The organism is Streptomyces sp. NPDC127092, from assembly GCF_042722475.1.
GTDB lineage: Bacteria > Actinomycetota > Actinomycetes > Streptomycetales > Streptomycetaceae > Streptomyces.
Genome location: NZ_JBHXFE010000032.1, coordinates 1 through 55,827 on the forward strand (window position 1 = coordinate 1; position 55,827 = coordinate 55,827).

Below are 55,827 nucleotides of genomic sequence, written 5' to 3' on the forward strand. Positions count from 1 at the left end.
GGGCCGTCACTCCCGAAGGGGTGACGGCCCTTCGTCGTGGTGCGGTGGCGGCGCGGGCCGGCGCGCCGTGCCGACCGGCCGCGCGCTAACGCCGGAACGCCTCGATGATCCGCGCGTAGCTGTCCCCGCCGTGGCCGGCCGCCACCGCCTGCCTCATCAGCTCCAGGTGCAGCTCCGGGAGCCGGTTGTCGACGCCGCGGGCCTCGCCCGCGTGCAGCAGGTGTCGGATGCCCGCGACCTGGACGTCGATGGTGGCGTCGTCGCCCGGGTACTCCCCCGCGTCGATCTGGTCGGCGTACGTGGTGAGGAACCAGGACACCGTCCGCAGCCAGCGCACCGCCACCGGCGTGAACTCCTTGGCCGGCACCCCGTCGGCTCCGGTCAGCGCGGTCGCGTGCAGCCAGCCGCCGAACACCGACCACATCAGGCCGAGCAGACCGGCGTCGTAGAGCGAGGCGAGGCCCGCGTCCGGACCCAGGTCGACCGGGTCGCCGAGCACGGCGAGCGTCGGACGGTGCGCGGCCAGGAGCTCGGGACCGCCCGCGTAGAGGATCATGCTGTCGCTGTCGCCGACGCCGGGCGGCGTGGTCATGATCCCGCCGTCGAGGTAGCCGATGCCGTGCCCGGCGGCCCACTCCGCCTCCGCACGGGCCTGCTCGGGCGAACCGGAGGTGAGGTTGACGAGGACCTTGCCGCGCAGCGCGCCGGCGAGCGGGCCGAGGAGGCCGCGGACGGCGTCGTCATCGAGCACGCAGACCACGACGAGCTCGCTCGCCGCGACCGCCTCGGCGACGGTGGCGGCGTGGCGGGCGCCGCGCGCGACGAGCGGCCCGGCCTTCTCGGGGCTGCGGTTGAAGACGGTGGTGGAGTGGCCGGCGTCGAGGAACGCGCCCGCGAGGGCGGCGCCCATCTGCCCGAGGCCGATGACGGTGACGTTCTCCTTGTGCATCTCGTTCATGGCTCCACGCTCGCAGCGCGGCGAGCGCGCCGACAGCGGCGTAACTGACGTCCGCCGCACGGTTCCTGCCACGGTGTCAGTGGTCTGCCGTACCGTCGTGGGCATGAGCGCTGGAGTCGTCGCCGTCGTCCTCGTGCCCGAGGAACAGGGTGCCCTCTCGCCGTGGGACCTGTACGAACTGTCCACGGTGTCCATGGTGTTCGGGATCCCACACGCCGACCTGTCCGACCCCTGGTACGAGCTGCGGGTCCACGGCCCCGCTCCGTACGGGACCCACGGCGTCGACGCGGTCGCCGGCGCGGACACCGTGATCGTGCCGTCGGTGCCGCTCGCGATGGCCGAGGGCCGTCAGGAGCTGCCCGCCGAGCTCGTCGCGGCACTGCGGGAGGCGGACGCGGCGGGAGCGCGCATGGTCTCGATGTGCACCGGCGCCTTCGCGCTCGCGGCGGCGGGTGTCCTGGACGGCCACCGCGCCGTCGTCCACCGGAACTACGCTTCCGCGCTGGCCGCCCGCCACCCGCGGGTCACCGTCGACGCCTCGGCGCTGTACACGGACGAGGGGCGGGTGTTCACCAGCGCGGGCGCCGCCGCCGGCCTGGACCTGTGCCTGCACCTCGTGCGGAAGGACCTCGGCGCGGGCGTCGCGGCCGCCCTCGCCCAGCGCCTGGTCGTGCCCGCCGTCCGGCCGGGCGACCGCCCGCAGTACGTCGAGGCACCGGTGCCCCCGGCCGAGGAGGACGGCCTCGGGACGGCCCTCCAGTGGGCCGTGGAACACCTCCACGAGCCGCTGACGGTGGAGGAGCTGGCCCGCCGCGCCCACATGAGCCCGCGCACCTTCCACCGGCGGATCCGCGAGACGCACGGCACGACGCCGCTGCAGTGGCTCCTCGGCGAGCGCGTGGCCCGGGCCCGCACGCTCCTCGAATCCACCGACCTGCCGGTGGAACGCATCGGCGAGCAGAGCGGCCTGGGCTCCGCGGCCAACCTGCGACGCCACTTCACCCGCACGGTCGGGGTGCCCCCCGGCGCCTACCGGCGGTCGTTCGCGCTCAGGCCTTCGGGGCCACCTTCGAAAGGCCGTTGATGATGCGGTCCATGGCGTCGCCGCCGGTCGGGTCGGTGAGGTTGGCCAGCATCTTCAGCGTGAACTTCATCAGCAGCGGGTGGGTCAGTCCGCGCTGGGTGGCGATCTTCATGATCTTCGGGTTGCCGATGAGCTTCACGAAGGCGCGGCCCAGCGTGTAGTAGCCGCCGTAGGTGTCCTTGAGGATCTGCGGGTAGTTCCGCAGGGCCAGCTCGCGCTGGGCGGGGGTCTGGCGGGCGTGGGCCTGGACGATGACGTCGGCGGCGATCTGGCCCGACTCCATCGCGTAGGCGATGCCCTCGCCGTTGAACGGGTTGACCAGCCCGCCGGCGTCGCCGACGAGCAGCAGGCCCTTGGTGTAGTGCGGCTGCCGGTTGAAGGCCATCGGCAGCGCCGCGCCGCGGATCGGGGTGGTCATGTTGTCCGGGGTGAAGCCCCAGTCCTCCGGCATGGAGGCGCACCAGGCCTTGAGGACCTCGCGCCAGTCCAGCTCGCGGAAGGCGGAGGAGGAGTCGAGGATGCCGAGGCCCACGTTGGAGGTGCCGTCGCCCATGCCGAAGATCCAGCCGTAGCCGGGAAGCAGCCGGTCCTGCGGGCCGCGCCGGTCCCACAGCTCCAGCCAGGACTCCAGGTAGTCGTCCTGGTGCCGCGGGGTCGTGAAGTACGTCCGCACGGCGACGCCCATCGGCCGGTCCTCGCGCCGGTGCAGGCCCATCGCGAGGGACAGGCGGGTGGAGTTGCCGTCGGCGGCGACGACGAGCGGCGCGTGGAAGGTGACCTCGCGCTTCTCCTCGCCGAGCTTGGCGTGGACGCCGGTGATCCGGCCCGTACGGTCGTCGATGACGGGGGCGCCGACGTTGCAGCGCTCGTACAGGCGCGCGCCCGCCTTCTGCGCCTGCCGGGCCAGCATCTCGTCGAAGTCGTCACGCTTGCGGACGAGTCCGTAGTCCGGGTACGAGGCGAGGTCCGGCCAGTCGAGCTCGAGCCGCACACCGCCGCCGATGATCCGCAGCCCCTTGTTCCGCAGCCAGCCGGCCTCTTCGGAGATGTCGATCCCCATCGCGACGAGCTGCTTGGTGGCGCGCGGCGTGAGCCCGTCACCGCAGACCTTCTCGCGCGGGAACGCGGTCTTCTCCAGGAGCAGGACGTCCAGCCCCGCCTTGGCCAGGTAGTACGCGGTGGTCGAGCCGGCCGGGCCCGCCCCGACGACGATCACGTCTGCGCTGTGCTCGGAGAGGGGCTGCTGCTCGCTCACGGCGTGGTCTCCCGGGGGCTCGGTGGTACGTGGGACGGTGCGGTCCCGAGTCTATGGGGGCCCGTGACGGACTGTCCGGAGGGCCACCCTTCGGGCATGATCGTCCGTCGTGACCCTCAATCGCACACACATACGAAGAGGGTGGCTGTACGCCGCCGTCCTCGCCCTGTTCGGCTCCGCGTTCCTCGTCCTGCCCGCGAGCGCCGAGGCCGTCCCCTTCGCGGACTGCCCCACCGGCCAGTTCTGCCTCTACGACGGCAGCGGCGGCACCGGCACCCGCACCGACGTCGCCCAGGGCGGCAAGGCCGAACGGGACGCCGGCACCATCCTGTCCGTCAAGAACAACACCGGCATGTGGGCCTGCGCGTACTCCAGGCCGGAGTACGGCGGCGGCCACCAGACCGTCAAGCCCGGCAACTCCGACGAGTACGTCAAGGACGGCGTCCGCTGGGTCGTCGGCTCCTACAAGCTGGTGCCCACCCGGGCGCTGTGCTTCACCGGCTACGAGCGCTGCCAGGGCACCCAGCTCTGCACCTTCGCCGAGCGCAACGGGCGCGGCGCGATGACCGTCTTCGACAAGCCCGCCACCGACACCACCACCGGGAACCACGGCAACAGTTACGGCCCCGAGGTCCCCTCCGCGTCCGTGGTCAACCGGACCGGCCGGCACCTCTGCTTCTATCCCACCGCCGACTACCAGGGCAGCTGGACGGACGACAACGACACGGTCTACGGCGCGTACGTCGTGCTGCGCGGCCAGAGCGTGACCGTGCCCAGCCCGTTCGCGGGCACCTTCCGCTCCCACGAGCTCGTCAACGGAACCTCGGAGTGCCAGTGACCACGCCCCTGCGCCCGGCCCTCGCCCTGGCCGCCGCCCTCACCTCGGCCGTCGCCCTGACCACGTCGGCCGCGCCCGCCTCCACGGCGGCGGACGGTGTGCAGAGCCCGCTCGCCGCCCACTGGACGGAGAGCCCGGTCAAGGGCGCGGACAAGCTCCCCGCCGGCATCACGGTCACCAACTGGACCGAGAAGACCCTGGAGAACCGCACCAGATCCCGCCTCCTCCAGGTCGTCGAGATCGACCCCACGGCCGCCCCGCTCGACCTCCAGAGCACCGTCGGCCCGGGCGGCGACGGCCTGGCCGAGAAGGTCGCCGACCAGCTCGCCGGCGTCAGCCCGGTGACCTCCCGCCACCCGCTGGCCGGCGTCAATGGCGGCCTGTTCAAGTCGGAGCCGGCCCACCCCGACCTGAAGAAGGACACACGGCCCCTCACCCTCCAGCACATGGGCGTCTCGGTCACCGACGGCGTCCTGCACAGCGCCGGTTGCTTCGGCCGCTACGGCCAGGGCACCAACGGCGCCGTGATCCAGTACGGCGTCCCGTACATCACCAGGCTGAGCACGGAGCTGAGCCTGACCGCCGCCGACCGCGCGTTCCTGCGCCTCGACGACATCAACCGCGACCCCGGCCGGGCCCGCGGCTGCGCGCGTGACGGCGACGACGAGCACCAGCCCGAGGACCAGGTCAACGACCAGCGGGGCGTCTACACCGACCCGGACGAGGTCGTCCTGTTCACCTCCGACTACAAGTACCCGGTGCCCAAGCCCGGCCTCGACCCGTACGTCACCACCGACGACGACCCCGGCTTCGAGGTCGTCCTCGACTCCGCCGGCAAGGTGACGGCCGCCCGCCCGGGCCGCGGCGGGGGCCAGGGCAACAAGACCGAGGTGTACGTGCCCTCCGGCGGACGCATCCTGCAGGGCGTCGGCACCGGCGCCACCTGGCTGCGCGACCACGCGCAACTCGGCACCGTCCTCACGGTCTCGCAGAAGCTGAAGGACATGACCTTCGGCCGGGAGATCCCGCTGGACCCGTCGGTCGACGTCGTCGGCTCCTTCCACCAGCTGCTGCGCGACGGCGACGTCCCGGCCGCCCTGCCCGACACCTGCAACCAGAAGGGCGCCGGCGCCGACGGCACGGAGATCTGCACCGACTCGCGGGTGGCCCTCGGCACCAACGTGCGCGGCCACACCGTCCTCGTCACCCTCACGGGACAGCCCCAGGACTCCACCACCACGACCCACGAGGACGGGGCCTGGCTGCACGAGTTCGCCGAGCTCCTGGACTCGGAGGAGCTCGGTCTGATCGACGCGCTCAACCTCGACGGCGGCGGCTCGGCCACCCTGATCACCGCCACCACCGACGCCGGCACCGTCGTGCGCACCCCGCCGACGGACCGCGAGGACGGCGTGTACGTGCACCGGCCGGTCGCCGACGCCGTCTACGCCGGGATCAGCGGCTACGGCATGTACAAGAAGCCGTAGACCCCCGCTACTCCGCCTTGAACCCGCGGTGCAGGGCCACGATCCCGCCCGTGAGGTTGCGCCAGGCGACCTTCGACCAGCCGGCCTTCTGCAGCATCCCCGCGAGGGTCGGCTGGTCGGGCCAGGACTGGATGGACTCGGCGAGGTAGACGTACGCGTCGGGGTTGGAGGAGACGGCCCGCGCCACCGGCGGCAGGGCGCGCATCAGGTACTCCTCGTACACCGTGCGGAACGGCGCCCAGGTGGCGTGCGAGAACTCGCAGATGACGACCCGGCCGCCGGGCTTCGTCACCCGGTACAGCTCGCGCAGCGCCTGGTCGGTGTCCTGGATGTTGCGCAGCCCGAAGGAGATGGTGACGGCGTCGAAGACCTCGTCCTTGAAGGGCAGCTTCGTGCCGTCGCCCGCGGTGAACGGCATCCACGGGTGGTTCTTCTTGCCGACCCTGAGCATGCCGAGCGAGAAGTCGCAGGGCACGACGTACGCCCCGGCCTTCACGAACGGCTGCGAGGAGGTCGCGGTGCCGGCGGCGAGGTCCAGGACCTTCTGGGCCGGTCGCGCGTCGACCGCCTTCGCGACCTCCTTGCGCCAGCGCCGGTCCTGGCCGAGCGAGAGCACGTCGTTGGTGAGGTCGTAGTTCGCCGCCACGTCGTCGAACATCGAGGCGACTTCGTGCGGCTGCTTGTCCAGGGTTGCGCGGGTCACTCGCGTTCGCCTCACCTTGTGTCGTACGGGCGGATGACGTTACGCCCGCATTGTCGCAGGGCGGCCCCGCCGCACCCGTCAGCGGGCCCGGTAGACCAGGCGGCCGCCGACCACGGTGGCCACGCAGGTGGAGGCGCCGAGCCGGACGAGGGACGCGCGGTCCGGCACGTCAAAGACCGCGAACCGGGCCGGGCCGCCCGCCACCAGGCGGGGCAGCAGCACGAGCGGCACCGGCGAGAGGGACGGCGGCCCCGGCAGGTTCGGCGGGCGCTGCCCCACCGCGAGCCCGGCGCGGCGCACCGCGTCCAGGGCGGCCCGCCCGCGCAGCTCGCCGGCGACGGCGACCGTCCCGTGCGCGAGGAGCCGCTGCACCCCGCGCCGCGCGCTGGCGCCGAGCCGCACGGGCTCGGCGTGGAAGATCTCCCGCGCCCGCTCGCCGGTGATCGGCTCGGTGCCGTAGGTGTCGGCCTCGCGCGGGTCCGGGTGGTAGGTCTGTTCGAGGAGTTCGGGGCCGTACGGGTTGAGCAGCCCGGGCGTGAGGATGCCGGGCCACCGGCGCAGCCGGGCGTCCTGGTTCGCCGCGGCCAGCTCCTCGTACGGGCCGACGGCCGCGACGAGCGCGCCGTCGACCAGGACCGCGTCCTCGGGCGACGCGTCGGCGACGTGCAGCGTCAGCACAGTCGTGCCCCTTCTCCGGTCCTACTTGGCGTCGAGCAGCTTCAGCTCGGGGTGCGCGGTGCCGCCCTCGATCGCGATCGACGAGATGTGGGAGACCACCCGCTCGTCGACCGGGTCGTTCGCCGGGTCGTCGTGCACGACCAGGTGCTCGTACGTCGTCGCGCGCTGGGCCGGGACACGCCCGGCCTTGCGGATCAGGTCGATGATCTCCATGCGGTTGGAGCGGTGCTTCGCACCGGCCGAGGAGACCACGTTCTCCTCCAGCATGATCGAGCCCAGGTCGTCCGCGCCGTAGTGCAGCGACAGCTGGCCGGCCTCCTTGCCGACGGTCAGCCACGAGCCCTGGATGTGGGCGACGTTGTCCAGGAAGAGCCGCGCGACGGCGATCATCCGCAGGTACTCGAAGATCGTGGCCTGCGTACGGCCCTTCAGGTGGTTGTTCTCCGGCTGGTACGTGTACGGGATGAAGGCCCGGAAGCCGCCCGTCCGGTCCTGCACGTCGCGGATCATCCGCAGGTGCTCGATGCGCTCGGCGTTGGTCTCGCCGGTGCCCATGAGCATCGTCGAGGTCGACTCGACGCCCAGCTTGTGGGCGATCTCCATGATCTCCAGCCAGCGCTCGCCGGACTCCTTGAGCGGCGCGATGGCCTTGCGGGGCCGCTCGGGCAGCAGCTCGGCGCCGGCGCCCGCGAAGGAGTCGAGGCCGGCCTCGTGGATGCGGGTGATGGCCTCCTCGACGGAGACGCCGGAGATGCGGGCCATGTGCTCGACCTCGGACGCGCCGAGGGAGTGGATGACCAGCTGCGGGAACTCCCGCTTGATGGCCGAGAAGTGCTTCTCGTAGTACTCGACCCCGTAGTCCGGGTGGTGGCCGCCCTGGAACATGATCTGGGTGCCGCCGAGCTCCACGGTCTCCGCGCAGCGGCGCAGGATGTCGTCGAGGTCGCGGGTCCAGCCCTTCTTGGTGTCCTTCGGGGCGGCGTAGAACGCGCAGAACTTGCACGCCGTCACACAGACGTTCGTGTAGTTGATGTTGCGCTCGATGATGTACGTCGCGATGTGCTCGGTCCCCGCGTACCGGCGGCGGCGCACCGCGTCGGCGGCGGCGCCCAGCGCGTGCAGCGGCGCCGAGCGGTAGAGGCCGAGCGCCTCCTCGGCGGAGATCCGGCCACCCGCGGCGGCGCGGTCGAGAACAGCTGTGACATCAAAAGACGTGAGTTCGGCGTTCTCGGTCACCGGGTGTGTCCCTTTCGGAGGCGTGCGTACGCGAACCGGTGCGTACTGAACGGACCGAACCAGCCTACGCCAGGGCCTTCGCGCGGATTGGTGCCGGTCCCGAGCCAACCGATCGGCCCCCGGGACCCTCTCCTTCTCCGGAATCCTCCATAACCTCCGTATCGCCCGAATCGCACCCGGAGCACGTCATGAAACGTCGCCGCCGCCCGGCCCGGATCCTCGCGGCCGCCCTCGCCCTCGGCACCACGCTCGGTCTGGTCACGGGCTGCTCCGACGAGGGCGATCCCGTCTCCTTCGACACGCCGCGGAGCGAGCGGTCGGCCCAGCAGCAGGCCGTGCGGCAGCACAAGCCGGGGGCCGGGGTGCCGAGGACCGTCTTCCCCACCGGCCCCAAGGCCTCCTTCACGGTGCACCGCACCCTCGACGACGGCACCAAGATCGGCATGACCGAGCTGCACGGGGAGAAGTCGGGATTCACCGGCCGGGTCTGGGTATGGGCGCCGAAACAGTATTTCGACCCGGCGTACGCCGACAGCGGCTTCCCCGTCCTCATCACCCTGCCCGGCGGAAAGGGGTTCCCCACGAATTACTGGACGGGCAAGGGCATCGACCTCCAGGGGAACATCAGCCGCTGGGTGGACGAAGGGAAGAGCCAACCGTTCATCGTCGTGATGCCCGTTCTCAACCCGAGCGCCGAGTTCTACCACGACGGCAGTGATATACCCGGGCAGCCGAAAATGGGCACCTGGCTGACCGAGGACGTCCCCGATTTCGTACGGGCCAATTTCCGCACCTTCGACTCCCGGGACGGCTGGGCCTTCATGGGCTCGTCCTCGGGCGGCTTCGCCGGACTGAAGTCCGTCCTGCAGAAGCCGGACAAGTTCAAGGCCGTCATCGCCTCCGGCCCGGACACCGTTCCGGACTCCCCGCTCTGGAAGGGGCACGAGGCCGAACGGCAGGCGAACAACCCGGAGAAGCTGGCCGCCGCCCTCGGCCGGAAACCCGACAAGCCGGAGTACCGGACCTACGTGGCCTTCCAGATCGGCACCAAGGAGTCGGGCATGGCCAGGCTCAGGGCCTTCATGCACACGTACACGAAGGGCCCCCTGAAGACCCGGCTCCAGGTCATCCAGGACGGCGAGCACAACGCCCGCTCCTACATGCGGGGCATGAACGACGGGACGATGGCCTGGATCAGCCGGCACATCCAGGGCCCGGTCCCGTCCGAACCGGAACAGCCCACGGCCGGCTAGCGGGCAGGCCGGGGGAGCCGGCGGGGCGCGGGCAGGGCCCCGGGCCGGCGGGCCCGGGGCCGGCCCCTGCGGGCTAGCGGGCTAGCGGGCTCCGAGCAGCTCCACCCGTACGTCCGCGGGAAAACCGGTCGTCGGGCCGGTACGGCGGGCGAACTCCCGCACCCCCGCCAGCTGCTCCGGCCCGAAACGGAAGTCGAGCGTACGGAAGTACCGCTCCAGCAGCTCCGCGTCGAAGGACTCCCAGCGCGCCGCCTGCTCCGCCACCTTGGTGACCTCCTCGAGCGACAGGTCACGCGAGGCCAGGAAGGCCCGGTGGACGTCACGGACGGTCTCCGGCTCGCGCGCCAGGAAGTCCTTGCGGACCGCCCACACGGCGAAGACGAACGGAAGGCCCGTCCACTCCTTCCACATCAGCCCCAGGTCGTGGACCTGGAGCCCCAGCCGCGGCGCGTCGTGCAGCGAGGCCCGCAGCGCGGCGTCGCCGATCAGCACCGCCGCCTCCGCCTCCTGCATCATCAGACCGAGGTCGGGCGGACACGTGTAGTAGTCGGGCGACACGCCGTACGACTCGGCGAGCAGCAGCTGCGCCAGACGCACCGAGGTCCGCGAGGTCGAGCCGAGCGCGACCCGAGCGCCGTCCAGCTCGGCCAGCGGCCGCTGGGAGACGATCACGCACGACATGACGGGCCCGTCACAGCCCACGGCGATGTCCGGCAGCGCGACGAGCTCGTCGGCGTGCCGGAGGTATTCGACGAGCGTGATGGGACCGATATCCAGGTCCCCACGCACCAGCCGTTCGCTGAGCTTCTCCGGGGTGTCCTTCGTCAGCTCCAGGTCGAGCAGCGTTCCGGTCCGGGCGAGGCCCCAATAAAGGGGCAGGCAGTTCAGGAACTGGATGTGTCCCACGCGGGGCCGGCTGCGCCGCTGCTCATCGGCCGCGGCATCGGTTGCATTGTCCACATCGCGAGGCTAGACCCGTCTCGCCTGGCGGACATCGCCGGGGGCGTACGAGCGACACCGCGCCCCGATCCCGTCAGCGCGTGAGAGACGCGCCAAACATTCGGGTGACGTGATCTTTCCCTCTACCGCTCCGAGCACGCTGCGTGCTACGCTCAACGCAAGTTGCAGTTTGGTTTCCCTTGCAGTACAGAGCCTGCGGAGCATGTGACCCGCAGGCTTTTGTAGTTTTCAGACTTGGTTGCAGGTTCTGGAGCAGGGCGACCCTTTGGCCCATAGGAGGGCTCATGGCTACCGGAACCGTGAAGTGGTTCAACGCTGAAAAGGGCTTCGGCTTCATTGCCCAGGAAGGCGGCGGCCCGGATGTCTTCGTCCACTACTCCGCGATCAACGCCTCTGGCTTCCGCTCCCTCGAGGAGAACCAGCAGGTGAACTTCGACGTCACGCAGGGCCCGAAGGGCCCGCAGGCGGAGAACGTCACCCCGGTCTAAGTGACCCCGGGGTCGACGATCGCGATCCTCTAGAGCTGTACCCAAGGAGCCCCGCTCCGTGCGCGAAGCGCACGAGCGGGGCTCCTGCCGTTTCCGGCCTCGTACGAAAGGCGCGGCCGTACGCTGGAGCCATGACCGAACGCAAACCGCCCGGCGTCAGCTTCGAGTCATTCGTGGACAAGCAGATCCGCGAGGCGACCGAGCGCGGCGAGTTCTCCCGGCTCGAGGGCTTCGGCAAGCCGCTCGACGACGACGCCGCGCCGTACGACGAGCTGTGGTGGGTCAGGCGGAAGATGCACCGCGAGGGCCTGTCGGCACTCCCGCCGTCGCTGGCCCTGCGCAAGGAGGCCGAGGACGCGGCGCGGGCCGCACGGGAGGCGGTGTCGGAGTCCCAGCTGCGCCGCGTCCTCGGTGACGTCAACACCAAGATCGCCGAAGCCCTCGCCCGCCCGCCGGCCGGCCCGCCGCTGAACCTGACACTGTTCGACGTGGAGGCGGAAGCGGCGCGGTGGCGCCGGGCACGCCTCCGCGGGTGAGCGCCGGAGGCCGGTCCGCGCGCCGGGGGTGGCTGGCTCTCGCGCCGGGGGGCTGATCCGCGCGCCGAGGGGCTCGCTCTCGCGCCGAGGGGGCTGGTTCTCGTACCGGAGGTGGCTGGTTCTCGCGCCCGGGGCTGGTTCGCGTAGGGGCGTGGAGATACGTTTCCGGGATAGATGGATAGTGGAGGAACCCAAGGCCTCGTCCAGCGCGTCCAGTTGACGCGTACTCATCTACGCTGTGCGCGTTCGACCGACCATCGGGCAGGGACGACCAGGGGGGCCAGACCGGCATGAGCGGCGTGAAGGGCAAGGGAGAGGGCGCGGGCATCAGCGGCATGGAGCCGCTCGCCGCCGGCGACCCGCGCGCGATCGGGCCGTACCGGCTCCTCGGCCGGCTCGGCTCCGGCGGCATGGGACGGGTCTACCTGGCCCGCTCCGAGGGCGGGCGGACGGTCGCGGTCAAGATCGTGCACGAGGAGCACGCGCAGGACCCCCAGTTCCGGGCCCGCTTCCGCCGGGAGATCGACGCCGTACGGAAGGTCGGCGAGCACTACACCGCGCCCGTCCTGGACGCCGACCCCGAGGCCGACCGGCCATGGGTGGCCACCGGCTTCGTACCCGGTCCCTCCCTCGAACAGGTCGTACGGGAGCACGGCCCACTGCCCGCCGACTCGATCCTGGCCCTCGCGCTCGGCCTGCTGCGGGCCCTCCAGGGCATCCACGGCGCAGGCATCCTGCACCGGGACCTCAAGCCGTCCAACGTGATGCTCACCGTCGAGGGCCCCCGGGTGATCGACTTCGGCATCGCGCGGGCCCTGGAGCCCTCCGTCGAGTCGCTGCTCACCAGCACCGGCATGGTCGTCGGCTCCCCCGGCTTCATGGCCCCCGAGCAGGTCCGCGGCGAGTCGCTCGGCCCGGCCGCCGACGTCTTCGCGCTCGGCTGCGTCCTCATGTACGCGGCGACCGGGCGGCTGCCGTTCGGGCACGGCGCCAGCAACCAGCACGCGATCATGTTCCAGATCGTGGAGGCCGAGCCCGAGCTCGACCGGGTCGAGTCCGAGGAGCTGCGCGGCTTCATCGCCCGCTGCCTCACCAAGGACCCGGAGCAGCGGCCCGCCATCGCCGCCCTGCTCGCCGACCCGGCTCTCCCGGGCGAGGAGTCCGGCCGCGGCCCCGCCGCGGGCGGCGCGTGGCTGCCGCCCGAGCTCGTGGCACGGCTCGCCCGGCAGGCGGCCCGGCTGCTCGACGTGGAAGCGCTGTCGGAGGAGCTGGAGCGGGAGGCGGCGGCGACGGAGGCCGGCAAGGCGGGTGGGGCCGCGAAGGCCGGCGGGACGGGTGCGGCCGGGGAGGCCGGTGGGGCCGATGGGGCCGGGAAGGCCGATGCGGCCGGGGAGGCGTCCGACACCGGCACGGTGGGACTGCGCCCGAAGGCGCCCGGCACGGCCGGCGCCGCGGACGCGGTCGCCGCCACACCCGCCGCCGTGCGCCGCGAGCCGCGCCGCGCCTCCCGCGTCTGGACGGTCGTCGCGGCCGTCTTCGTCGTCCTCGGCATCAGCGGCACCGTGGTGAAGCTGATCGACGACGGCGCCCGCGAGCGCGATCTCGGAGCCTCACCCGGCGCGTCGAGCAGCGCCCCGCCGCCCGCGACGACCACCACCGGCCCCTCCTCCGCTCCCCCGCCCGGCACGGCCACCACGCCGCCGGGCCAGAACCCGACGGCGGCCCCGCCGCCCGGTGACGCGGCGGCGGGCGGCGGCGGCGCGGTCGGCGGTCTGCCCGCGAGCGGCGGAGGTACGGCCTCGGGCGGCGCTTCCGGCGGTGCCTCCGGAGGGGCTTCCGGAGGGGCTTCCGGAGGCACCGCCTCTGGAGGCGGTTCCTCGACGAGCTCCGGTGGTTCATCGTCCGGCGGCGGTACGACGACCAGGCCGCCGGCGACCACCCAGGCCCCGGCCACCGGCGGCAACACGGTCCCCTCGGGCTTCGTCGGCACCTGGAAGTACACGGCCCAGTACAACATCGGGCAGCCGGAAACGGTCTACATCTACCGGGTGGCCCCCGGCCAGATCGCCGCCAGGATGATCAGCGACACCAACGGAGCGCACTGCGAATACGTGGCCAAGCTGGTCTCGATCACCGACGGCGGCAAGCGCATCAACCTGGGCACCACCACCGTCGACCAGGCCAAGTCCGGCGGGTACCCCTACTGCACGAACGGCGACACGTCGGCGTTCAAGCTCGCGGTACCGAGCGGCATCCTCCACGACGTGGGCCCGTCCCACGGCGAGGGCTACCACTACCACCGTGTCTGAGCGCGTACCGTGACGCCATGAAGAGCGCGGAGCTTCTCCTTGACGCCTTCGGCCGGATCCAGGAGGCCGTGCACGAGGCCGTCGAGGGCCTGTCGGACGACGAGCTGACCGTACGGATCGATCCCGACGCCAACTCCATCGCCTGGCTGGTCTGGCACCTCACCCGGATCCAGGACGACCACATCGCCGACGCCTTCGGGACCGAGCAGGTGTGGACGGCCGAGGGCTGGTCCGGCCGCTTCGGCCTGCCGTTCCCGGAGGACGCCACCGGCTTCGGCCACAGCAGCAAGCAGGTGGCGGCCGTCCGTGCGTCGGCCGACCTCCTGCTCGACTACTACGACGCCGTCCACGCCCGCACCCTCGACCACGTCGGCGCACTCACCGACGCCGACCTTGACCGGGTCGTCGACACCCGCTGGACCCCGCACGTCACCCTCGGCGTCCGCCTCATCAGCGTGGTCGCCGAGGACAACCAGCACGCGGGGCAGGCGGCGTACGTCCGGGGCCTGGTGGAGCGGCGCTAGGGCCAGGCGCCAGACGGCATGTGGCGGTGGCAGGTGACTGGGGGCGCGCGGTGGACGGACGCGCGCCTCTCCCTCTCCCGCGCCACACTCCGTGACCGCCGCGGGAGAGGATTCGTTCCCCGGGCATGAACCTCACCACCACCACCCGCTCCCTCGTCGCCGCCGTCGCCCTGGCCGGCGGCGTCCTCGGCTTCGCCGCCGCCACCGCTCAGGCCGCTCCGGCCACCGCCACCGCCGTGGCCCACGAGGAGGACGGGCCGGAGCCCGTCGAGCTGAACGAGCTCGGCCTGCCGGACCTGGTGGAGGACTGACCACGGGCGACAGCGCGAGACGGCCGGACACCACGAGGGCGGTGTCCGGCCGTTCGGCGTTCGCTCAGGCCTCTTAGTCGTCGTCGGGTGCGTGGACCGCGCCGACCAGGGTCTGGAGCGCGTCGACCGCGCTGCCGTCGTGGTCGCTGCCGGCCGTGCCGCTGCTGCCGTACTGGAGGTTGGCCGCCCGGTCGACCTCCAGGACCGAGTCGGCGTGCGAGTTGTCGATCACGGTGACCAGGCTCCCGCCGGCCGCCGCGGGTGCCGCCCCGGCGGCGGCCAGCAGGACCGCCCCGAGCACCGGCAGCGCGGCCCGGCCCACCCGACCGGCCTGACCCCCCTGCCCGACCCGAACCCTCCGGCCGACCTGGCCGGCCGCGCCGGTCTGGCCCGTCTGGCCGGTCTGGGTGGTCTGGCCGATCTGGCCGGTCTCGGCCCTCCGCGGGCGCGGAATCGACGCCCTCATGCGCCCACCCGCACAGCCTGCTCGGCCTTCCCGCCCCGCGCTGCCCGCGCGACGTGCTCGCGTGCCCCGTGGTGCCGGGCGATGTTCCGCTCCAGGAGCCGGGTCGAAGCGGCGACGCCGACCCCGCTCTCCGGGTCGAAGGACGGCAGCCGCCCGTCGGCGGCCTTCAGCTCGGCCAGTGCCGAGTCCATCGCCGCGTGCGCCGCGAAGAGGCACGGCGTGCTGTAGATCGCCACGTCCACGCCCAGCTCCGACAGCTCGGAGAGCGACAGCCGCGGCGACTTGCCGCCCGCGATCTGGTTGAACAGCAGCGGCTTGCCGTCGACGACCTCGCGGATCCGCCGGATCCACTCCACGCTCCGTACGCCGTCCACCAGGACCACGTCCGCCTCGGTCGCCGCCAGGCGCTGGGCCCGGTGCAGGATGTCGTCCTCGTCCGTCGCGTCCGTACGGGCCACGACCACCATGTCCCGCCGGGTCTGGAGCACCATCTCCAGCTTGGCGAGGTACTCGTCCAGCGGCAGCACCTGCTTCCCGTCCGCGTGCCCGCAGCGCCGCGGCCGCTTCTGGTCCTCCAGGATCACGCCGGAGGCGCCGATCCGCTCCAGGCCCTCCACGACGTGACAGGCCACCTCGGGGTCGACGTAGCCGTCGTCGATGTCGACCAGCAGGTGGTGCCGCGGGAACGCGCCGCGCAGCCGCTGCACGAACGCCACCATGTCCGGCCACGCGATGAACCCGATGTCCGGCAGTCCGTAGTGCGAGGCGGCGAAGCCGAAGCCGGAGACGAACATCCCGTCGTAGTGCTCGGCGGCGACGGACGCCGAGTACATGTCGTAGACGCCGATCAGGGGTGTGGTGCCGGGCGCGGCGATCCGCGCCCTCAGGTCGTTACCGTAGCTGAAGTGGTTCACAGGCTGACTCCTCATCAACACGCTGGCACTTTGCCAAAACAAGATGATTTCGGGAGACAAGCTCGAACCTTCGCTTACGGGCGCTTTACTCACTCTCCAGGAGGACCGTTTTCACCACAGAAACGTCACTGGGCGAGAAACGCGCCGACGACTCCGGGGAGGAGCGGCGAGAACATCAGGTCGTAGTGCGTGGCGCCGGGAACGACCGCGAGGCGGGCGGCGGGCCGGTCGCCGCCGTCCCATCCCGGGTCCTTCAGGCCGCCGCCGAGGAGGCCGAAGAACTCCACCATGTGCGCCGGGCGGATCCCGTCGCCGTCGGCGAAGACCAGCAGCACGGGCGCGGTGACGCCGGCGATCTCCTCGCTCCAGTCGTAGTCCCGCCGGTTCATCGACGCGACCTTCTCCACCAGCACCGGCCAGTCCTCGACGCGCGGCGCGATCCGCGCGTACAGCTCGTACATCGGCGACTGCTTCAGCGCCTCCGCCGCGCCCACGTGCATCTGGTCCATCTGCGCCGTGACCTCGGGGAACCATCCCTCGCGCCGGGCCGGCATCGACACGACCACGAGCCGCCGGACCAGGTCGGGGTGCTGGATCGCCAGCCGCATGGCGGTGCCCGCGCCGAGGGAGTAGCCGAGGACGTCGACGGCCTCGCCGCCGAGGTGCTTGAGCAGTCCGGCGACGTCGTCCGCCATCGCCTCCATCGACATCGGCCGCCCGTCGACGTCCGGCGTCCGCCCGTGCGCCTGGAGGTCGACGGTGATGAAGCGCCGCCCTTCCCCGACCTCCGAGGCGAGGAACGGCTGGAACATCTCCCCGGCTCCGAACCCGCCGTGGAGCAGGACGAGCGGCGGCACGCCCGAGGTGGCGGCGGTGCCGTGCTCCTCGAACCAGAGGGTCATTCCGTTGACGTCGGCGTAGGGCATTTCTCTCGGTCTCCTCTCGGGGGGTACGAGGGGTGGACGGCGGCAGCGCCGAAAACTCATCGGCCCGAGGCCTGCCGTTCGGGACCGGACCTCGGAGGCTGGTGTGTGTGGACGTAACCTCTGGCGCGTGACCAGTGAGAACTTCGTACTCTTCGACGTCGACGGCACCCTCATGGACGCCGTCGAGAACCAGCGGCGCGTGTGGCACGCCTGGGCCGCACGCCACGGGCTCGACGGCGACGAGGTGTACGCCGTCGCGCTCCGGACCCGGCCGGTGGAGACGTTCGCGGCCGTCGCGCCGGGGGCGGACCCGGCCGCGTGCCTGGCGCTGCTGCACGAGCTGGAGGACGAGGACGTACGGACAGGGGCGTACGCGGCCTTCGACGGCGCCGCGGAACTGCTGAAGGCCCTGCCCGCCGACCGCTGGGCGCTGGTCACGTCGAACTACGAGCACCGGGTGCGCGGCCGGTTCGAGCGGACCGGGCTGCCGATGCCGGGGCTGATCGTGGACGCGGCGTCGGTGAGCGAGGGCAAGCCCTCGCCGGTGCCGTACCTCCTCGCCGCCGAGAAGCTGGGCGCGGATCCCGCGGACTGCCTGGTGATCGAGGACGCGCCGTCGGGCGTACGGTCGGGCCGCGCGGCGGGGATGACGGTGTGGACGGTGAACGCGGCGACGGGGGCGGAGGGTTCGCACCGCCACTTCACAACGCTGGCGGAGGCGGCGCCGGAGATTTTGGCGTGGGTGTGAGCCGGGGGGGGTGAACTGGCTGGCGATGTAGCGGGGGGGGGAGGTGCGGGTTTCTGAGGTCGTACGGGTGGGTGTTTCGGGTGGGCTTCTGGTGCGGCCGCCCTTGTTCCGAGTGTGGCCCCCTCCACCACCGCGTCAAGGGCGCTCCCTGCGGTCGCGTCGCTTCGCGATGGCCTGCGGCCACCCTTGACCCGGTGGCTCCGGGGGCCTGTTCACACTCGGAGGGCGGCCGGGGGGCCCGGCCACGCGGACCGGCCCGGGTAGCCATTCCCGCCGTAGGCGGATGGCGGGCCGGTGGTGGGTGGGGCCGGGTATCGCTCCGGACGGCTTGGGCAGTGCACGCCGGTGGGGTGGGGCTCGGTTAGTGGCGAGGGTCGGGGAGTCCGTCTCCCTCGGCTCGGGGTGCGCGGCAGTGGAATGGGGCGCCCAATTCCCGGCTTAGCGGCCATCGGCCGTCGTCCGGCCAGGGTTCATGCCCCGCTGGTCACTCCCGGTGGGTGGATGGTGGGTCGCCGAGGCCGGTCGCGTGCAAACGTGGATATCCCGGGGCCTGGCAGCCACCGGCCTTGCCTCTCATGTCACACGAGCACCATCTGTCACACCGAGGCCCGCGAGATCCCACTTTGCACGCCCGGGCCGACCCCACCCGGTGGGAAAGGTGTCTGCCGCGCCTCTGAAGTCACACAAGCCACTCTCCGCCACAGTGGTGACCAACGAAGGCGCGGGGCATGGTGGTTGAGGACTCCGGAGCGAGCAAAGGTGGATCGCGAGGGGACAGGGTCGCCTCTCTCGTCACATCCGTTGTCTTCCGCCACACGACGGCCCGCGATATCCACGTTTGCACGCCACCGGCCCCGGCCACCCACCCGTCCCACCCACCGGGAGTGACCAGCGGGGCATGAACCCCGGCCAGACGACGGCCGACAGCCGCTAAGCCCCGAATGGGCACCCCATTCCACTGCCGCGCACCCCGAACCCAGGGAAACAGCCCCACTCGCCCCCGCCGCAAACCGAGCCCCACCCCACCGGCCCGCGCGCCGCCTACGGCGCGGAGGGCTACCCGGGCGCGTCCGCGTGGCCGGGCCCCCCGGCCGCCCTCCGAGTGTGAACAGGCTCCCGGAGCCACCGGGTCAAGGGTGGCCGCAAGGCCATCGCGAAGCGACGCGACCGAAGGGAGCGCCCTTGACGCGGTGGTGGAGGGGGCCACACTCGGAACAAGGGCGGCCGCACCAGAAGCCCACCCGAAACACCCACCCCGCACCACCTCAGAGACCCGCCACCCACACCAGACCTCAGTCCGTCGCCACCTCAGAGGCCTCCCCCACCCCCGACCTCGCCGTCTCGATGAACTCGTCCAGGACCTCCCTCGAGCGGATCAGGTCCTCGATCAGACGGTCGATGCGCTCGCGTTCCGCCTGGAGTTCCGTGACCAGTTGGGGCGTCGTGCGTTCCGTCGGGCCCGCGTCCACGTCCCGCATGCACGGCAGGAGCCTCGCGATCTTCTTGCTGTTCAGGCCCGCCGCGTACAGCGACTGGATGCGGATCACGCGGTCGACCGCCCACTCCCCGTACTCCCGGTGCCCGCCCGGGGTGCGCTCCGACAGCAGCAGGCCCTGCTTCTCGTAATAGCGCAGCGAACGCTCGCTCACGCCGCTCCGGCTCGCCAGCTCACCGATCCGCATCATCCACCCGCCTCCCCTCGCCGCTTGAACCTGACACTCGTGTCAGGTTCTACGGTACCGGCATGACGAAACCAACCGCCGAACTCCCCTCCTCCTCCCGTCTCTTCGAGTCCACCACCCTCGGCTCCCTCGCCCTTCCCAACCGTCTCGTCATGGCTCCCCTGACCCGTAACCGCGCCACCGCCGACGGCGTCCCCACCCCGATCATGGCGACGCACTACGCGGACCGCGCCACCGCCGGCCTGATCATCGCGGAGGCGACGACGCCCAACGCCGTCGGCCAGACCTACCCCGACATCCCCGGGCTCCACACCCCGGCCCAGGTCGACGGCTGGCGTACGGTCACCGACGCCGTGCGCGCCGCCGGCGGGCGGATGTTCGTGCAGCTCCAGCACGGCGGGCGCGTCGGGCATCCCGACACCAGCGGGTTCACGCCCGTCGCGCCCTCCGCCGTCGCGCTGCCCGAGGAGATCCACACCGCCGCCGGCCGCGTGCCCTCCGTCGTGCCCCGCGAGATGACCCCCGACGACATCCGCTCCACCGCCGCCGACTTCGCCGCCGCCGCGCGGCGGGCGGTCGAGGCGGGCTTCGAGGGCGTCGAGGTGCACTCCGCCAACGGGCATCTGCTGCACCAGTTCCTCGCGAAGAACACCAACCTGCGGACGGACGAGTACGGCGGCTCCGTCGAGAACCGGATCCGTTTCACCGTGGAGGTGGTCCGGGCCGTCGCCGAGGCGATCGGGCCCGAGCGGGTCGGCGTCCGCGTCTCGCCCGGAGTCACCGTCAACGGCATCGAGGAGGGCGACACCGACGCCCTCTATCCCGCGCTCGTCGCCGCTCTCGCCGATCTGACCGGCCCGTCCGATGCCTCCCCCGGCACGCACCTCGCCTATCTCCACGTCATCTTCGCCGACCCCGACCAGCCGCTCTTCCACCAAATCCGCAAGGCCTGGCCCGGCACGCTGATCGCCAACCCCGACCTGGGCTGGGGCCTGCCGCTGCCCGCCGACGGCGGCCGGGCGGCCGGTGAGCGGCTGCTCGCCGCCGGGGCCGACCTGATCTCCTTCGGCCGCGGCTTCCTCGCCAACCCGGACCTGGTCGAGCGGCTGCGGACGGGCGCGCCGCTGAATCCCGTACGGGACCGGTACCTGATGTACACGGGCGGGGAGACGGGATACAACGACTACCCCGTTCTGGGTGCCCGGGCTCCCCGGGACGTCGTACCCGCCGCCTGAGCACCGCGCGCGCCCGGCCCGTTCGTCTCGTCCAGCGCCTCGTCCAGCGTCGTGGCCGCCATGATCAGCGACAGGTGGGTGAAGGCCTGGGGGAAGTTGCCCAGTTGCTCGCCGCTCGGGCCGATCTCCTCCGCGAACAGGCCGACGTGGTTGGCGTACGTGAGCATCTTCTCGAACGTGAACCGGGCCTGCCGCACCCGCCCCGCCCGGGCCAGTGCGTCCACGTAGAGGAACGTGCACAGGCTGAACGTTCCCTCGGCGCCGCGCAGCCCGTCCGGCGAGGCGCCGGGGTCGTAGCGGTGGACCAGGCTGTCCTGGACGAGGGTGCGCTCGATGGCGTCGAGGGTGGAGAGCCAGGCCGGGTCGGTGGGGCTGAGCAGGCCGGACCGGGGGACGAGGAGCAGCGCGGCGTCGAGGACTTCTCCGCCGTAGTACTGGACGAGGGCCCGGCGCCGCTCGCTCCAGCCGCGGTGCATCACCTGGGCGTAGATCTCGTCGCGGGCGGCCCGCCAGGTGTCGAGGGCGGCGGGCCGGCCGAACTCGTCGGCGAGGCGCAGTCCGCGGTCGAAGGCCACCCAGGACATCACCCGGCTGAAGGTGAAGTCCCGCTGTCCGCCGCGGGTTTCCCAGATGCCCTCGTCGGGGCCGTCCCAGGACTTCGCCAGCCAGTCGAGCAGCGCCGAGACGGCCTGCCAGCCCTGGTGGGTGGGCTGGGTGTCGAGGCCGCGGCCCTGGGCGAGGGCGTAGAGGGCCTCGCCGTAGATGTCGAGCTGGAGCTGGTCGGCGGCGGCGTTGCCGACGCGGACGGGCGCGGAGCCGCGGTAGCCCTCGAAGTCGGTGAGGATCTCCTCGGGCAGCCACGGGTCGCCGTCGACGCGGTACATGATCTGGAGCGGCCGGGTGCCCTCGGTCCCGGTGACGGAGGCCCGCGCGGAGGCGCGTTCGGTGACGCGGTCGGTGAGCCAGCCGGTGAACGCGGCGGCCTCGTCGACGAATCCGAGGTCGAGGAGGGCGCGGACGGCGAGGGAGCCGTCGCGGATCCAGGTGTAGCGGTAGTCCCAGTTGCGTTCGCCGCCGACGAGTTCGGGCAGTCCGAGGGTGGCGGCGGCGATCGGGGCGCCGGTGGGCAGGTAGGTGAGGAGCTTCAGGGTGATGGCGGAGCGGTGCACCATGTCGGGCCAGCGGCCCCGGTAGCGGGCGGTGCGCACCCAGCTCTGCCAGAAGTCGACGGCGTCCCACAGGGCGGCTTCGACCTCGCCCGTGGCCGGCAGTGGCGGGGGCTCCGCCTCCGGTCCCGCGACGGTGAACGAGGCGCCGGCGATGCCCCCTTCGCGGAGGGTGAGGCGGCCGTGGACGTCGTAGGGCCCGTCCTGCTCCAGCGGGATGTTCGACTGGAGGAAGGCGGTGACGCCGGGGGCCCGGAAGGCGGCGGTGCGGCCGTCGACGCGCGTCTCGTGCGGGTTGCTGCCGAAGCCGAAGCGCGGCCGGCATTCCAGGGTGAAGGTGACGGTGCCGCGGGTGCAGCGCAGGACGCGCAGGATGGCGTGCCGGCCGGTGGCGCGGCCGGTGCGGTCGGGGGGCATCCAGTCGATGAGTTCGCCCACGCCGTCGGGTGACATGAAGCGGGTGACGAGGAGGGCGGTGTCGGGGTAGTAGAGCTGTTTCGTCGTCACGCCGGCGCTCGTCCCGTCGGCGTCGCCCTCCGCGCGCGGTGCCTCCAGCGAGAGGCGGAAGTAGCCGCCCCGGTCGTGGTCGAGGAGCGCCGAGAAGATGCCGGGCGAGTCGAAGCGGGGAGCCGCGAACCAGTCGACGACGCCCTCGTCCGAGATGAGCGCGCAGGTCTGCAGGTCGCCCACCAGGCCGTGATCGGCGATGAGCGGATAGCGCTTCACGGTTCCACTATCCGGGAGGACGGTCGATCCGGCCCGCCGACGCGTCACGCGTCGCGGGTCGCGGTTCGAGATGACGGGTCCGCCCGGAACGCCAAGAATTGACTTACGTAGGGACGCTCGGGGATCGCCTATCCGCACGCGGCGGTGCCATGAACGCACGGAGCCCGGTGCAGACCCCGGTCGGCAAGGGTCTGCTCTACCGCCTCGGGCACTGGTGTGCCCGGCATTTCGTCGTCGTCATCGTGCTGTGGCTGGCCGCCGTCGCCGGGCTGCAGCTCACGGACCGGGCGGTGGGCGGCCAGTTCTCGGACGACTTCGCGCTGCCCGGCGTGCAGTCGGCGGAGGGCCTGGACGTCCTGAAGGCGCATGATCCGGCGGCCGGCGGTTACAGCGCGCAGATCGTCCTGAACCGGCCTTCCGGGCCGCTCACCCAGGAGTCCTCGACGGTGAACTCGACCGTGGCGGCGCTGGAGAAGCTGCCCGACGTGCTGAGCGTGCAGAATCCGCTGCCGCCGCCCGGCACTCCCCCGCCGCCCGCGTCGTCCACGGCGCCGAACACCGGGCCGCTGTCCACGGACGGCAAGACCGCGTACATCACGATGCGGTTCGGTGTGCCGCCGTCCACGCTCGGCGTGGACTACCTGAACGGTGTCGACGCCGCCGTACAGCCGCTGCGGGACGCGGACGTGACCGTCGAGTACGGCGGGTCGCTCGGCGAGCTGGCCCGGCCGGCGCCGGACGACCGCACGAGCGAGGCGATCGGCTTCGCCGTGGCGATCGTGGTGCTCCTGGTGGGCTTCGGCAGCCTGATCGCAGCGGTGCTGCCGCTGGTCACGGCGCTGATCGGGGCGATCTGCGGGCTCGCGCTGCTGGGTCTGACGGCGGCGGCGTTCACCTTCGGCACGGTGTCGCCGACGCTGGCGACGATGATCGGTCTGGGCGTCGGCATCGACTACGCGCTGTTCCTGATCACGCGGCACCGCCAGAACCTCATGAACGGCCACGATCCCGCCGACTCGGCGGCCCTCGCCACGACGACGAGCGGCCGGGCGGTCCTCGTGTCGGGCTGCACGGTGATCATCGCGCTGTCCGGGCTGTGGGTCTCGGGCGTCACCTTCATCGGCAAGCTGGGGCTCGCGGCGGCGTTCACGGTCGTGACGGCCGTGCTGGCGGCGCTGACGCTGGTCCCGGCGATGCTGGGGCTGGTGGGGCGCCGTATCGACCGCTATCACGTACGCAAGCCGGTCGCGGAGACGAACGTGGACGCGGGAGCGGCGGCCGGGCCGGCGGCTGCGGCGGGGGCAGGGACCGGGCCGGCGGCTGCGGCGGGGCCAGGGGCCGGCCGGGCCCGGGGGAGCGACGCCGGCGCCGGGTCCGGCGCCTGGCACCGTTACGCGCAGCGCGTGGAGCGGCGGCCGTGGTGGTTCCTGGTGTGCGGGGTCGTGGCGCTGCTGGTCCTGGCGTTCCCGCTGCTCTTCATCCAGCTCGGGCACATCGGCGACGGGGCGGATCCGAAGTCGTTCACGGACCGGCGGGCGTACGACCTGATCTCGACGGCGTTCGGGCCGGGTGCGAACGGGCCGCTGACGCTGGTGGTGGACCAGTCGGCCGTTCCGTCGGGAGACCGTGCGGCGCTCGCGAGCAGGCTCCAGCAGTCGCTGACGAACGTGCCGGACGCGGCCTCGATCACGCCGCTGCAGGCGACGCCGGACGGTGACGTGCTGATCGGCACCGCGTACTCGGTCGCGTCGCCGCAGGACGAGCGGACCACCGAGCTCACGAACCACCTGGTGGACGACGTGCTGCCGCAGGCGGTGGCCGGGACGGACGCGCAGACGTACGTGACGGGGACGACGGCCGCGCAGGTCGACTTCCTCGACATCGTCGCGAGCCGCCTGCCGCTGATCATCGCGGTGGTCGTCGCGCTGGCCTTCCTCGTCATCCTGACCGTCTTCCGCGGCCTGCTGGTGGCGGTGAAGGCGGCGGTCCTGAACGTGCTGTCGATCGCGGCGTCGTACGGGGTCGTCGTGGCCGTCTTCCAGTGGGGCTGGGGCGGTCCCGCGCTCGGGGTCTCCGGGAAGGTGCCCATCGAGAGCTACGTGCCGATGATGATGTTCGCGATCGTCTTCGGCCTGAGCATGGACTACGAGATCTTCCTGCTGTCGCGGGTGCGCGAGGCGTGGCTGCGCACCGGGGATCCGAAGGCGAGCGTGGCGCACGCGCTGGAGATCACGGCGCGGGTGATCACGTGTGCGGCTCTGATCATGGTGAGCGTGTTCGCGGCGTTCATCGTGTCGGACAACATCGTGGTGAAGATGCTGGGCCTCGGTCTGGCGGCGAGCGTCCTCATCGACGCGACGATCGTCCGGCTCCTCCTGGTGCCCGCGGTGATGACCCTCTTGGGCCGTCACGCCTGGTGGACCCCGCGCTGGCTCGACCGGATCCTGCCCCACCTCGACACGGAGGGCGAGGGCGCTCTGGAGGAGGAGAAGCAGGCGGCGGTGGCGGCAGGGCGTCGGGAGCCGTAGGCCGCGCCGGGGTCGAGGGTCTGCAGCCCCTCGACGACGGCGCTCACGCGCTCTGCCGGGTCAGCTCAGCCGGGTGTCCGCGTAGACGGCCATCGCGGCGCGCTGGTAGTCCGCGAGGCCGACGGCGATCCGGTCGAAGTTCTCGCGGAAGCGCGGGTCCTCCGCGTAGGTCGCCGCCAGGCCCTTGTACGCCTCCGCCGTCGGGGTCCAGAAGCGGCAGACGGTGCGGTAGTGGGCGGCCACCTCCTCCTGGACGGCCGGGTCGTCGACGGGCGTGCCGGCGGCCATGTGCTCCGCGAAGCGGATCATCTGGGCGGTGGCCTCGCGCTGCCACTGCTCGGTGGTCTCGGGCGTCATCCCCTCGACCGCCTGCCGGGACTCCTCGTACGCCTCCGGCCACTTCTCGCGGACCTCGGCCTCCATCTCCGGGTCGTGCCGGAAGCCCTCGAAGAGGTTCTCCGGCCGGTTGATGCTCACCATGTCCTCGTCCTCGCTCTCGTGTCGTGCCTCGAGGTCGGCGATGGTGCGGGCGACCGTCCTCGCCAGGGTTGCGAGCCTGTCCCGTTCCCCGACCAGCCGTGCGTGGTGTTCGCGCAGGACGCCCACGGGGTCGGCCTGGCTGTCCAGGACGGCCTGGATCTCGCGCAGGCCCACGTCCAGCTCCCGCATGAGCAGGATCTGCTGGAGGCGCAGCAGCTGGGGCTCCTCGTAGTAGCGGTGCCCGCTGCTCGCGGTCCACGCGGGCGGCAGCAGGCCGATCTCGTCGTAGTGCCGCAGGGTCCGGGAGGTCACCCCGGACATCCGGGCCACGTCCGCGATCGACCAGGCCATGACGGTTCCTTCCATCGCCGGGGCCGGCCGTTCCGGCCCCACACGAAGACCGTAGGAGTTGACGCTGCGGAAACCGCAAGTCGGCCGGTGCGTCCGCCCCGGGACGGCGCCGCGCGACCCGACCGTTCCGGGCACGGATCGTCGGGTCCTGGGAGGGTGGTGGTTCCTACGGTGAGGACACAGAGGAAAACACCAGGCAGGAAGGGCGGACGGGCGTGCTGGAAGGGCTGAACCGGGCGCTGGACCATGTGGAGCGCCATCTCGACCGCGAGGTGGACGTCGCCGAGGCCGCGCGGATCGCGACGACCTCGGAGTACCACTTCCGGCGGCTGTTCTCGGCGCTCGCCGGCATGCCGCTCTCCGTGTACGTGCGGCGCCGCCGCATGACGCTCGCCGGGGCCGAGGTCCTGGCCGGGGAGCGGACGCTGCTCGACGTCGCGGTGCGCTACGGCTACGGCTCGGGCGAGGCCTTCGCTCGGGCGTTCCGGTCCGTGCACGGCATCGGCCCGGGTGAGGCCCGGCGTGCCGGTGCGGCGCTCGTCTCGCAGCCCCGGATGTCCTTCCGTGTCGTCATCGAGGGGAGTACGACCATGCGGTACCGGATCGTCGAGAAGGGCGCCTTCCGGGTCGTCGGCAGCAAGGCGCGGGTCCCGCTCGTGCACGAGGGGGTCAACGCGGCCGCCGCGGCGCACGTGGAGAGCCTGGACGAGCGGGCGATCGTTCGGATGAAGGAGCTGGCCGAGGGGGAGCCGGAAGGCATCCTGTCGGCGGCGGTGCACCTGACCGACAGCCGGGAGGAGGGCGCCGAGCTGGACTACTGGGTCGGCGTGGTGACCGGTCCCGGTACGACGGCCGACGAGCTGGGCGGCCTCGACGCGCTCGACGTGCCGGCCGGCACCTGGGCGGTCTTCGACGACCACGGGCCCTACCCGGCGGCGCTCCAGGAGCTGTGGCGCGACGTGTTCACCCAGTGGTTCCCGTCCAACCCGTACGTGAGCCGGCCGGGTCCGGAGCTGCTGCGGACCCGGCCCGTGGAGATCGGCGAGGAGACGGACTCCCAGCTGTGGATCCCGGTCGAGCGGGTCAGCGGGGGTTCGGGGAGTGCCGGGGGTCCGGGGAGCGCCGGGGCGTGAACACCGGGACCTGGAACTCGCCCTGTTCGCCCTCCGGGCGGAAGGCGAGGTCCAGGTCCATCCCGATGCGGAGTTCGGTCTCGGGGCAGTCCACGATCTCCGTCATCATCCGCGGGCCCTCCGCGAGGTCGACGACCGCCGCCACGTACGGCACGCGGTCGCCGAAGGGCGGGAGGTCGTTGCGGTGGACGACGGACCACGTGTAGAGCACCGCCCGGCCCTCCGCCTGCCGCCATTCGACGTCCTCGCTCCAGCAGTACGGGCAGAACTCGCGCGGGTAGTGGTGGGGCCGGTCGCAGGCGGTGCAGTGGCGCAGCAGGAGGCGGCCGTCGGCGGCGGCGTCCCAGTAGGGGCGGGTGAAGGCGTCGGCTTCCGGGAGGCTCGCGGGGGTGGCCTTCGGGGAGCCGGCGGTCGCGGGGCCGGCCGTCCGGGTCGTCTGCATGTGCGGGGTTCGCCTCCCGTACGTGAAATCTGACGGAGCATCAGTTCATCGGATGCTCCCGCTTCTCCGCAAGACCCGTGCACCCGTGACCGATTCGCAACCCAACCCCCTCTTGACCGAGACCCACGGCGTGTACGCGTCATTACGCTCAGCATTCATGACCGTCACCCCCCAGCCCCACCCCGTCTACGTCATCGGCGGCGGCCCCGGCGGACTCGCCGTCGCCGCCGCGCTGCGCGCGCGGGGCGTACGGGCCGTCGTCGTGGAGAAGGCCGACGCCGTCGGTGACTCCTGGCGCCACCACTACGACCGGCTGCGGCTGCACACCACCCGCCGGCTCTCCGCGCTGCCCGGCCTGAAGATGCCGCGCTCCTTCGGGCGCTGGGTCGCCCGCGCGGACGTGGTGCGGTACCTGGAGACGTACGCCGAGTTCCACGACCTGGAGGTCGTGACGGGCGTCGAGGTCCTCCGCGTCGAACGCGACGGCGCGCACTGGACGCTGCACGCGACGGGCGGGCGCCGGCTGCTCGGCAGCGCCGTCGTGGTCGCGACCGGCTACAACCACACCCCGCGACTGCCCGCGTGGCCCGGCCTCGGCACGTACGAGCGCACGCCCGGCCGCGAGCTCGTCCACGCGAGCGCCTACCGCAACCCGAAGCCGTACGAGGGCAGGGACGTGCTCGTCGTCGGCGTCGGCAACACCGGCGCGGAGATCGCCGCCGACCTGGCGGAGGGCGGCGCCAAGCGGGTCCGGATCGCAGTGCGCACGCCTCCGTACATCATCCGCCGCGCCACGCTCGGCTGGCCGAGCCAGCGCAACGGCATCCTGGTGCGGCGGCTTCCGGTGGGCCTCGTGGACCGGCTGACCGGGCTGCTCGGGCGGTTCATGACGGCGGACCTGTCGGCGTACGGGATGCCGAGGCCGCAGGGCGGCCTGTACTCGCGGGTGCGGGCCGGGTCGATTCCCGTGCAGGACGTGGGCCTGGTCGCGGCCGTACGGGCCGGGAAGGTCGAGCCGGTGGCGGCGGTGGAGTCCTTCGACGACGGCGAGGTCGTCCTCGCGGACGGCTCCCGCATCGCCCCGGACGCGGTGATCGCGGCGACCGGCTACGACCGTGCCCTGGAGCCGCTGCTCGGCCACCTCGGAGTCCTGGACGAGCGCGGCCGCCCGTCGGTGACGGGCGCGCGCTGCCCGCGCGAGGCACCCGGGCTCTACTTCACCGGGTTCACCAATCCGATCAGCGGCATGTTCCGGGAGATGGCGCTGGACGCGGAGCGGATCGCCCGCCGGATCGCGAAACTCCGGCGGTAGCGGCGCCGGTTGTGCCTGGTCCGGGGCCGGCCGCCGTAGGTTGCGGTGCAACTGCCCGTACGGGAAGCGACGTCACGACCGATGACGCACGTCTCACCCGTATCAAGGAAGGCACCGATCATGCGCCCCACCCGTCGGACGATGCTCGCCGCCGGCGCCGGGGCGGCCCTCGCGGCCGCCCTGCCCCTGACCTCCGCCCACGCCGCACCCGCCCGGCTCCCGTCGGGGCGGGCCCGGCAGCGGTTACGCGCGCTGGAGCGGGAGCACGGCGCCCGGCTCGGCGCGTACGCGTACGACACCGGGAGCGGCCGCCTGGTGGCGTACCGCGCCGACGAGCGCTTCCCGATGTGCTCGCTGTTCAAGACGCTCGGCGCGGCGGCGGTCCTGCGGGACCTGGACCGCGACGGCGAGTTCCTCGCGCGGCGCGTGCACTACACGCAGGAGTACGTGACCCGCTCGGGCTGGTCGCCGATCACGCGCGACCACGTCGCCGACGGCATGACGATCGCCGAGCTGTGCGAGTACTCGATCACCCACAGCGACAACACCGCCGCCAACCTGCTGCTCCAGGAGCTGGGCGGGCCGACGGCGATCACCCGCTTCGCCCGCTCCCTCGGCGACGGGGTGACCCGGCTGGACCGCTGGGAGCCGGAGCTCAACTCGGCCGAGCCGTGGCGCGAGACGGACACGACGACTCCGCGCGCCATCGCCCGTTCGTACGGCCGGCTCGTCCTGGGCGGCGCCCTCGCGCCGGAGGACCGGCGCCGGCTGACCGGCTGGATGCTGGCCAACACGACCAGCGGCGAGCGCTTCCGCAAGGGCCTGCCGGCCGACTGGACCCTGGCCGACAAGACCGGCGGCGGCCGGTACGGCGGCAACAACGACGCCGGTGTGGCCTGGCCCCCCGGCCGCCCGCCGGTGGTCCTGGCCGTCATGACGACCAAGCCGGAGGAGGACGCGACGGCCGACAACGCGCTGGTGGCGGGGGCGGCGGAAGTGCTCGCGGACGCGATGGGCGGCCGCTAGCCGACGGCGCCGCGGAGGCCGACGACGCCCCGGGTGCCTTGCGGCGCCCGGGGCGCCGGCACCACCGGCCGTTGCCGCACGCCCTATTCCTGACTGACCGTCAGTTGAGTAATCTGACTAAGCGTCAGATCAGGCCATGCCAGGGACGGCACGGGACGGCTCCGGTCTTCGGGATCGGGATGGGCGGTGCGGAACGATGCTGGGATCGACTCACGGGACCTTCACCACCGACCTCCGCGCCCGCGTGGACGCCTGCGGGGAGCACCACGCCGGCCGGGTGGTCGTGCACGACGTCGCCGCCGTCGAGGGCGACACCGACGTCAGCGGGCGCCCGCTGCACGCGCCCGTGCCCGAGCTCGACCGGTTCTTCCGGCCCGAGGTCGTCGCGGTCGTCGGGGCGTCCGACGCCGAAGGGCGGCCGAACACCGGGATCACCCGCCAGCTGATCGACTGGGCCGGCCGGGTCGGCGCGCGGCTGGTGCCCGTGCACCCCACCCGTACCGCCGTCTTCGGGATCGACTGCGTGCCCTCGGTCAGCGAACTCGACGAGTCCGTCGACCTCGCCGTCCTCCTCGTCGCCGACCCGCTGCCCGTCATCGAGCAGCTCGCCGCGTGCAAGGTGAGGTTCGCCGTCGCCTTCGCGTCCGGCTTCGCCGAGACCGGCGAGGAGGGCGCCCGCGCCCAGGAGCGGCTCGCGGCCGCCGTCGGGCGTTCCGGGCTGCGGCTGCTCGGGCCCAACACCAACCTCAACGCCTTCGAGCGCTTCCGGGAGGACCTGGACGGGCCGGCCATCGCGCTCATCACCCAGTCCGGGCACCAGGGGCGGCCCGTCTTCACCCTCCAGGAGCTGGGCGTACGGCTCTCGCACTGGGCGCCCACCGGCAACGAGGCCGACCTGGAGACCGCCGACTTCATCTCGTACTTCGCGCACCGGCCCGAGGTCGGGGCCATCGCCTGTTACGTGGAGGGGCTGAAGGACGGCCGTTCCTTCCTGCTCGCCGCCGACCAGGCAGCCCGCCGCCAGGTGCCCGTCGTCGCCGTGAAGGTCGGCCGCACCGAGGCCGGGGCCCGGATGGCCGCCTCGCACACCGGCAAGCTCACCGGCGCGGACCAGGTCGTCGACGCGGCCATGCGGCAGTTCGGGGTGATCCGGGTCGACGGGCTCGACCAGCTCCAGGACACCGCGGCGCTGCTCGCCCGCGCCCGCAAACCGGTCGCCGACGGCGTGGTCGTCTACTCCATCTCCGGCGGCACCGGCGCCCACTTCTCCGACCTGGCGACCGCGGCGGGACTCACCCTGCCCACCCTCTCCCGGGCCCGGCAGGACGAGCTGCACCAGTGGATACCGGAGTACCTGAGCGTGGCCAACCCCGTCGACAACGGCGGGCACCCGGTGGGCGACTGGCGCGGCCGGAAGATCATCGACGCCATTCTCGCCGACCCGGAGGTGGGGGTGCTGATCTGTCCGATCACCGGCCCCTTCCCGCCCATGAGCGACAGGCTCGCGCAGGACCTCGTCGACGCGGCGGAGGAGACGGACAAACTGATCTGCGTGGTGTGGGGGTCGCCCGTCGGAACCGAGGAGGCCTACCGCACCACCCTGCTCGGCTCCTCGCGCGTCGCCACCTTCCGCACCTTCGGCAACTGCATCGGCGCGGTCAGGGCCTACCTCGACCACCACCGCTTCACCACCGGCTACCGCTCGCCCTTCGACGAGGCGCCGCGCACCCCGTCCCCGTCCTTCCGCAAGGCGCGGGCCCTGATGCGGCCCGGCCACCGGCTGAGCGAGCACGCGGCGAAGCAGCTGCTGCGGGCGTACGGGATACGGGTGCCGCGCGAGCAGCTGGTGACGAGCGCGGCGGCGGCCGTGCGGGCGGCGGGTCTCGTCGGCTACCCGGTGGTGATGAAGGCCTCGGGCGCGCAGCTCGCGCACAAGACGGAGCTGGGCCTGGTGAAGGTGGGGCTGACGTCCGCGAGCCAGATACGCGACGCCTACCGGGAGCTGACCGACATCGCCCGCTACGAGGGCGTCGACCTGGACGGCGTCCTGGTGTGCCAGATGGTCGGGCGCGGGGTCGAGATGGTGGTGGGCGTGACGCACGACTCGCTGTTCGGGCCGACGGTGACGGTCGGGCTCGGCGGCGTCCTGGTGGAGGTGCTGAACGACGCCGCCGTGCGCGTACCGCCGTTCGGGGAACGGGAGGCCCGCGCCATGCTGGGCGAGCTGCGCGGGCGGGCGCTGCTCGACGGGGTGCGGGGGGCTCCGCCGGCGGACGTGGACGCGCTGGTGGAGGTGGTGCTGCGGGTGCAGCGCATGGCGCTGGAACTCGACGGGGATCTGTCGGAGCTGGACATCAATCCGCTGATGGTGCTGCCGCGCGGGCAGGGCGCGGTGGCCCTGGACGCGCTCGCGGTGTGCCGGTGAAAGAGCCGAAGCAGCAGCTGAAGGAGCCGAAGGAGCCCCTCGTGTCCGATGTGCTGCACGCCGTCGAGAACGGCGTCCTCTGGATCACGCTCAACCGGCCCGAGGCGATGAACGCGGTCACCTGGGACCAGCGGGAGCGGATCATCGCCCTCCTGGCGGAGGCCTCCGCCGACCCGGCGGTCCGGGCGGTGGTGGTGACGGCGACCGGGCGGGGCTTCTGCGCGGGCGCGGACCTGCGGGGCGGGCCTTCGGCGTCCGCCGGGGACCGGGTGGCCGGTGACGTGGCACGGATGATCCGGCAGGGCGCGCAGCGCTTCGTCGGGGCCGTACTGGACTGTGAGAAGCCGGTGATCGCGGCGGTGAACGGGACGGCGGCCGGGATCGGGGCGCATCTGGCGTTCGCGTGCGACCTGGTGCTGGCGGCGGAGTCGGCCACGTTCGTGGAGGTGTTCGTCCGGCGCGGGATCGTGCCGGACGGGGGCGGCGCCTATCTGCTGCCGCGGCTGGTCGGGCCGCAGCGGGCGAAGGAGCTGATGTTCTTCGGCGACGCGTTGCCGGCGGCGGAGGCGCGGGCGATGGGTCTGGTCAACCGGGTGGTCCCGGCGGAGGACCTGGAGAAGACGGCCCGCGAGTGGGCCGAACGCCTCGCCCAGGGCCCCACCCGCGCCCTCGCCCTCACGAAGCAGCTCGTCAACGCGTCCCTGGACACCGACCGTACGACCGCCTTCGCGGCGGAGGCGACGGCCCAGGAACTGTGCATGACGACGCGGGACGCACGGGAGGGCGTGGCGGCGTTCGTGGAACGGCGGGCGGCGTCGTACGAGGGCCGGTAGCCCGGCCGGGGGCCGGCGGCTCGGACGGGGGCCGGCCGGGGCGGGCGGGCGCCGGCTCAGGCGGGCGCCGGCTCAGGCCGGGCCCGGAAGGGCGGCGCCGAGGTGTGCCGCGACCCGCTCGCGCAGGAGCAGGTACTCCTCCCAGCGGCGGGGCAGCGGGCCCGGCGGACGCTCCACGCGCCGTGCGGCGGTGATGACCTGGCCGTCCTGGAACTGCTCGCGGGTCAGGTCGAGCTCGATGCCGCTCGGGAGCCGGTTCCACCAGTGGTATCCGCGCTGGGCGCCGTCCAGATACACCTCGCCGACGACGAGGTCGCCGCCGAGGAGGTCGTTCACGACGAGCGCCGTGATGTCGCAGTGCCCCCAGGCGGGGTTGTCCGCGCGCCACTCGTCCTGATCGTCGGGCGAGCAGATGTCGGCGGCCCAGGAGGCCCGCAGGGCGGCGTCGATGTCGAGCAGGCTCCAGGTGACAGGGCCGGCGTTCGGGGTCGTGTTCGGGGTCGTGTTCGTCGTCGTGTTCGGGGTCGAGGCCATGGAGCCAGCTTGGCAGCCCCCACTGACAGCACGAGGGTTCCTATCTGACGCTTCGTCAGTTTCAATGGGCCGCATGATGGGACACGCGGGGATGGCGGCCACCGCCGTCCGGTACCTGAGGTCGGCCGGGGCGCCCACGGCCGTGGAAGCACTGCCGCGGCCCGCGCTGCGCGCGGTGCGGGACGACGAGCGGATGCCCGTCGATCCGGGCGAGTTCCGGCGGGTGCTCGGGCACTTCGCGAGCGGGGTCACGATCGTCACGGCGCTGGACGAGGACGGGCCGGCGGGCTTCGCCTGCCAGTCCTTCGCCTCGCTGTCGCTCGACCCGCCGCTGATCGCCTTCATGGTCGCCCGCACGTCGACGACCTGGCCGAGGATCGCCCGCGCCGGACGCTTCTGCGTGAACATCCTGGGCGCGGAACAGGGCGGGTTGTGCCGGGCGTTCGCGGTGAGCGGCGCGGACAAGTTCGCGGGCGTGCCCTGGACCCCGGCCCCTTCGACGGGCTCACCGCGCCTGCCGGACGCGCCGGCGTGGATCGACTGCGGGATCGCCGCGGTCCACACGGGCGGCGACCACCTGATCGTGGTGGGCCGGGTCGAGTCCCTGGGCGCGACGGAGGAAGGCGACCCGCTCCTCTTCCACCGGGGACGGTTCGGGCGGTTCGCGGGGCGACCAAGCTCCTAGTCGCCGAGCACACCCGCGTACAACCCGATGCCACCGAGCGTGAAGACGGTCAGCACCGCGAGCGTGCCCCACAGGAGCACCGAGACGAAGAAGCCCCTCCGGGCGTGGCGGGCGACCGTGGCCGCCACGGCCAGGGCGAGCGCGCCCACGAGCCAGCCGCGCCAGGCGGCGAGCGGCCACATGAGGGCACCGGCGGCGGTCGTGAGGAGCAGCTGCCATGCGATGGGGCGGCCCGCGACCCGGCGCGCCAGGTCCTCGCCAAGGAGCACCGCCGGCAGCACGAGGACCGCGGAGACCACGGCCGCGGCCAGCAAGGCGAGGAGCGAGAGGAGCGGAAGCGCCAGCAGCGTCAGGGCACTGACCCGCTCCTCACCCGGCTCCGGCTTGCCGGTCTCGCCGAACACCAGCCCCAGGACCAGCGCGAGCGCCCCCTCCAGAAAGAGCACCAGCATCGAGACCCGCAGCATCCGAGCCGCCGACCGTTCCTCCGAGACCACCATGCGTCTCACCCCCAGGCGTCATCATGCTCCTGCCACCGCCACCGCTCCCGCCCGGGGCCGCCTGATCACCAGGGCCATCAGGGCCGCCGCCGCGCACAGGGCGCCCGAGGCGTACCAGACGACGTCGTACGAGCCGAAGACGTCGCGGGCCACGCCGCCCGCGAAGGCGACGGCGGCGGCGCCCACCTGGTGGGAGGCGAGGACCCAGCCGAAGACGATCGCGCTGTCCTCGCCGTAGTGCTCGCGGCACAGCGCGATCGTCGGCGGGACCGTCGCGACCCAGTCCAGGCCGTAGAACACGATGAAGAACAGCATCGGCGGGTGCACCGACGGAGCCAGCAGCATCGGCAGGAAGAGCAGCGAGATCCCGCGCAGCGCGTAGTAGACGGCGAGCAGGCGGCGCGCCTCGAAGCGGTCGGTGAACCAGCCGGAGGCGACCGTGCCGACGACGTCGAAGACGCCGATGACCGCGAGGAGTCCCGCCGCCGCCTGGATCGGCATGCCGTGGTCGTGCGCGGCGGGCACGAAGTGCGTCTTGACCAGGCCGTTCGTCGAGGCGCCGCAGATCGCGAAGGTGCCGGCGAGCAGCCAGAACGGGCCGGTGCGGGCCGCCTTGAACAGGACGGTGACGGCGCGGCGCGCGGCGCCGGTGACGGGCGCGGGCTTCTCGGCGTAATCGCCGCCGTACGGGGCCAGCCGCACGTCCGCCGGGTGGTCGCGCAACAGCAGCCACACGAACGGGACGACCGCGAGCGCGGTCAGCGCCACGGTGACGGCGGCCGGGCGCCAGCCGTGGTTCTCGACCAGCCAGGAGAGGAAGGGCAGGAACACCAGCTGGCCCGACGCACCGGCCGCGGTCAGGATGCCGGTGACCAGGCCGCGCCGCGCCACGAACCAGCGGTTGGTGACGGTCGCGGCGAAGGCCAGCGCCATCGAGCCGCTGCCGAGGCCGACGAGGACGCCCCAGTACAGGACCAGCTGCCAGGGCTGTGTCATCCACACCGTGAGCAGCGAGCCGAGGGCGATCACGCTCAGCGCCACCGCCACGACCCGGCGGATGCCGAAGCGGTCCATCAGCGCCGCCGCGAACGGCGCCGTCAGGCCGTAGAGCGCGAGGTTCACCGACACCGCGAAGCCGATCGTGCCGCGCGACCAGTGGAACTCGCCGTGCAGCGGCTCGATGAGCAGCCCGGGCAGGGAGGCGAAGGCCGCCGCGCCGACGATCGTGACGAAGGTGACGGCGGCGACGAACCACGCACGGTGGATGCGGGGCTTGCGGGGCGGGGTGGGCGGTGGGGCGGGAACGGCGGCCGCGGCCCCTGCACGGGCCTGGGCCGCGTCCTCGTTGCGGGCCGAGGCGGGAGTCTCGCTTGTCTGGGTCACGTCATCCAGCATCCCGAGCTGCACCGTGCCCCACCATTGGCCCGAATGCCAGCTTTCCAAAGGATCGGGCCACGGGCCGGCACCGACCCCGGACCCGGACCCGGTCTCACCCCAGCTCCAAAACCGGCCCCCGTACCCCTACGACGCCCGCGGCAGCGTCCTGATCGGGCGGACCGCCAGCAGTGCCGTCACCACGAGCACCGCGAGGGCCGAGCCCGCGAGCAGCACCTCCTGCGCGCCGACCACCGCCGCCACCGGGCCCGACAGCGTCCGGCCGACGCCCATCATCAGCAGGGATCCGGCCACGTCGTACGCGTGCAGCCGGTTCAGCGCGTCCTGCGGCACGTGCGTCTGCACCGAGGTCGACCACATCACCAGCCAGAAGGCGAAGGCCGCGCCCGCGAGGAACGAGCCCGCGTACAGCACCGGCACCGGCGCGCCCGTACCGAGCAGCAGCAGGTTCACCGGCAGGCCGAGCAGCGCGACCGCGCCCGCCGCCAGCGGGCGGACCGGCCGGAGCCGCATCGCGAGCAGGCCGCCGACGGCGCTGCCCGCGCCGTTGACCGCCATCAGCACGCCGTAGGCGGCCGCCCCGTGCTCCTCGGTGACCAGGCTCGCGGTGAGCGGCACCATCGGCCCGGCGACCGTCAGGCCGTACACGGTCCAGATCGCGATGACGCCCCACAGCCAGCTCCGCGCCCGGAACTCCCGCCACCCCAGCGCCATCTCGGACAGCAGCGAGCCGCGCCTGACGCCGTCGGCCGGGGCCGGCGGGATCCGCATGAGGACGAAGCAGACGGCGCTGACGGCGAAGGTCGCGGCGTTGACGGTGAACGCCGCCGCCGCGCTCCACACGGCGACGAGCACCCCGGCGAGCGCCGGCCCCGCCATCGTCGTCAGCGCCTCGACGACGCGCAGGACGGCGTTGGCGCGCTGCACGTCGGGCGCGATGCGCGGGATGGTGGAGGCGACGCCGGGCTGGAACAGCGCGGCGCCGACGCCGCTCACGGCGGACAGCACGTACACGGCCCACAGCGGCGGGCTGCCGAGCGCGAACGTGACGGCGAGCAGCAGCGCGCCGGGCAGCCGCAGCAGATCGGCGGTGATCATCATCCGGCGGGCGGTGAAACGGTCGGCGAGGACGCCGCCGACGAGGACGAAGAGCGCGAAGGCGGCCGTCCAGAGGCCGAGGGCGTAGCCGACGGAGGCGCCGGAATGCCCGGCGCCGAGGAGACCGGCCGCGAAGGCGACCGGGATCATGCCCTCGCCGAGGACGGCGACGGCCCGGGCGACGAAGAAGAGGCGGAAGTTGCGGTTCCAGAGAGTGCCCGGGACGGCACCCGGTGCGCGCGGCCCGGCCGGCTCGGCCCCCGGTAGGGGAATCCGGTCGGCGGGCTCAGACCTGTCCGTGGTGTCCTTGTACGTGTTGTCCGTCACGAGCAGACACACGTATCAGCACGGTGGTCTGGACCACCACTCTTTTACGGAGGGACAAACTGTGCGGGCCCATCGTGTCGCCGTCCTCGCCCTGCCCGGCCTGCTGCCCTTCGAACTGGGCATCCCCCACCGGATATTCGGCCGCGCCAAGGACCCCGAGGGCCGGCCGCTCTACGAGACGGTGACCTGCGCGACCGCTGCCGGACCGGTCCAGACCGACGCCGACTTCGCCGTGCACGTCGAGCACGGGCCGGAGGTCCTGGCCACCGCCGACACGGTCGTCGTCCCCGCCTCCTACGAGCTGGGGCCGGTGTACGAGGAGGGCAGGCTGACCGCCGAACTCGCCGCCGCCCTCGCGTACGTCCGGCCCGGCACCCGGCTCGTGTCCATCTGCACCGGCGGGTACGTCCTCGCCGCCGCCGGCTATCTCGACGGCCGTCCGGCGACCACCCACTGGGCCTCCGCCGACCACTTCCAGCGGCTCTTCCCGAAGGTCAGGGTCGACGCGGACGTGCTCTTCGTGGACGACGGCGACGTGCTCACCTCGGCCGGCGTGGCCGCCGGGATCGACCTGTGCCTGCACATCGTGCGCCGCGACCACGGCACCGCCGTCGCCAACGAGGTGGCCCGGCGCACCGTCGTGCCGCCGCACCGGGACGGCGGGCAGGCCCAGTACATCGCGCGGCCGCTGCCCGACCCGGGCACGTCGACCACGACCGCCGCCCGCGCCTGGGCGCTCGCCCACCTCCACGAGCCGATCCAGCTGCGCGACCTGGCGGTGCGGGAGTCGATGAGCGTACGGACCTTCACGCGCCGCTTCCGGGAGGAGGTGGGCGTCAGCCCGGGCCAGTGGCTCACCCAGCAGCGCGTGGAGCGGGCCCGGCACCTGCTGGAGTCCACGGACCTGCCGGTCGACCAGATCGCCCACGACGCCGGCTTCGGCACCGCCCAGTCCCTGCGGACGCATCTGCAGGCGGCGATCGGCGTGACGCCGACGGCCTACCGCCGCACCTTCCGCGCCGCCTCCGTCTGAGTCACCTCGCCGCCCTCGCGCGGCGGGATCCGGCGCTCGCCCCAGACGCCCAGCACGGTCAGGAACACCGTCAGTCCCACCCCGCACAGGATCGCCGTCGACGGCGCGACGACGTTCAGCAGACCTCCCGCCAGGGTGCCGCTCGCCGCGTAACCGGCGCCGACGGCCGCGTACATCACCGAGTACCCGGCGGCCAGCGCCCCCGGCGGCAGGACCTGCCGCAGGGCGAGGTTGCGGGTCAGGCCGGCGGGAGCCTGGAGCAGGCCGGCCGCGGCGAGCGCGACGGCGATGCCGGCGGTCGACGGCAGTACGGCGGTCAGGGCGACGCCGGCCGTGACGCCGGCGAGCAGCACGGCGGACTGGACCGGCAGCCGGCCGGGCCAGGAGCCGCGGAGTCCGTACGCGAAGGCGCCGACGGCCGAACCGACGGAGAACCCGGCGAGCAGCGGTCCCGCCCAGCCGACGGCGATGTCCCGCTGTTCGAGCAGGGCGGGCAGGACGAGTTCGGCGAGCGCGAGCAGCGTGAGTCCGGCGGCGCCCGTGACGTACACGGGCCAGGCGCGCAGCAGCACCCGCCGCATCGACTCCCCGTGCTGCGGCTTCTCCGCCGCCCAGCCGTACGGCAGCAGCCAGAGGCCCGCCACGGACAGGGCCATGAGCGCGGCCTGCAGCAGCAGCGGTACGACGGGCTCGACGCCGAGGGCGAGACCGGTGGTCAGCGCGGGCGCGGCGGCCCAGATCGCGAAGGTCAGGACGGACTCCATGCTCATCGCCTGGGTGACGGCCCGTTCCGGGACCAGGCTGGTGAGCAGGGCGCGCATGCCGCCGGGCGCGGCGGACGGGCCGGCGCCGGCGAGGAAGGCGAGCGCGCCGAGCAGTACGGGGTGGGCGCCGCCGCCGGCGGCCCCGAGCCCGCCGAAGGCGACGGCGCCGACCGCGAGGCCGACGGCCAGCTGCGGCCGGGCCCGCTCGGCGTTCATCCGTACGCCGAGCACGGGCGCCGCGACGATCTCGCCGACGACGTACGCGGCGGCGAGCACCGCGCCGAGGGTGTAGCCGCCGGGCTGCTCCCGTACGAGGAAGACCAGCGCGAGCGGTGCCATCGCGACGGGCAGCCGGGCGGCCACGGAGACGGCCGACCAGGCGAGTACGGGGCGGGTGGCGAGCTCGCGGTAGGACATGGTCAGGACCGTAACCGCCAACGCCCCTGCGGCGCACCGGGTTTCGCGCGCCGCGATGCCGTCGAGGACCCGGCCTGTCGTGCGGCCTCGCGCGGCCTCGCGCGGCCTCGCGCGGCCTCAGAACGTGAGCACGCCCCGCGCCACCTTCCCCTGCTCCATGTCCTCGACCGCCCGCGCGAAGTCCTCCACCGGGTAGGTGCTGGTGACGAGTTCGTCGAGGAGGAGGCGGCCGGAGCGGTACAGCTCGGCGTAGAGGGCGATGTCCTTCTGGGGGCGGGAGGAGCCGTAGCGGCAGCCGAGGATCGACTTGTCGAGGAACATCGCCGCGGGCAGGAAGCTCGCCTCGGCCTTCGGTGCCGTCATGCCGAGCAGGATCGCCTGACCGTGCCGGTCGAGCAGGTCGACGGCGGCGCGGACGAGCGCGGTGTGTCCGACGCACTCGAAGACGTGGTCGGCTCCGGTGGGCAGGACCTCCCGTACGGCGTCGGTGGACGCCAGGAAGTGCGTGGCGCCGAACTGCCGGGCCGGGCCCTCCTTCGCCGGGTTGGTGTCGACGGCGACGATGGTCGTCGCGCCCGCGATCCGGGCGCCCTGGATGACGTTGAGGCCGATGCCGCCGGTGCCGATGACGACGACGGTCTCGCCGCGGTCGACCTTGGCGCGGTTGAGGACGGCGCCGACGCCGGTGAGGACGCCGCAGCCCATGAGGGCGGCGGAGGTGAGCGGGATGTCGGCGGGGATCCGCACGGCCTGGACGGCCTTGACGACGGTCCGCTCGGCGAAGGAGGAGTTCGAGGCGAACTGGAAGAGTGGTGTGCCCGCCCGGGAGAAGGGCTGCCCGGGCATGCCGATGGCCTTGCGGCACATGGTGGGCCTGCCGCGGTCGCAGTCGGCGCAGGTGCCGCAGTTGGCGAGCGTGGACAGGGCCACGTGGTCGCCGGGGGCGACGTGGGTGACGCCGGGCCCGACGGCCTCGACGACTCCGGCGCCCTCGTGCCCGAGGACGACGGGCGGCGGGAAGGGGATCGTGCCGTCGACGACGGACAGATCGCTGTGGCACAGCCCGGCGGCCGCGACGGCGACGAGCACCTCGCCCGGGCCGGGTTCGCGGACCTCCAGGTCGTCGACGACCCGGACCTGCTTCCCGTCGAAGACGACGCCCCTCATGATCCGCCCTCCTTCCGGGAGTTCGGGCGCTCGCCGGCGGCCGCCGCGCGGGCCATCTCCTCCAGCTGCCGGAGCATCGGCATCGGGTCGATGCCCACCGTTCCCGGCAGGAAGTCGGCGATCCGTTCCGGCGTCCAGGCCCCGCCCTCCGCGTAACCGGCGCGCAGCTCCCGGGGCTGGGCCCAGACGGCGATCTTGGGGCCGGCGATCGTGTAGACCTGGCCGGTGATCCTCTCCGCCTTCGCGCGGTCGGAGAGCAGGTAGACGACGAGCGCGGCGACGTCCTCGGGCTCGCCGATCTCCTTGAGCTCCATGGGCACGTTGGCCGACATGCGGGTGCGGGCGACCGGGGCGACCGCGTTCGCCGTCACGCCGTACTTGTGGAGCCCGAGGGCCGCGCTGCGGACGAGGGAGATGATGCCGCCCTTGGCCGCCGAGTAGTTGGCCTGGGCGACGGAGCCCTGGTGGTTGCCGCTGGTGAAGCCGACGAGCGTCCCGGAGCCCTGGCGGCGCATCACGGCGGAGGCGGCGCGGAAGACGGTGAAGGTGCCCTTGAGGTGGGTGGCGACGACGGGGTCCCACTCCTCCTCGGACATGTTGAAGAGCATCCGCTCGCGCAGGATGCCGGCCACGCACACGACCCCGTCGATCCGCCCGTACTCGGCGAGGGCCACGTCCACCACGCGCTGCCCGCCCGCCATCGTCGAGATGTCGTCGGCGACGGCGACGGCCGCGCCGCCGGCCGCCTCGATCTCCTTCACCACGGATGCGGCGACCTCGCTCGTCGGCTCGCCGCCCTCGATCGACACGCCGTAGTCGTTGACGACGACCTTCGCGCCCTCGGCCGCGCACGCGAGGGCGACCGCGCGGCCGATCCCCCGGCCCGCTCCCGTCACGGCGACGACCTTCCCTGCCAAGAAGTTCCCCACGCCCGGCCCCTTCCCGCGGTTTCTGACGGTCCGTTAGATTCGTGCGTCGGCAGGATTCTACGGCCCGTCAGATACCGGAAAACAAGACCTCGGAGGCGCCCGATGTCACTTCCCGTCGAGTTCCACGACATCGCCAAGCGCGTGAACAACTGGGGGCGCTGGGGCCGGGACGACGAGATCGGCACGCTCAACCTGATCACCGACGAGGTGGTACGGGAGGCCGCCGCGACCGTCCGCAGCGGCCGGCGCGTCCCGCTCGCCGTCGACCTGAAGCAGGACGGCGTGCAGACCGGCATGATCCCCGGCCGGGTCAACCCGCTCCACGTCATGGTCCAGATCAACCAGGAGCTCTTCGGCCCCGGCACCGTCGCCACCAGCGACGACGCCGTGACCATGGGCCTGCAGGCGGGCACCCACTGGGACGCCCTCACCCATGTCTCGCACTCGGGCCGCATCTACAACGGCCGCCCCGCCGCCACCGTCACCCCCCACGGCCGCTCCGAGTTCAGCGGCATCCACACCGCCCGGCACGTCGTCTCGCGCGGCGTCCTGCTCGACGTGGCGGCGGCCAAGGGCGTGGACCGGCTGCCCGGCGACCACGCCGTCACGCCCGAGGACCTCGACGAGGCGGCGGAGTTCGGCGGGGTGACCGTACGGTCCGGGGACGTCGTGCTCGTGCGCACCGGGCAGATCCAGTCGTACCTGGCCGGCGACCGGCACGGCTACGCCTTCCCGTCGCCCGGGCTCTCCGTCCGTACGCCCGAGTGGTTCCACGCCCGTGACGTGGCGGCGGTCGCCAACGACACGCTCACCTTCGAGATCTTCCCGCCGGAGATCGAGAACCTGTGGCTGCCGGTGCACGCCCTCGACCTGGTCGAGATGGGGATGCTCCAGGGGCAGAACTGGAACCTGGAGGAGTTGTCCACAGCCTGTGCACAGGAGCGGCGGTACGCCTTCCTGCTCTCCGCGATGCCCGAGCCCTTCGTCGGCGGCACGGGGACGCCGGTGGCACCGGTGGCGGTGCTGTAGGGAATTCCGCGGGTGGCGGCGCACTCGCGCGCGCCCCGAGCACGGCACGACAGCCGCCACCCGTCACGACCCGCGCTCGCCGAGGGGCACGGCCCCTCGACTCCCCTCGCAGAACGAATCGCTCACCCAAGGGTGATCAATTCACCACGAACCGTCAACAGGGCACCCATGAGGGTGACACCCCGGCGCCCTGACCCGTACCCGCACCCGGCCCGGCGGCCGGCGCCCGGTCGACCTCGCACCAGATGCTCTTGCCGGTGCCCTCGCGCTGCCAGCCCCAGCGGTCGGCGAGGCCGTCCACCAGCTCGAGGCCGCGGCCGTTGGTGTCGTCGCCGTCCGCGTGCCGCGGCCGCGGCGGGCGGTCGCTCGCGTCGGCGACCTCGACCCGCACCCCGGCGCCGCCGAACAGCATCCGCAGCACGGCCGGGCAGCCCGTGTGCACCACGGCGTTGGTCACGAGCTCGGAGATGAGCAGCACCAGCGTCTCCGCCAGCGGCTCGTCGTCCCCTATGCCGGACCCGGCCAACCGTGAACGCGCCCATCGCCGGGCCCGCCCCACTTCCGCCGGGTCGGGCCCGACCTCCAACTGCACCTGAAGCACCTGCACCGTTCACACCATCCGAACCGGCGGACACACCTTTACGGAACGTGATTCCCTTGTGAGACAGCATGGTTGACGTACAGTCACCGCAACAAGCGCTTCGGGCATATTCCAGCGCGAAGGAGTACGCATGGTCCATACTGTGCGACGCATGCCGCGAGGAGTCGAACGCGGGGCGCGAGCGGCGGGCATTCCCCTGCCCGGAGCCACCGCATCGGCGGCACCGGCGCGATCCGGGCCCACAAGCACTCGCATCCCACGGAGCGTACCGGAGCCCGGGGCCGACTCCGGCGCGTGACGACCCCCGCGCAGGACACAAGACGATATCGACGCTGCGTGACGCGAGCACTACATCTCCCTCCGTGCTCCGGCGCCAGGGCCGGTCCGGCGGTCAGGGCCGGACGGGCCCTAGAGCCGGGCCGCCACCAGCTCCTCCGCCGCCGCTCCCGACGGGCCGCGCCCGGCCCGTACCCAGGCCCGTTTCAGGTGCAGGTGGACGTCGGCCTCCCAGGTGAAACCCATGCCGCCGTACACCTGCAGGCAGTCGCGGGCGCCGTCGACGGCGGCCTCGTCGGCGAGCAGCCGGGCGCCGGCGATCTCGACAGGATCGGCGGTGACGGCGGCGGCGTAGACGGCGGCGCGGGCGAGCTCCGTCCGTACGAGCATCCGCGCGCACAGGTGCTTGACCGCCTGGAAGGCCCCGATGGGCCGCCCGAACTGCTCCCGGGTGCGGGCGTACGAGACGGCGAGCTCGGTCGTGCGGCCGGCGGAGCCGAGCTGCTCCGCGGCGGTGAGCAGCGACGCCTCGTCCCCGGGTGAGGCCTCCTCCCCGGGCGGGGCGGCTGAGGGCAGCCGGTGCAGCGGCGTCAGGGGGTCGACGGACCGGATCCGTACGGCGCCCCCGGCCGGGCCGAGCACCACGTCCGCGGCGTCCAGCCACTCCACGAGCTCCCCGTCGGCCCGGGTGACCACGGTCTCGCCCTCCGCCGCCCCGGGCACCTCGCCCGCCGCGAGGTGCGTGGCGACCAGCGGGCCCGGCAGCAGCGCCCGGCCGGCTTCCTCGAAGAGGAGCACGGCCTCGGGCAGCCCGAGGCCGACGCCGCCCGCGTCCTCCGGGAGCCGGAGCGCGAAGAACCCGGCCGCGCCGAGCTCGCGCCACAGGGCGCGGTCGAGGACGCCGCCCGCGTCCACGGCCGCCCGCAGCGCCTCGCGCCCGAAGCGCCGGTCGAGCAGTTCCCGCAGGCCCCGCCTGAGCGCCTGCTGGTCCTCGGTCGGTCGGAGGTCCACGGTCGGTCTCACCGGCCCTTCGGCAGGCCGAGGATGCGCTCGGCGACGATGTTCCGCTGGATCTGCGAGGTGCCCGCGGCGATCGTGTACGAGAGGGAGGACAGCCGGTCCAGGTTCCACTCGCGGCCGAGGTCGAGCGCGTCGGGACCGAGGACGGCGGCGGCCGTGTCGTACAGCTCCTGGCGGGCGTGGGAGTAGCGCAGCTTGAAGACGGAGCCGCCGGCGCCGGGGACGCCGCCGGTGGCCTGGGCCTCGCTGACGTTCCACTGGGTGAGCCGCCACAGGGCCTGGAACTCGGCGCCGAGGCGGCCGAGGCGGCGGCGCAGCACGGGGTCGTCCCAGCGGCCGTTCTTCCGTGCCGTGCGGGCGAGTTCGCCGAGGACGCGGCGGCAGGCGACGACCTCGCCGACGAAGGCGGTGCCGCGCTCGAAGGAGAGGGTGACCATGGTGACCCGCCAGCCGTCGTTCTCCTCGCCGACCCGGTTGGCCACCGGCACCCGCACCTCGTCGAGGAACACCTCGGCGAACTCGGCGGAGCCGGCGAGGGTGCGCAGGGGCCGGACCGTGATGCCGGGGGCGGACATCGGCATGGCGAGCCAGGTGATGCCGCGGTGCCTGGGGGCCTCGGGGTCGGTCCGTACGAGCAGTTCGCACCAGTCGGCGACCTCGGCGTGCGAGGTCCAGATCTTCTGGCCGGTGACGACGTAGGCGTCTCCGTCGCGCACCGCCCTGGTCCTGAGCGAGGCCAGGTCGGAGCCGGCCTCGGGTTCGCTGAAGCCCTGGCACCACACCTCGTCGCCGCGGAGCACGGGCTCCAGCCAGCGCTCGCGCTGCTCGGGCGTGCCCTCGGCGGCGATGGTCGGGCCCGCGTGGAGGAGGCCGACGAAGTTGGCGCCGACGTAGGGCGCGCCGGCGCGTTCGGTCTCCTCGAGGAAGATGAGCCGCTGGGTCGGCGAGGCGTCCCAGTGGACGTGCCCGTAGCCGGCGTCGTAGAGCCGTCGCTGCCAGCCGCAGTCGTAGGCGCGCCGGCCGGGCCAGTCGAGCGGGTCGGGCCTGGGCGGCAGGATGGGCAGCTCGGCGGCGAGCCACTCCCGCAGCCGGGCGCGGAAGTCCTCCTCCTCTTCGCTGTAGGCGAGGTCCATCAGGAGGTGCCCCCTTCGCCGGCCATCCATTTCTGATGGGTCGTCAGTTCTGGCGCAGCCAGGCTAGCCCGCGACCCCTGGACCGACAAGGAGTGGGCCTCTACGCTCTCAGCACGAGCTGACGCTCCGTCAGAAATGCTCGGTCAGAAATGCTCCGTCAGGAATGGAGACTCCGGTGACCGCGACCGAAACCGCACAGGCCCTGGGCGCGTCCCGCACCCTCTGGGAGCTCGTCGAGCGCCGCGCCGCACTCACCCCCGACCGGCCCGTCCTCCTCCAGGGCGACCGCACCCTCACCTTCGGGGAGCTCCGCGACCGCGCCGAACGCTGCGCCGCCGGCCTGTACGGCAGGGGCGTGCGCCCCGGCAGCGTCGTCGCCTGGCAGCTGCCGACCCGCATCGAGACCGCCGTGCTGTCCTTCGCGCTCGCCCGCCTCGGCGCCGTACAGTCCCCCGTCATCCCGTTCTACCGGGACAAGGAGGTCGGCTTCGCACTGCGCGAGTCCGGCGCGGAGTTCTTCGCCGTCCCCGGCGTCTGGCGCGGCTTCGACCACACGGAGATGGCCCGGCGGCTCGGCGCGCGCGGGGTCTTCGAGGCGTACGAGGACCTGCCCGACGGCGACCCGGGCGTCCTCCCCGCGCCGCCCGCCTCCGGCACCGACGTCCGCTGGATCTACTGGACCTCGGGCACCACCTCCGACCCCAAGGGCGTGCTGCACACCGACCGTTCGCTCCTCGCCGGCGGCTCCTGCCTCGCCCACGCCCTCCACCTGAGCACCGAGGACGTCGGCTCGATGGCCTTCCCGTACGCGCACATCGCCGGGCCCGACTACACGGTCATGCTGCTCCTGTACGGGTTCCCCGCCGTCATGTTCGAGCACTTCGCGCTGCCCGACGCGCTCGACGAGTACCGCAGGCACGGCGTCACGGTGGCCGGCGGATCCACCGCCTTCTACTCGATGTTCCTCGCCGAGCAGCGCAAGCGGCCGGGCGAGCCGATCATCCCGACCCTGCGGCTCCTCGCCGGCGGCGGCGCCCCGAAGCCGCCGGAGATCTACCACGCGGTGGTCCGGGAGCTGGGCTGTCAGCTGACCCACGGCTACGGCATGACCGAGGTCCCCATGATCACCATGGGCGATCCCGGCGACACCCCGGAGAACCTGGCCACGACCGAGGGCCGGCCGCCCGCCGGGATGGAGATACGCATCGCCGAGGGCGGCGAGGTCCGGCTGCGCGGCGAGGCGGTCTGCCGCGGCTACCTCGACCCGGCGCAGAACGCCGCCGCCTTCGACGAGGAGGGCTTCCTCGTCACGGGCGACGTGGGCCGGCTCACCGACAGCGGCCATCTCGTCCTCACCGGCCGGCTGAAGGACGTCATCATCCGTAAGGGCGAGAACATCTCCGCCAAGGAGATCGAGGACCTCCTCCACGAACACCCGGGCGTCGGCGACGCCGCGGTCGTCGGACTGCCGGACCCCGAGCGCGGCGAGCGCGTCTGCGCGGTGGTCGAACAGCCCCCGGGCGCCGAGCCCCTCACCCTGGAGGCGGTCACGGCCTTCCTGCGCGAGGCCGGTCTCTCGGTCTTCAAGCTGCCGGAACAGCTGGAGGTCGTGGAGGCCCTGCCCAGGAACGAGACGCTGCGGAAGGTGCTCAAGTACAAGCTGCGCGAGTGGTACGCGTAGCCGCGCGCCGAACCCGGAGGCCGACGGGGCTCGGGCCGTCCGGGCTCAGGCCGACGGGGTTCCGGCCGACCGGGCTCAGGCCGACAGCGGTTCCGCCGTGTCGTCCAGCGCGGCCGGGACGTCCTCGTACACCTCGAAGAGGCGGCGGACGCCGAGCGCGGCGAGGACCCGGTTGACGTGCGCGCCGTCCTCGGCGCCGCGGGCGGGCAGGATCAGCCGGAGGCGGCCGCCGCAGGACCGCATCAGCCGGCGCGCGGCGACGAGCACGCCGACACCGCTGGAGTCGCAGAAGCGGACCGCCGAGAGGTCGAGGACCACGTCGTGGCGGCCGCCCGCGACCGCCGCGTGGAGGCGTCTGCGGATCAGCGGGGAGGTGACCAGGTCCAGCTCCCCGCTGATGCGCAGCACGGTCCACGGTTCCTGCTCGTCCTCGTCGACCTGGATCGTCACGAGCGGCGCCTTTCGACATCGGGACACGCGAACGAGCCAAACGGAGCCCGCCCTTCCTGTCCCCTCCCGCTGCCCGCTCGCGGCGCTCCGAAACCCCTGGACGGCGGCTTGGCGCTTTCCTTACCATCCGGCGAACCGTCAAGGGCGCACTTGCGGCAAAGAGAAGTGCGCCGGGTCGGGGCGCATTACTTTGGGAAGGGAAATCGGGTCGGGAAGGTCATCGGGCAAGCCGTCGGGCAAGGTCGTCGGGAGGGCGTCGCATGGCGACGAAGGACACACCGCCACGCTGGGACCGCAGGATGCAGCAGCGGCTGGCGCGCGGTGAGGCCGCCGCCCTCGGCGAGCTCTACGACAGGTTCGCCTCCCTCGTGCACAGCCTGGCCCACCGCGTGCTCGACGACGACGACGCCGCCGACCAGATCACCCGCGAGGTCTTCGGCTACATCTGGGAGAACCCCGACGCCTACGACCCGAAGCAGGGCAACATGCGCTCCTGGGTCGCCCGGCTCACCCAGCGGCAGGCCGTGCACCGGCTGCGGCAGGCGGAGGCGGTGGCCTTCGCGGAGCGCGGCGAGGGCACGGCGGAGGAACTGGAGCAGAAGGTGCGCCGGGCCTCGGTCGCGGCCCGCGCCGACTACATCGTGACGTCCATGCCCACACCGCTGCGACAGGCCCTGGAACTGGCCTACTTCCAGCGCCGGGACTACCGGCAGACGGCGGCGGACCTCGGCGTGACCGAGGACGAGGCGCGGCGCCGGCTGCGGCTCGGGCTCCAGCTCCTCTCGACCGCCAACACCCGCCCGCTGGAGGGCTCCTCGCCGCCCGGCTCCGGCGGCTACGGACGGTCGCTGTGACCGGGGCGAACGACGATCCCGAGGAGATCGCACGCGCTCCGCGGATACCGGGCCCGCGCCCGGCGGCCGACGACCACGCGGACCTGACCGGTCCGCCGGACCCGTCGCCGTTCGCCGCGTCCTCTCCCTTCGCCGACGACGTCTACGGGGACGGCCCGCGCGCGGAGGAACCCGGGTCCGGGAGGGCCCCGGACGTCCCGGCCGCCCCGGAAGCACCGGAAGCCGTGGAAGCCCTGGAACTGCTCGACCTGCCCCACCGGACCCTGAAGTCGCTCCTCGGCGCGTGGGCCCTGTCCGCCTGCTCGCCCGAGGAGACCCGGACCGTCGAGGCCCACCTCACCGAGTGCGCCCCGTGCGCGGACGAGGCACTGCGGCTGCGCGACGCGGTCGGGCTGCTGCACGCCGAGCGCGACCTCGACCTGGACCCGCTGCTGCGCTCCCGCGTCCTGGAGAACTGTCTGGGCCGCCGCCCCGCCCGCATCCCTGTGCCCGCCTGGGCCTCGCCGTACGACGCGGAGACCGCCCGGCTCGACGCGCTGCTGCGCGACATCGGCGAGGCGGAGTGGCACGCGCCGGTGCGGCTGAAGTGGTTCGAGGGCGAGCGCGCCGTGAACCGGAAGACCACGGTGGCCGGCGTGATCGGCCATCTGCTGGCCGTGGACGGTCTGGTGGCGGCCTCGCTGGGTCTGGACGACCCGCTCGGCGCGGGCATCGCGGAGCTGTCGCCGGCCGAGCGGACCGAGGCGTACTGGAAGGCCTCCGCCCGGCCGCCGACCCGTACGATCCGCGAGCCGTGGCGGGACCAGAGCCACACCCTGATCCGCACGGTGTCCTTCGCCGGACGCGGGGTCGCGGACCTGACCGTCACCTACGGGGACTTCGCGCTGCCGCTGCGGGACTCGCTGCTGGAGCGGGCCTTCGAGTGCTGGCTGCACGCGGACGACATCGCGAACGCGGTGGCCTACCCGTACGACCCGCCGAGCGGCAGCCATCTGCACGGCATGATCGACCTGGCCGCCCGGCTCCTCCCGGCGGCCCTCGCCGACCGCCGCCGCCTGGGCCTCGCGGCGCCGGCCCGCGAACTCGTCACGGCCGGCTCGCCCGGCCGCTCGCTCCACCTGGAGATCGAGGGCGCGGGCGGCGGCCACTGGTACATCGCCCTGGACTCGCCCGCCGCCCTCGGCTCCCCGGACCACGCGGTGGCCCAGGTCGCGATGGACGGCGTCGAGTTCTGCCAGCTCGTCGCGGGCCACGTACCGCCGCAGGACGCGGCGGCGGGCCAGGACGGCGACCGCGAGGCGATCCGCGACGTGCTGTTCGCGGCGGCCTCGCTGAGCCGGATGTAGCGCGGGCCGAGCGGGCCCGCGCGAGGACCGGGACTACGCGAAGACGACCGTACGGCGCCCGTTCAGGAGGATGCGGCGCTCCGCGTGCCACTTCACCGCGCGGGCCAGCGCCTGGCACTCGACGTCGCGGCCGATGGCGACGAGCTGGTCGGGGGTGACCTCGTGGCCGACGCGCTCGACCTCCTGCTCGATGATCGGGCCCTCGTCGAGGTCGGCGGTCACGTAGTGCGCCGTGGCGCCGATCAGCTTCACACCGCGGGCGTGGGCCTGGTGGTAGGGCTTGGCGCCCTTGAAGCTCGGCAGGAAGGAGTGGTGGATGTTGATGATCCGGCCCGACAGCTGCTTGCACAGGTCGTCGGAGAGCACCTGCATGTAGCGGGCGAGCACGACCAGCTCGACGTCCTGCTCGCGGACCAGGTCCAGCAGCTCCGCCTCGGCCTCGGGCTTGGTCTCCTTGGTGACCGGGATGTGCCGGAACGGGATGTCGTACGAGGCGACGAGCTCGGCGAAGTCGGTGTGGTTGGAGACGACCGCGACGATCTCGACCGGCAGCGCGCCGATCCGCGAGCGGAACAGCAGGTCGTTCAGGCAGTGACCGAACTTCGACACCATCAGCACGACGCGCATCCGCTCGTCGGCCCGGTGGATCTGCCAGTCCATCGCGAAGGAGTCGCCCACCGCGGCGAAGCTCGCGCGGAGCTTGTCCACGGTGACGGGGGCCTCGGCCGAGAAGTGGACCCGCATGAAGAAGAGACCCGTGTCACGGTCTCCGAACTGCTGGCTGTCCTCGATGTTGCATCCCGTGATGAAGAGGTAGCTCGACACGGCGTGCACGATGCCCTGCTTGTCGGGGCACGAGAGGGTGAGGACGTACTGGTCGGTCATTCGCCTAGCCTGCCACACCCGGAGGACGCGAAAGCGGCCTCGTCCGTCACGCGGACATCGCGGGAACACCAGGCGGACGCCGGCGGACCTCGGCGGGTGTCAGGCGGTACGGGTCATGATCCGGAGCACTTCCAGCGAGCGCGGCGGGACGTCCGGGTCCTCGCCGTCGGCCGTCGCCATGCGGACGTGCGCCTCGCGGGCGGCCCGTACGGCCTCCGGCCAGCCGTGGTGCTCCAGGTACGCGGAGACCGGGGCGTCCGCGCCGACCTGGTGCATGATGCGCAGCACCCGCAGCACGGCCACGTCGACCAGGGCGGCCTCGCCGGAGTCGCGGAAGATCGTCCCCACGTACTTCTCGGCGGACCAGCTGTCCAGCCAGGTGTCCTCCACCAGCCGGTAGACGGCGTCGGTGACGTCGCCGAACCCCTCCTGGCCGGCCAGCCAGGTCGTCTCGTGGAACTCCGGGTCCGAGAGCATGTGCAGCGCGGAGCGCACGTTGGCGCGCCAGCGCCACCACGGCATGTCGTTGAGCGGCATGCCGCCCATGGTGGAGGAGCGGCGGGCGCGACGGGAAGAGTTCATCGAAGGGGAGGTGCTAGCGGACACCGTTCGATCGTACGTTCCCCCACTGACAGCGCCCCTTCCGGCCCCGGCCGACCCCCGTAATTCACCTTCGCGTCACCCGGCGTTGATCCTTGCTCACTGTCGCGTTACCCGTGGGGCGGAATTGTGCATGCCCATGACCGGTAGGCGACTTTCCTCACTCCTCGCGTACGTCACGACAGCGGCGACCGGAGCGTCGCTGCTCACCGGCTGCGGCGTACTCCCTGGAGCCACGGGGGGCTCCAGGGAGCCCGTCACCGTCATGACCTGGGCGCCCGACCAGACCCGCGCCACCAACATGCCCGGAATGCCCGCCATGGCCCAGGCCTACGCCCGCTGGGTCAACGCCAACGGCGGCATCGACGGCCACGAACTGCGCGTCCTCACCTGCAACGAGCAGAACACCAACGCCGGCGCCGCCGCCTGCGCCCGACGCGCCGTCCAGGAGGGCGCGGTCGCGGTCGTCGGCTCCTACAGCCAGTACGGCCGCGCCTTCATGGCCCCGCTGGAGGCCGCCGGCATCCCGTACATCGGCGGCTACGGCATCTCGGAGGACGAGTTCACCAGCTCGCTCTCCTACCCCGTGAACGGCGGCCAGGCCTCGCTCATCGCGGGCCACGGCATGCAGCTCGCCGCGAACTGCCGCAAGGTCTCCCTCGTCCGTCCCGACACCATCGCCGGCGACAAGCTGCCCGACCTGCTCAACTCCGGCCTGCGCAAGGCCAGCCACAGCGGTGCCGTCGACATCCCGGCGGTCGAGGACGCCGCCGAGTACACCGCGTCCGCGAGCAAGGCCCGCACCAAGGCCGGCGCCGAGGACGGCTGTGTCACCGCCGTGCTCGGCGAGCGCACCCAGACCTTCTTCGACTCCTTCCGCCGGCTGCCCGGCGAGCAGAACGACTCCGGCGGAGAGTCCGGCGGAACGTCCGACGCGAAGTCCGGCGACGGCGAGGACGACGGCGGCACCGTGCGGATCTCCTCCGTCCTCGGCAGCGTCGGCCAGCCGCTCATCGACCGCTCGGGCGGCGCCCACAGCCCCTTCGAGGGCGCCTTCGTCACCGGCTGGTACCCCGACGCCGACAACAAGGCCTGGGAGCCGATGAAGCAGGTGATCAAGGAGCACGCCTTCGTCGACAACCGGGTCGACCCGGCGGACGCGGGCGTGCAGACCACCTGGATCGCGTACACCGTCCTCAAGCAGGTCATCGAGTCGCTCGACAGCGACTCGATCTCCTCGCTGCGGATCAGCCACGCCCTCGACCAGGGCACGAAGATCGACACCGGCGGCCTCACGCCGCCGCTGCGCTGGCGCTACGACGACCTGCTGGGCGCGCGCGACTTCCCGCGGATCGTCAACCACGACGTGACGTTCCAGGTGGTGCGCCAGGGCAAGCTGGTCGCGCAGAAGCCGGGCTTCGTCGACGTCGGCGAGACGGTCCTGACCGCGCCCTGACGGCCGGGACCCCCCAGGCGCGGCCGGCCGTCTACAGCTGGGTGTAGGTGCGCTTCGGCAGTCCGTACGTGGCGGCGGTCGGGTTCCACAGCCCGGCCGCCTGCTTCTTGGCGGCCGTCGCCTCCTGGCTCTTCTTGTCGCCCTCGTTGGTGTGGCTGGTGTTCCGGGCGCGGCCGTCCTTGCACACCTTCTTGTTGCTCTTCGCCTGGTCCGCCCAGGCCGCGTAGTGGTCGTCGGCGGCGGCCGAGGCCTGCCAGGCCTTGACCAGGGCGGCGGACAGGGCCGCGTTGTCCGGCACCTTGTCCACGGACAGCGACTGGAGACGGGTCACCAGTTCGCGCCGCTGCTTCGCCGCGCCGCGCAGATCGCTCGCCGCCTGGTCGAGGTTGTCGCACTGCCGGATCGACGAGACGGCGCGGATCACCGCGTCGCGGCTGTTGTTGCTGTCCGCGAGGAGCTTGTCCAGCTCCTTCGCCTGCTCCTCGGCCGGGTCGGCCGGCTTGTCGGTGGCACCGGCGGAGGGCGCGGCGGAGCTGGCGGCCACGGTCCCCGCCTTGTCGCCCGTCTTCTCGCCCTCGTCGTCGTCACCGCCGCTGAGCAGCGCGCCAGCGCCGAGACCGACCACGGCGCACCCGGCGACGACGGCCGCGATCAGCGCGACCGGCGACTTGCGGCGGGGCGGCTCGGGCTCCTCGTAGTAGGCGTCCTGGTAGCCGTACGGCTGGTGCTGCTGGGGCTGCTGCGGGTGATGGTGCTGGGGCGGCTGCGGCGGCTGGTAGTGCTGCTGCGGCCCGGGAGCCGGTGCGGGCGGCGCCTGGTGCTGCGGCGTCTCGCTGCGGAACAGGTTGTCGAAGTCCGCGAGCGGCGGCCGCTCCGGCTGCGCCTGCTGCGGCGGTACGGGCGCCATGTACTGGGTCGCCTGGGCGTCCGGGCCCCCGACCGGCCCCGCGACGGGCGGGAGGTACTGCGTCTGCGCCTCGGCCGGCGGAGCCACGGGCGGGATGTACTGGGTCGCCTGCGCGTCCGGCCCCTGCGGCACGGGCGCCTGCGGCGGCACCGCCCCGAGGTACTGCGTCGCCTGCGAGTCCGGCTGCGGATAGCCGTAACCCGGCTGGGGCGCGGCGGGCGGCGGGTAGCCGTAGCCCGGCTGCGGTCCCGGCGCCGCGGCCGGCGGCTGCGGCGGGACCGGCGGCAGGTACTGCGTCGCCTGCGCGTCCGAGGGGCCACCAGGGGTCACCTCAGGGGGGAGGGGCTGAGCGGCCGGATACTGCTGCTCCGGCCCCTGTCCGCTGTGCGTCACCGGGACTCCTACTGATGGACCTACGGAATCGTCGGCTCACGCTACCGGGTGCGCCGGGCGGCCCGCACACACGTGTGACACAGGTGTGACGTTCACCGCTGCACCGCGTGCGCCGCGCCGCGTACGGCCCGGCAAGGCGTGCGGTCCCCCGCCGCGTACGCCCCCTCGACGTGTCCGCCGTGTCCGCCCTCACGCCGCGTGCAGGTCGAGCCGGGCTCCGAACTCGCGTACCGCCGGCTCCCCCGCGTACGGCTCCAGGCGCTCCTTCAGGTCGCCCAGGTACTCCGCGCCCCGGGAGGACCGCAGCGTCGAGAGCAGTTCGAGCGCGCGGGTGCCGGTCTGGCAGGCCTGTTCCACCTCGCGCTGCTGCACCTGCGCCGCGGCGAGCAGCGCGAGGCCGATCGCCCGGCGCCGGGCCCGGCCCTCCGGGTGTCCGGCGAGGGAGCGCTCGGCCGCCCGGGCCGCCTCCCGCGCCTGCCCGAGGTCCCGGTGGCAGTGGGCCAGCTCGTCCGACAGGTACGCCTCGTCGAAGTGGGCGATCCAGGTCGGGTCGTCGCCCGACTCGGGCTCTGCCGCGCCCAGGGCGTCCTCGGCGAGCGCCGCCACCCGGCCGAAGGCGTGGGTGTCGCCGAGCAGCGCGTGGCCGCGGGCCTCCGCCGCGAGGAACATCGCCTCCGCGCGCGGCGGCACCTGGCCGCGGGCGCCCTCCTGCGCGGCCCGCGCGAGCTGCGCGATCTCCCGCGGGTTGCCGAGCTGCGCGGCGAGGTGGCTCATGGACGCGGCGAGCACGTAACCGCCGTAGGCCCGGTCGCCGGCGGCCTGCGCGAGCCGGAGTGCCTGGATGTAGTAGCGCTGGGCGAGCCCCGGCTGGCCGGTGTCCACGGCCATGTACCCGGCGAGCTCGGTGAGGCGCGCGGCCGCCGCGAACAGCTCCCGCCCGACCGCCTCCCGGTAGGAGCCGGAGAGCATGCCCGACACCACGCTGTTGAGGTAGTGGACGACGACCGGCCGGACGTGGCCGCTGCCGAACTGCCGGTCCAGGTCGACCAGGGCGGTCGTCATCGCCCGTACCGCCGCGACGTCCGAGGCGCCGACCCGTGCCCCGGCGGACCGCGCGACCAGCGGGTCGGCGCCGGTGATCAGCCAGTCCCTGCTCGGTTCGACGAGCGCGGACGCGGCGACCGTCGAACCGGACAGGAAGTCCCGCCGGCCCACGTCGCTGCGCCACAGCTCGCAGACCTGCTCGATCGCGCCGAGCACGGTCGGCGCGAACTGGAGGCCGACGCCGGAGGCGAGGTTGCGGCCGTTGGCCATGCCGACCTCGTCGATGGTGA

General features: G+C 73.0%; 52 protein-coding genes (1 of these 52 only partly in view). 24 read left to right on the top strand and 28 right to left on the bottom strand.

Going from position 1 to position 55,827, the window contains the following annotated elements:
• Positions 1 to 85 precede the first annotated feature (85 nt).
• Positions 86 to 958, bottom strand: a complete 873-nt coding sequence (locus tag ACFWJO_RS24790) for an NAD(P)-dependent oxidoreductase (RefSeq protein ID WP_386868414.1) — start codon at positions 956 to 958, stop codon at positions 86 to 88.
• A gap of 103 nt (positions 959 to 1,061) precedes the next feature.
• Between ACFWJO_RS24790 and ACFWJO_RS24795 the strand changes: the two genes are divergently transcribed.
• The gene (locus ACFWJO_RS24795) at positions 1,062 to 2,042 is read left to right on the top strand and encodes a GlxA family transcriptional regulator (protein WP_386868416.1); all 981 of its coding nucleotides are present in this window, start codon (positions 1,062 to 1,064) and stop codon (positions 2,040 to 2,042) included.
• Here the strand turns inward: ACFWJO_RS24795 and ACFWJO_RS24800 are convergent.
• On the bottom strand, positions 2,008 to 3,297 hold the full coding sequence (locus ACFWJO_RS24800; protein ID WP_386868418.1) for a geranylgeranyl reductase family protein: 1,290 nt from the start codon (positions 3,295 to 3,297) through the stop codon (positions 2,008 to 2,010). The genes ACFWJO_RS24795 and ACFWJO_RS24800 overlap by 35 nt on opposite strands.
• Before the next feature lie 109 nt (positions 3,298 to 3,406).
• On the opposite strand from ACFWJO_RS24800, the gene ACFWJO_RS24805 reads away from it, so the two are divergent.
• Together ACFWJO_RS24805 and ACFWJO_RS24810 are read left to right on the top strand one after the other, a co-directional pair.
• Positions 3,407 to 4,135 (top strand): peptidase inhibitor family I36 protein, encoded by a 729-nt coding sequence (locus tag ACFWJO_RS24805; protein ID WP_386868420.1) that lies wholly within the window; start codon positions 3,407 to 3,409, stop codon positions 4,133 to 4,135.
• Complete coding sequence (locus tag ACFWJO_RS24810; RefSeq protein WP_386868422.1) at positions 4,132 to 5,622, top strand: phosphodiester glycosidase family protein; 1,491 nt, start codon at positions 4,132 to 4,134, stop codon at positions 5,620 to 5,622. Before ACFWJO_RS24805 ends, ACFWJO_RS24810 begins: the two co-directional genes overlap by 4 nt.
• Before the next feature lie 7 nt (positions 5,623 to 5,629).
• On the opposite strand, the gene ACFWJO_RS24815 is transcribed toward ACFWJO_RS24810, so the two are convergent.
• The 3 genes from ACFWJO_RS24815 to mqnC form a co-directional block, all read right to left on the bottom strand.
• Entirely contained in the window at positions 5,630 to 6,325 is a 696-nt protein-coding gene (locus tag ACFWJO_RS24815; protein ID WP_386868425.1) for a demethylmenaquinone methyltransferase, read from the bottom strand.
• A 78-nt stretch (positions 6,326 to 6,403) separates the two neighbouring features.
• A complete protein-coding gene (locus tag ACFWJO_RS24820; protein WP_386868427.1) occupies positions 6,404 to 7,003 on the bottom strand; it encodes a hypothetical protein in 600 nt (199 codons plus the stop codon).
• Between the two features lie 21 nt (positions 7,004 to 7,024).
• A complete protein-coding gene (gene mqnC, locus ACFWJO_RS24825; protein ID WP_384423449.1) occupies positions 7,025 to 8,239 on the bottom strand; it encodes a cyclic dehypoxanthinyl futalosine synthase in 1,215 nt (404 codons plus the stop codon).
• Between the two features lie 188 nt (positions 8,240 to 8,427).
• Here mqnC and ACFWJO_RS24830 point away from each other — a divergent pair, with 188 nt between their 5' ends.
• Positions 8,428 to 9,492, top strand: a complete 1,065-nt coding sequence (locus ACFWJO_RS24830; RefSeq protein WP_386868429.1) for an alpha/beta hydrolase — start codon at positions 8,428 to 8,430, stop codon at positions 9,490 to 9,492.
• 81 nt (positions 9,493 to 9,573) lie between these two features.
• Here the strand turns inward: ACFWJO_RS24830 and ACFWJO_RS24835 are convergent, their stop codons facing one another.
• Positions 9,574 to 10,452: a menaquinone biosynthetic enzyme MqnA/MqnD family protein gene (locus ACFWJO_RS24835; RefSeq protein WP_386868431.1), complete on the bottom strand. Its 879-nt coding sequence runs from the start codon at positions 10,450 to 10,452 to the stop codon at positions 9,574 to 9,576.
• A 284-nt stretch (positions 10,453 to 10,736) separates the two neighbouring features.
• On the opposite strand from ACFWJO_RS24835, the gene ACFWJO_RS24840 reads away from it, so the two are divergent.
• The 5 genes from ACFWJO_RS24840 (at position 10,737) to ACFWJO_RS24860 (ending at position 14,620) form a co-directional block, all read left to right on the top strand.
• Positions 10,737 to 10,940 (top strand): cold-shock protein, encoded by a 204-nt coding sequence (locus tag ACFWJO_RS24840; protein ID WP_046908818.1) that lies wholly within the window; start codon positions 10,737 to 10,739, stop codon positions 10,938 to 10,940.
• A 131-nt stretch (positions 10,941 to 11,071) separates the two neighbouring features.
• A complete protein-coding gene (locus tag ACFWJO_RS24845) occupies positions 11,072 to 11,476 on the top strand; it encodes a DUF1992 domain-containing protein (RefSeq protein WP_386868433.1) in 405 nt (134 codons plus the stop codon).
• 290 nt (positions 11,477 to 11,766) lie between these two features.
• Positions 11,767 to 13,785, top strand: coding sequence for a serine/threonine-protein kinase (locus ACFWJO_RS24850; RefSeq protein ID WP_386868435.1), 2,019 nt, complete (start codon positions 11,767 to 11,769; stop codon positions 13,783 to 13,785).
• 17 nt (positions 13,786 to 13,802) lie between these two features.
• On the top strand, positions 13,803 to 14,309 hold the full coding sequence (locus ACFWJO_RS24855; protein ID WP_386868437.1) for a DUF664 domain-containing protein: 507 nt from the start codon (positions 13,803 to 13,805) through the stop codon (positions 14,307 to 14,309).
• Between the two features lie 125 nt (positions 14,310 to 14,434).
• A complete protein-coding gene (locus tag ACFWJO_RS24860) occupies positions 14,435 to 14,620 on the top strand; it encodes a hypothetical protein (protein ID WP_386868439.1) in 186 nt (61 codons plus the stop codon).
• Between the two features lie 73 nt (positions 14,621 to 14,693).
• Here the strand turns inward: ACFWJO_RS24860 and ACFWJO_RS24865 are convergent, their stop codons facing one another.
• The 3 genes from ACFWJO_RS24865 to ACFWJO_RS24875 all read right to left on the bottom strand — a co-directional run bounded on the left by ACFWJO_RS24865 (position 14,694) and on the right by ACFWJO_RS24875 (position 16,926).
• Positions 14,694 to 15,086: a hypothetical protein gene (locus ACFWJO_RS24865; protein ID WP_386868441.1), complete on the bottom strand. Its 393-nt coding sequence runs from the start codon at positions 15,084 to 15,086 to the stop codon at positions 14,694 to 14,696.
• Positions 15,083 to 16,000 (bottom strand): oxaloacetate decarboxylase, encoded by a 918-nt coding sequence (locus tag ACFWJO_RS24870; RefSeq protein WP_386868443.1) that lies wholly within the window; start codon positions 15,998 to 16,000, stop codon positions 15,083 to 15,085. The genes ACFWJO_RS24865 and ACFWJO_RS24870 overlap by 4 nt, the downstream gene beginning before the upstream one ends.
• A gap of 125 nt (positions 16,001 to 16,125) precedes the next feature.
• Positions 16,126 to 16,926, bottom strand: a complete 801-nt coding sequence (locus ACFWJO_RS24875; protein ID WP_386868445.1) for an alpha/beta fold hydrolase — start codon at positions 16,924 to 16,926, stop codon at positions 16,126 to 16,128.
• 127 nt (positions 16,927 to 17,053) lie between these two features.
• On the opposite strand from ACFWJO_RS24875, the gene ACFWJO_RS24880 reads away from it, so the two are divergent.
• On the top strand, positions 17,054 to 17,674 hold the full coding sequence (locus ACFWJO_RS24880) for an HAD-IA family hydrolase (protein ID WP_386868447.1): 621 nt from the start codon (positions 17,054 to 17,056) through the stop codon (positions 17,672 to 17,674).
• 1,292 nt (positions 17,675 to 18,966) lie between these two features.
• Here the strand turns inward: ACFWJO_RS24880 and ACFWJO_RS24885 are convergent.
• Positions 18,967 to 19,356: a MerR family transcriptional regulator gene (locus ACFWJO_RS24885; protein WP_386868566.1), complete on the bottom strand. Its 390-nt coding sequence runs from the start codon at positions 19,354 to 19,356 to the stop codon at positions 18,967 to 18,969.
• Between the two features lie 62 nt (positions 19,357 to 19,418).
• Between ACFWJO_RS24885 and ACFWJO_RS24890 the strand changes: the two genes are divergently transcribed.
• Positions 19,419 to 20,591 (top strand): alkene reductase, encoded by a 1,173-nt coding sequence (locus ACFWJO_RS24890; RefSeq protein WP_386868449.1) that lies wholly within the window; start codon positions 19,419 to 19,421, stop codon positions 20,589 to 20,591.
• Here the strand turns inward: ACFWJO_RS24890 and ACFWJO_RS24895 are convergent.
• Positions 20,540 to 22,483 carry a glycoside hydrolase family 15 protein gene (locus ACFWJO_RS24895; protein WP_386868451.1) on the bottom strand — a complete coding sequence of 648 codons (1,944 nt, stop codon included), beginning with the start codon at positions 22,481 to 22,483 and terminating at the stop codon, positions 20,540 to 20,542. The two genes, ACFWJO_RS24890 and ACFWJO_RS24895, sit on opposite strands and share 52 nt — an antisense overlap.
• A gap of 149 nt (positions 22,484 to 22,632) precedes the next feature.
• Here ACFWJO_RS24895 and ACFWJO_RS24900 point away from each other — a divergent pair, with 149 nt between their 5' ends.
• Entirely contained in the window at positions 22,633 to 25,011 is a 2,379-nt protein-coding gene (locus tag ACFWJO_RS24900) for an MMPL family transporter (RefSeq protein ID WP_386868453.1), read from the top strand.
• 60 nt (positions 25,012 to 25,071) lie between these two features.
• Here the strand turns inward: ACFWJO_RS24900 and ACFWJO_RS24905 are convergent, their stop codons facing one another.
• Entirely contained in the window at positions 25,072 to 25,842 is a 771-nt protein-coding gene (locus ACFWJO_RS24905) for a MerR family transcriptional regulator (RefSeq protein WP_386868455.1), read from the bottom strand.
• Positions 25,843 to 26,057: 215 nt separating this feature from the next.
• Here ACFWJO_RS24905 and ACFWJO_RS24910 point away from each other — a divergent pair, with 215 nt between their 5' ends.
• Complete coding sequence (locus tag ACFWJO_RS24910; RefSeq protein WP_386868457.1) at positions 26,058 to 26,975, top strand: GyrI-like domain-containing protein; 918 nt, start codon at positions 26,058 to 26,060, stop codon at positions 26,973 to 26,975.
• Here ACFWJO_RS24910 and ACFWJO_RS24915 read toward each other — a convergent pair.
• Positions 26,926 to 27,417, bottom strand: coding sequence for a Zn-ribbon domain-containing OB-fold protein (locus ACFWJO_RS24915; protein ID WP_386868459.1), 492 nt, complete (start codon positions 27,415 to 27,417; stop codon positions 26,926 to 26,928). The two genes, ACFWJO_RS24910 and ACFWJO_RS24915, sit on opposite strands and share 50 nt — an antisense overlap.
• 157 nt (positions 27,418 to 27,574) lie before the next feature.
• Here ACFWJO_RS24915 and ACFWJO_RS24920 point away from each other — a divergent pair, with 157 nt between their 5' ends.
• The 4 genes from ACFWJO_RS24920 to ACFWJO_RS24935 all read left to right on the top strand — a co-directional run bounded on the left by ACFWJO_RS24920 (position 27,575) and on the right by ACFWJO_RS24935 (position 33,013).
• Positions 27,575 to 28,729 carry a flavin-containing monooxygenase gene (locus ACFWJO_RS24920; protein WP_386868461.1) on the top strand — a complete coding sequence of 385 codons (1,155 nt, stop codon included), beginning with the start codon at positions 27,575 to 27,577 and terminating at the stop codon, positions 28,727 to 28,729.
• A 120-nt stretch (positions 28,730 to 28,849) separates the two neighbouring features.
• The gene (gene bla, locus ACFWJO_RS24925; RefSeq protein ID WP_386868463.1) at positions 28,850 to 29,755 is read left to right on the top strand and encodes a class A beta-lactamase; all 906 of its coding nucleotides are present in this window, start codon (positions 28,850 to 28,852) and stop codon (positions 29,753 to 29,755) included.
• 196 nt (positions 29,756 to 29,951) lie between these two features.
• Positions 29,952 to 32,180, top strand: coding sequence for an acetate--CoA ligase family protein (locus ACFWJO_RS24930; RefSeq protein WP_386868465.1), 2,229 nt, complete (start codon positions 29,952 to 29,954; stop codon positions 32,178 to 32,180).
• A 107-nt stretch (positions 32,181 to 32,287) separates the two neighbouring features.
• On the top strand, positions 32,288 to 33,013 hold the full coding sequence (locus ACFWJO_RS24935; RefSeq protein ID WP_386868568.1) for an enoyl-CoA hydratase/isomerase family protein: 726 nt from the start codon (positions 32,288 to 32,290) through the stop codon (positions 33,011 to 33,013).
• A 72-nt stretch (positions 33,014 to 33,085) separates the two neighbouring features.
• Here ACFWJO_RS24935 and ACFWJO_RS24940 read toward each other — a convergent pair whose 3' ends face one another.
• Positions 33,086 to 33,547 (bottom strand): hypothetical protein, encoded by a 462-nt coding sequence (locus ACFWJO_RS24940; RefSeq protein WP_386868466.1) that lies wholly within the window; start codon positions 33,545 to 33,547, stop codon positions 33,086 to 33,088.
• A 91-nt stretch (positions 33,548 to 33,638) separates the two neighbouring features.
• On the opposite strand from ACFWJO_RS24940, the gene ACFWJO_RS24945 reads away from it, so the two are divergent.
• Entirely contained in the window at positions 33,639 to 34,232 is a 594-nt protein-coding gene (locus ACFWJO_RS24945) for a flavin reductase family protein (RefSeq protein ID WP_386868570.1), read from the top strand.
• Here the strand turns inward: ACFWJO_RS24945 and ACFWJO_RS24950 are convergent.
• From ACFWJO_RS24950 to ACFWJO_RS24960, 3 genes are all read right to left on the bottom strand, one after another.
• Positions 34,229 to 34,732, bottom strand: coding sequence for a hypothetical protein (locus ACFWJO_RS24950; protein WP_386868468.1), 504 nt, complete (start codon positions 34,730 to 34,732; stop codon positions 34,229 to 34,231). The genes ACFWJO_RS24945 and ACFWJO_RS24950 overlap by 4 nt on opposite strands.
• A 21-nt stretch (positions 34,733 to 34,753) precedes the next feature.
• On the bottom strand, positions 34,754 to 36,127 hold the full coding sequence (locus ACFWJO_RS24955) for an MFS transporter (RefSeq protein ID WP_386868470.1): 1,374 nt from the start codon (positions 36,125 to 36,127) through the stop codon (positions 34,754 to 34,756).
• Positions 36,128 to 36,253: 126 nt separating this feature from the next.
• Positions 36,254 to 37,558, bottom strand: a complete 1,305-nt coding sequence (locus tag ACFWJO_RS24960; protein WP_386868572.1) for an MFS transporter — start codon at positions 37,556 to 37,558, stop codon at positions 36,254 to 36,256.
• 55 nt (positions 37,559 to 37,613) lie between these two features.
• Between ACFWJO_RS24960 and ACFWJO_RS24965 the strand changes: the two genes are divergently transcribed.
• Positions 37,614 to 38,585: a GlxA family transcriptional regulator gene (locus ACFWJO_RS24965; RefSeq protein WP_386868472.1), complete on the top strand. Its 972-nt coding sequence runs from the start codon at positions 37,614 to 37,616 to the stop codon at positions 38,583 to 38,585.
• Here ACFWJO_RS24965 and ACFWJO_RS24970 read toward each other — a convergent pair.
• The 3 genes from ACFWJO_RS24970 to ACFWJO_RS24980 all read right to left on the bottom strand — a co-directional run bounded on the left by ACFWJO_RS24970 (position 38,552) and on the right by ACFWJO_RS24980 (position 41,862).
• Positions 38,552 to 39,766: an MFS transporter gene (locus ACFWJO_RS24970; protein WP_386868474.1), complete on the bottom strand. Its 1,215-nt coding sequence runs from the start codon at positions 39,764 to 39,766 to the stop codon at positions 38,552 to 38,554. The two genes, ACFWJO_RS24965 and ACFWJO_RS24970, sit on opposite strands and share 34 nt — an antisense overlap.
• A 117-nt stretch (positions 39,767 to 39,883) precedes the next feature.
• Positions 39,884 to 40,933 (bottom strand): Zn-dependent alcohol dehydrogenase, encoded by a 1,050-nt coding sequence (locus tag ACFWJO_RS24975; protein ID WP_386868476.1) that lies wholly within the window; start codon positions 40,931 to 40,933, stop codon positions 39,884 to 39,886.
• Positions 40,930 to 41,862 (bottom strand): SDR family oxidoreductase, encoded by a 933-nt coding sequence (locus tag ACFWJO_RS24980; RefSeq protein ID WP_386868478.1) that lies wholly within the window; start codon positions 41,860 to 41,862, stop codon positions 40,930 to 40,932. Before ACFWJO_RS24980 ends, ACFWJO_RS24975 begins: the two co-directional genes overlap by 4 nt.
• A gap of 102 nt (positions 41,863 to 41,964) precedes the next feature.
• Here ACFWJO_RS24980 and ACFWJO_RS24985 point away from each other — a divergent pair, with 102 nt between their 5' ends.
• Positions 41,965 to 42,891 carry a cyclase family protein gene (locus tag ACFWJO_RS24985; protein ID WP_386868480.1) on the top strand — a complete coding sequence of 309 codons (927 nt, stop codon included), beginning with the start codon at positions 41,965 to 41,967 and terminating at the stop codon, positions 42,889 to 42,891.
• Between the two features lie 154 nt (positions 42,892 to 43,045).
• Here the strand turns inward: ACFWJO_RS24985 and ACFWJO_RS24990 are convergent, their stop codons facing one another.
• From ACFWJO_RS24990 to ACFWJO_RS25000, 3 genes are all read right to left on the bottom strand, one after another.
• Positions 43,046 to 43,498: an ATP-binding protein gene (locus ACFWJO_RS24990; protein WP_386868482.1), complete on the bottom strand. Its 453-nt coding sequence runs from the start codon at positions 43,496 to 43,498 to the stop codon at positions 43,046 to 43,048.
• Positions 43,499 to 43,900: 402 nt separating this feature from the next.
• Positions 43,901 to 44,779, bottom strand: a complete 879-nt coding sequence (locus tag ACFWJO_RS24995) for an acyl-CoA dehydrogenase family protein (RefSeq protein WP_386868484.1) — start codon at positions 44,777 to 44,779, stop codon at positions 43,901 to 43,903.
• Positions 44,780 to 44,787: 8 nt separating this feature from the next.
• Positions 44,788 to 45,921: an acyl-CoA dehydrogenase gene (locus ACFWJO_RS25000; RefSeq protein WP_386868486.1), complete on the bottom strand. Its 1,134-nt coding sequence runs from the start codon at positions 45,919 to 45,921 to the stop codon at positions 44,788 to 44,790.
• Positions 45,922 to 46,084: 163 nt separating this feature from the next.
• Between ACFWJO_RS25000 and ACFWJO_RS25005 the strand changes: the two genes are divergently transcribed.
• The gene (locus ACFWJO_RS25005; RefSeq protein WP_386868488.1) at positions 46,085 to 47,602 is read left to right on the top strand and encodes a class I adenylate-forming enzyme family protein; all 1,518 of its coding nucleotides are present in this window, start codon (positions 46,085 to 46,087) and stop codon (positions 47,600 to 47,602) included.
• A 75-nt stretch (positions 47,603 to 47,677) separates the two neighbouring features.
• Here the strand turns inward: ACFWJO_RS25005 and ACFWJO_RS25010 are convergent, their stop codons facing one another.
• A complete protein-coding gene (locus ACFWJO_RS25010) occupies positions 47,678 to 48,052 on the bottom strand; it encodes an STAS domain-containing protein (RefSeq protein ID WP_384420983.1) in 375 nt (124 codons plus the stop codon).
• A gap of 260 nt (positions 48,053 to 48,312) precedes the next feature.
• Between ACFWJO_RS25010 and ACFWJO_RS25015 the strand changes: the two genes are divergently transcribed.
• Both ACFWJO_RS25015 and ACFWJO_RS25020 read left to right on the top strand, forming a co-directional pair.
• The gene (locus tag ACFWJO_RS25015) at positions 48,313 to 48,906 is read left to right on the top strand and encodes a sigma-70 family RNA polymerase sigma factor (RefSeq protein WP_386868490.1); all 594 of its coding nucleotides are present in this window, start codon (positions 48,313 to 48,315) and stop codon (positions 48,904 to 48,906) included.
• Entirely contained in the window at positions 48,903 to 50,252 is a 1,350-nt protein-coding gene (locus ACFWJO_RS25020; RefSeq protein WP_386868492.1) for a zf-HC2 domain-containing protein, read from the top strand. The genes ACFWJO_RS25015 and ACFWJO_RS25020 overlap by 4 nt, the downstream gene beginning before the upstream one ends.
• Positions 50,253 to 50,285: 33 nt before the next feature.
• Here the strand turns inward: ACFWJO_RS25020 and purU are convergent, their stop codons facing one another.
• Complete coding sequence (gene purU / locus ACFWJO_RS25025; protein ID WP_386868494.1) at positions 50,286 to 51,137, bottom strand: formyltetrahydrofolate deformylase; 852 nt, start codon at positions 51,135 to 51,137, stop codon at positions 50,286 to 50,288.
• Between the two features lie 99 nt (positions 51,138 to 51,236).
• On the bottom strand, positions 51,237 to 51,683 hold the full coding sequence (locus ACFWJO_RS25030; protein WP_386868574.1) for a hypothetical protein: 447 nt from the start codon (positions 51,681 to 51,683) through the stop codon (positions 51,237 to 51,239).
• A 193-nt stretch (positions 51,684 to 51,876) separates the two neighbouring features.
• On the opposite strand from ACFWJO_RS25030, the gene ACFWJO_RS25035 reads away from it, so the two are divergent.
• On the top strand, positions 51,877 to 53,193 hold the full coding sequence (locus tag ACFWJO_RS25035) for an ABC transporter substrate-binding protein (RefSeq protein ID WP_386868575.1): 1,317 nt from the start codon (positions 51,877 to 51,879) through the stop codon (positions 53,191 to 53,193).
• Positions 53,194 to 53,224: 31 nt separating this feature from the next.
• On the opposite strand, the gene ACFWJO_RS25040 is transcribed toward ACFWJO_RS25035, so the two are convergent.
• Positions 53,225 to 54,493 carry a hypothetical protein gene (locus ACFWJO_RS25040; RefSeq protein WP_386868496.1) on the bottom strand — a complete coding sequence of 423 codons (1,269 nt, stop codon included), beginning with the start codon at positions 54,491 to 54,493 and terminating at the stop codon, positions 53,225 to 53,227.
• A gap of 189 nt (positions 54,494 to 54,682) precedes the next feature.
• Positions 54,683 to 55,827 carry the 3' portion of a transcriptional regulator gene (locus ACFWJO_RS25045; RefSeq protein ID WP_386868498.1) on the bottom strand. Its footprint extends 238 nt past the window's final position, so 1,145 of the gene's 1,383 nt are visible here — the last part of the coding sequence; the start codon falls outside the window, past its right edge; the stop codon is at positions 54,683 to 54,685.

Coding starts and splice junctions, on each gene's coding strand:
- ACFWJO_RS24920 (WP_386868461.1), top strand. CDS start 27,575: ATGACCGTCACCCCCCAGCCCCACCCCGTCTACGTCATCGGCGGCGGC.
- ACFWJO_RS24955 (WP_386868470.1), bottom strand. CDS start 36,127: ATGCTGGATGACGTGACCCAGACAAGCGAGACTCCCGCCTCGGCCCGC.
- ACFWJO_RS24975 (WP_386868476.1), bottom strand. CDS start 40,933: ATGAGGGGCGTCGTCTTCGACGGGAAGCAGGTCCGGGTCGTCGACGAC.
- ACFWJO_RS24855 (WP_386868437.1), top strand. CDS start 13,803: ATGAAGAGCGCGGAGCTTCTCCTTGACGCCTTCGGCCGGATCCAGGAG.
- ACFWJO_RS24850 (WP_386868435.1), top strand. CDS start 11,767: ATGAGCGGCGTGAAGGGCAAGGGAGAGGGCGCGGGCATCAGCGGCATG.
- ACFWJO_RS24860 (WP_386868439.1), top strand. CDS start 14,435: ATGAACCTCACCACCACCACCCGCTCCCTCGTCGCCGCCGTCGCCCTG.
- bla (WP_386868463.1), top strand. CDS start 28,850: ATGCGCCCCACCCGTCGGACGATGCTCGCCGCCGGCGCCGGGGCGGCC.
- purU (WP_386868494.1), bottom strand. CDS start 51,137: ATGACCGACCAGTACGTCCTCACCCTCTCGTGCCCCGACAAGCAGGGC.
- ACFWJO_RS24970 (WP_386868474.1), bottom strand. CDS start 39,766: ATGTCCTACCGCGAGCTCGCCACCCGCCCCGTACTCGCCTGGTCGGCC.
- ACFWJO_RS24900 (WP_386868453.1), top strand. CDS start 22,633: ATGAACGCACGGAGCCCGGTGCAGACCCCGGTCGGCAAGGGTCTGCTC.
- ACFWJO_RS24890 (WP_386868449.1), top strand. CDS start 19,419: ATGACGAAACCAACCGCCGAACTCCCCTCCTCCTCCCGTCTCTTCGAG.
- ACFWJO_RS24885 (WP_386868566.1), bottom strand. CDS start 19,356: ATGCGGATCGGTGAGCTGGCGAGCCGGAGCGGCGTGAGCGAGCGTTCG.
- ACFWJO_RS24845 (WP_386868433.1), top strand. CDS start 11,072: ATGACCGAACGCAAACCGCCCGGCGTCAGCTTCGAGTCATTCGTGGAC.
- ACFWJO_RS24940 (WP_386868466.1), bottom strand. CDS start 33,547: ATGGCCTCGACCCCGAACACGACGACGAACACGACCCCGAACACGACC.
- ACFWJO_RS24935 (WP_386868568.1), top strand. CDS start 32,288: ATGAACGCGGTCACCTGGGACCAGCGGGAGCGGATCATCGCCCTCCTG.
- ACFWJO_RS24985 (WP_386868480.1), top strand. CDS start 41,965: ATGTCACTTCCCGTCGAGTTCCACGACATCGCCAAGCGCGTGAACAAC.
- ACFWJO_RS25035 (WP_386868575.1), top strand. CDS start 51,877: ATGACCGGTAGGCGACTTTCCTCACTCCTCGCGTACGTCACGACAGCG.
- ACFWJO_RS24830 (WP_386868429.1), top strand. CDS start 8,428: ATGAAACGTCGCCGCCGCCCGGCCCGGATCCTCGCGGCCGCCCTCGCC.
- ACFWJO_RS24905 (WP_386868455.1), bottom strand. CDS start 25,842: ATGGCCTGGTCGATCGCGGACGTGGCCCGGATGTCCGGGGTGACCTCC.
- ACFWJO_RS24945 (WP_386868570.1), top strand. CDS start 33,639: ATGGCGGCCACCGCCGTCCGGTACCTGAGGTCGGCCGGGGCGCCCACG.
- ACFWJO_RS24875 (WP_386868445.1), bottom strand. CDS start 16,926: ATGCCCTACGCCGACGTCAACGGAATGACCCTCTGGTTCGAGGAGCAC.
- ACFWJO_RS25000 (WP_386868486.1), bottom strand. CDS start 45,921: ATGGACCTCGCCTACAGCGAAGAGGAGGAGGACTTCCGCGCCCGGCTG.
- ACFWJO_RS24915 (WP_386868459.1), bottom strand. CDS start 27,417: ATGCAGACGACCCGGACGGCCGGCCCCGCGACCGCCGGCTCCCCGAAG.
- ACFWJO_RS24795 (WP_386868416.1), top strand. CDS start 1,062: ATGAGCGCTGGAGTCGTCGCCGTCGTCCTCGTGCCCGAGGAACAGGGT.
- ACFWJO_RS24790 (WP_386868414.1), bottom strand. CDS start 958: ATGAACGAGATGCACAAGGAGAACGTCACCGTCATCGGCCTCGGGCAG.
- ACFWJO_RS25005 (WP_386868488.1), top strand. CDS start 46,085: ATGGAGACTCCGGTGACCGCGACCGAAACCGCACAGGCCCTGGGCGCG.
- ACFWJO_RS25030 (WP_386868574.1), bottom strand. CDS start 51,683: ATGGGCGGCATGCCGCTCAACGACATGCCGTGGTGGCGCTGGCGCGCC.
- ACFWJO_RS24930 (WP_386868465.1), top strand. CDS start 29,952: ATGCTGGGATCGACTCACGGGACCTTCACCACCGACCTCCGCGCCCGC.
- ACFWJO_RS24865 (WP_386868441.1), bottom strand. CDS start 15,086: ATGAGGGCGTCGATTCCGCGCCCGCGGAGGGCCGAGACCGGCCAGATC.
- ACFWJO_RS25015 (WP_386868490.1), top strand. CDS start 48,313: ATGGCGACGAAGGACACACCGCCACGCTGGGACCGCAGGATGCAGCAG.
- ACFWJO_RS24840 (WP_046908818.1), top strand. CDS start 10,737: ATGGCTACCGGAACCGTGAAGTGGTTCAACGCTGAAAAGGGCTTCGGC.
- ACFWJO_RS24950 (WP_386868468.1), bottom strand. CDS start 34,732: ATGGTGGTCTCGGAGGAACGGTCGGCGGCTCGGATGCTGCGGGTCTCG.